General features: G+C 72.3%; 55 protein-coding genes (1 of these 55 running past the window's edge). 12 read left to right on the forward strand and 43 right to left on the reverse strand.

The genetic code is table 11. The annotated features are described in order from the left end of the window. The 4 genes from prcA to dop form a co-directional block, all read right to left on the reverse strand. On the reverse strand, positions 1-847 hold an 847-nt coding region (gene prcA / locus AC1DP1_RS19910), incomplete at its 3' end, for a proteasome subunit alpha (protein ID WP_477508317.1). A gap of 22 nt (positions 848-869) precedes the next feature. Next, positions 870-1700: a proteasome subunit beta gene (gene prcB / locus AC1DP1_RS19915; RefSeq protein ID WP_457190078.1), complete on the reverse strand. Its 831-nt coding sequence runs from the start codon at positions 1698-1700 to the stop codon at positions 870-872. 5 nt (positions 1701-1705) lie between these two features. Beyond that, positions 1706-1903 carry a ubiquitin-like protein Pup gene (locus tag AC1DP1_RS19920; RefSeq protein ID WP_457190076.1) on the reverse strand — a complete coding sequence of 66 codons (198 nt, stop codon included), beginning with the start codon at positions 1901-1903 and terminating at the stop codon, positions 1706-1708. Between the two features lie 89 nt (positions 1904-1992). Then, positions 1993-3513 (reverse strand): depupylase/deamidase Dop, encoded by a 1521-nt coding sequence (dop, locus tag AC1DP1_RS19925; RefSeq protein ID WP_477508318.1) that lies wholly within the window; start codon positions 3511-3513, stop codon positions 1993-1995. A 3-nt stretch (positions 3514-3516) separates the two neighbouring features. On the opposite strand from dop, the gene AC1DP1_RS19930 reads away from it, so the two are divergent. Next, positions 3517-4140 carry a class I SAM-dependent methyltransferase gene (locus AC1DP1_RS19930; RefSeq protein WP_477508319.1) on the forward strand — a complete coding sequence of 208 codons (624 nt, stop codon included), beginning with the start codon at positions 3517-3519 and terminating at the stop codon, positions 4138-4140. Between the two features lie 165 nt (positions 4141-4305). On the opposite strand, the gene AC1DP1_RS19935 is transcribed toward AC1DP1_RS19930, so the two are convergent. The 5 genes from AC1DP1_RS19935 to AC1DP1_RS19955 all read right to left on the reverse strand — a co-directional run bounded on the left by AC1DP1_RS19935 (position 4306) and on the right by AC1DP1_RS19955 (position 9221). Continuing rightward, positions 4306-4653, reverse strand: a complete 348-nt coding sequence (locus AC1DP1_RS19935; protein ID WP_457190070.1) for a hypothetical protein — start codon at positions 4651-4653, stop codon at positions 4306-4308. Positions 4654-4660: 7 nt separating this feature from the next. Continuing rightward, entirely contained in the window at positions 4661-6406 is a 1746-nt protein-coding gene (gene arc, locus AC1DP1_RS19940) for a proteasome ATPase (protein ID WP_457190068.1), read from the reverse strand. 102 nt (positions 6407-6508) lie between these two features. Then, complete coding sequence (locus tag AC1DP1_RS19945; protein ID WP_477508320.1) at positions 6509-7051, reverse strand: GrpB family protein; 543 nt, start codon at positions 7049-7051, stop codon at positions 6509-6511. Further along, complete coding sequence (locus tag AC1DP1_RS19950; RefSeq protein WP_477508321.1) at positions 7048-8016, reverse strand: tRNA (adenine-N1)-methyltransferase; 969 nt, start codon at positions 8014-8016, stop codon at positions 7048-7050. The genes AC1DP1_RS19945 and AC1DP1_RS19950 overlap by 4 nt, the downstream gene beginning before the upstream one ends. Before the next feature lie 35 nt (positions 8017-8051). Next, positions 8052-9221 (reverse strand): site-2 protease family protein, encoded by a 1170-nt coding sequence (locus tag AC1DP1_RS19955; RefSeq protein WP_477508322.1) that lies wholly within the window; start codon positions 9219-9221, stop codon positions 8052-8054. A gap of 103 nt (positions 9222-9324) precedes the next feature. On the opposite strand from AC1DP1_RS19955, the gene AC1DP1_RS19960 reads away from it, so the two are divergent. Continuing rightward, positions 9325-10245, forward strand: coding sequence for a RecB family exonuclease (locus AC1DP1_RS19960; RefSeq protein WP_477508323.1), 921 nt, complete (start codon positions 9325-9327; stop codon positions 10243-10245). A gap of 27 nt (positions 10246-10272) precedes the next feature. Here AC1DP1_RS19960 and AC1DP1_RS19965 read toward each other — a convergent pair whose 3' ends face one another. After that, positions 10273-11001, reverse strand: coding sequence for an HAD family hydrolase (locus AC1DP1_RS19965; RefSeq protein WP_477508324.1), 729 nt, complete (start codon positions 10999-11001; stop codon positions 10273-10275). Between the two features lie 140 nt (positions 11002-11141). Here AC1DP1_RS19965 and AC1DP1_RS19970 point away from each other — a divergent pair, with 140 nt between their 5' ends. Beyond that, a complete protein-coding gene (locus tag AC1DP1_RS19970) occupies positions 11142-12563 on the forward strand; it encodes a GntP family permease (RefSeq protein ID WP_457190056.1) in 1422 nt (473 codons plus the stop codon). A 12-nt stretch (positions 12564-12575) separates the two neighbouring features. Here AC1DP1_RS19970 and AC1DP1_RS19975 read toward each other — a convergent pair whose 3' ends face one another. Both AC1DP1_RS19975 and metH read right to left on the reverse strand, forming a co-directional pair. After that, complete coding sequence (locus tag AC1DP1_RS19975; RefSeq protein WP_477508325.1) at positions 12576-14525, reverse strand: PAS domain S-box protein; 1950 nt, start codon at positions 14523-14525, stop codon at positions 12576-12578. 133 nt (positions 14526-14658) lie between these two features. Then, positions 14659-18372, reverse strand: a complete 3714-nt coding sequence (gene metH, locus AC1DP1_RS19980) for a methionine synthase (protein WP_477508366.1) — start codon at positions 18370-18372, stop codon at positions 14659-14661. A gap of 207 nt (positions 18373-18579) precedes the next feature. Here metH and AC1DP1_RS19985 point away from each other — a divergent pair, with 207 nt between their 5' ends. Further along, positions 18580-19425 carry a PAC2 family protein gene (locus tag AC1DP1_RS19985; RefSeq protein ID WP_457190052.1) on the forward strand — a complete coding sequence of 282 codons (846 nt, stop codon included), beginning with the start codon at positions 18580-18582 and terminating at the stop codon, positions 19423-19425. A gap of 116 nt (positions 19426-19541) precedes the next feature. On the opposite strand, the gene mshC is transcribed toward AC1DP1_RS19985, so the two are convergent. From mshC to AC1DP1_RS20005, 4 genes are all read right to left on the reverse strand, one after another. After that, entirely contained in the window at positions 19542-20780 is a 1239-nt protein-coding gene (gene mshC, locus AC1DP1_RS19990) for a cysteine--1-D-myo-inosityl 2-amino-2-deoxy-alpha-D-glucopyranoside ligase (protein ID WP_477508326.1), read from the reverse strand. 145 nt (positions 20781-20925) lie between these two features. After that, positions 20926-21708 carry an SCO1664 family protein gene (locus tag AC1DP1_RS19995; protein ID WP_477508327.1) on the reverse strand — a complete coding sequence of 261 codons (783 nt, stop codon included), beginning with the start codon at positions 21706-21708 and terminating at the stop codon, positions 20926-20928. Beyond that, complete coding sequence (locus tag AC1DP1_RS20000) at positions 21698-22282, reverse strand: DUF3090 domain-containing protein (protein WP_300053277.1); 585 nt, start codon at positions 22280-22282, stop codon at positions 21698-21700. Before AC1DP1_RS20000 ends, AC1DP1_RS19995 begins: the two co-directional genes overlap by 11 nt. Before the next feature lie 10 nt (positions 22283-22292). Next, a complete protein-coding gene (locus tag AC1DP1_RS20005) occupies positions 22293-23015 on the reverse strand; it encodes a histidine phosphatase family protein (protein WP_477508328.1) in 723 nt (240 codons plus the stop codon). 33 nt (positions 23016-23048) lie between these two features. Between AC1DP1_RS20005 and corA the strand changes: the two genes are divergently transcribed. Further along, the gene (gene corA, locus AC1DP1_RS20010; protein WP_457190044.1) at positions 23049-24053 is read left to right on the forward strand and encodes a magnesium/cobalt transporter CorA; all 1005 of its coding nucleotides are present in this window, start codon (positions 23049-23051) and stop codon (positions 24051-24053) included. Then, the gene (locus AC1DP1_RS20015; RefSeq protein ID WP_477508329.1) at positions 24044-25291 is read left to right on the forward strand and encodes an MFS transporter; all 1248 of its coding nucleotides are present in this window, start codon (positions 24044-24046) and stop codon (positions 25289-25291) included. The genes corA and AC1DP1_RS20015 overlap by 10 nt, the downstream gene beginning before the upstream one ends. On the opposite strand, the gene AC1DP1_RS20020 is transcribed toward AC1DP1_RS20015, so the two are convergent. Continuing rightward, positions 25257-26078 (reverse strand): undecaprenyl-diphosphate phosphatase, encoded by an 822-nt coding sequence (locus AC1DP1_RS20020; RefSeq protein ID WP_477508367.1) that lies wholly within the window; start codon positions 26076-26078, stop codon positions 25257-25259. The two genes, AC1DP1_RS20015 and AC1DP1_RS20020, sit on opposite strands and share 35 nt — an antisense overlap. Before the next feature lie 67 nt (positions 26079-26145). Between AC1DP1_RS20020 and AC1DP1_RS20025 the strand changes: the two genes are divergently transcribed. The 3 genes from AC1DP1_RS20025 to AC1DP1_RS20035 all read left to right on the forward strand — a co-directional run bounded on the left by AC1DP1_RS20025 (position 26146) and on the right by AC1DP1_RS20035 (position 27841). Next, on the forward strand, positions 26146-27093 hold the full coding sequence (locus AC1DP1_RS20025; RefSeq protein WP_457190040.1) for an aldo/keto reductase: 948 nt from the start codon (positions 26146-26148) through the stop codon (positions 27091-27093). Positions 27094-27125: 32 nt separating this feature from the next. After that, positions 27126-27353 carry a DUF5703 family protein gene (locus AC1DP1_RS20030; protein WP_179620627.1) on the forward strand — a complete coding sequence of 76 codons (228 nt, stop codon included), beginning with the start codon at positions 27126-27128 and terminating at the stop codon, positions 27351-27353. Positions 27354-27472: 119 nt separating this feature from the next. Further along, a complete protein-coding gene (locus AC1DP1_RS20035; protein WP_457190038.1) occupies positions 27473-27841 on the forward strand; it encodes a hypothetical protein in 369 nt (122 codons plus the stop codon). Between the two features lie 20 nt (positions 27842-27861). On the opposite strand, the gene AC1DP1_RS20040 is transcribed toward AC1DP1_RS20035, so the two are convergent. The 24 genes from AC1DP1_RS20040 to AC1DP1_RS20155 form a co-directional block, all read right to left on the reverse strand. Then, complete coding sequence (locus AC1DP1_RS20040; protein ID WP_477508330.1) at positions 27862-28326, reverse strand: DUF427 domain-containing protein; 465 nt, start codon at positions 28324-28326, stop codon at positions 27862-27864. A 23-nt stretch (positions 28327-28349) separates the two neighbouring features. Next, positions 28350-28763 carry an MmcQ/YjbR family DNA-binding protein gene (locus tag AC1DP1_RS20045; RefSeq protein WP_477508331.1) on the reverse strand — a complete coding sequence of 138 codons (414 nt, stop codon included), beginning with the start codon at positions 28761-28763 and terminating at the stop codon, positions 28350-28352. Beyond that, positions 28760-29422 (reverse strand): ribulose-phosphate 3-epimerase, encoded by a 663-nt coding sequence (rpe, locus tag AC1DP1_RS20050; RefSeq protein ID WP_477508332.1) that lies wholly within the window; start codon positions 29420-29422, stop codon positions 28760-28762. Before rpe ends, AC1DP1_RS20045 begins: the two co-directional genes overlap by 4 nt. A 9-nt stretch (positions 29423-29431) precedes the next feature. Then, a complete protein-coding gene (locus AC1DP1_RS20055; protein WP_477508333.1) occupies positions 29432-30379 on the reverse strand; it encodes a lipid kinase in 948 nt (315 codons plus the stop codon). 64 nt (positions 30380-30443) lie between these two features. After that, positions 30444-31418, reverse strand: coding sequence for a non-homologous end-joining DNA ligase (ligD, locus tag AC1DP1_RS20060; RefSeq protein WP_477508334.1), 975 nt, complete (start codon positions 31416-31418; stop codon positions 30444-30446). Between the two features lie 126 nt (positions 31419-31544). Continuing rightward, positions 31545-32600, reverse strand: coding sequence for a hypothetical protein (locus AC1DP1_RS20065; RefSeq protein WP_477508335.1), 1056 nt, complete (start codon positions 32598-32600; stop codon positions 31545-31547). 139 nt (positions 32601-32739) lie between these two features. Next, positions 32740-34065 (reverse strand): RsmB/NOP family class I SAM-dependent RNA methyltransferase, encoded by a 1326-nt coding sequence (locus AC1DP1_RS20070; protein ID WP_477508336.1) that lies wholly within the window; start codon positions 34063-34065, stop codon positions 32740-32742. Further along, on the reverse strand, positions 34058-34471 hold the full coding sequence (locus tag AC1DP1_RS20075; RefSeq protein ID WP_477508337.1) for an MmcQ/YjbR family DNA-binding protein: 414 nt from the start codon (positions 34469-34471) through the stop codon (positions 34058-34060). Before AC1DP1_RS20075 ends, AC1DP1_RS20070 begins: the two co-directional genes overlap by 8 nt. Then, the gene (fmt, locus tag AC1DP1_RS20080) at positions 34468-35409 is read right to left on the reverse strand and encodes a methionyl-tRNA formyltransferase (RefSeq protein WP_477508338.1); all 942 of its coding nucleotides are present in this window, start codon (positions 35407-35409) and stop codon (positions 34468-34470) included. Before fmt ends, AC1DP1_RS20075 begins: the two co-directional genes overlap by 4 nt. 13 nt (positions 35410-35422) lie before the next feature. Then, positions 35423-35968, reverse strand: a complete 546-nt coding sequence (def, locus tag AC1DP1_RS20085; protein ID WP_457191279.1) for a peptide deformylase — start codon at positions 35966-35968, stop codon at positions 35423-35425. A gap of 122 nt (positions 35969-36090) precedes the next feature. Continuing rightward, positions 36091-38100: a primosomal protein N' gene (locus AC1DP1_RS20090; protein WP_477508339.1), complete on the reverse strand. Its 2010-nt coding sequence runs from the start codon at positions 38098-38100 to the stop codon at positions 36091-36093. A 173-nt stretch (positions 38101-38273) separates the two neighbouring features. Further along, positions 38274-39476: a methionine adenosyltransferase gene (gene metK, locus AC1DP1_RS20095; protein ID WP_477508340.1), complete on the reverse strand. Its 1203-nt coding sequence runs from the start codon at positions 39474-39476 to the stop codon at positions 38274-38276. Between the two features lie 70 nt (positions 39477-39546). Next, positions 39547-40764 (reverse strand): bifunctional phosphopantothenoylcysteine decarboxylase/phosphopantothenate--cysteine ligase CoaBC, encoded by a 1218-nt coding sequence (coaBC, locus tag AC1DP1_RS20100; protein ID WP_477508341.1) that lies wholly within the window; start codon positions 40762-40764, stop codon positions 39547-39549. A 13-nt stretch (positions 40765-40777) separates the two neighbouring features. Then, positions 40778-41089 carry a DNA-directed RNA polymerase subunit omega gene (gene rpoZ, locus AC1DP1_RS20105; RefSeq protein ID WP_172261153.1) on the reverse strand — a complete coding sequence of 104 codons (312 nt, stop codon included), beginning with the start codon at positions 41087-41089 and terminating at the stop codon, positions 40778-40780. 15 nt (positions 41090-41104) lie between these two features. Continuing rightward, on the reverse strand, positions 41105-41728 hold the full coding sequence (gene gmk, locus AC1DP1_RS20110; protein ID WP_477508342.1) for a guanylate kinase: 624 nt from the start codon (positions 41726-41728) through the stop codon (positions 41105-41107). Beyond that, positions 41725-42048 (reverse strand): integration host factor, actinobacterial type, encoded by a 324-nt coding sequence (gene mihF, locus AC1DP1_RS20115; RefSeq protein WP_191195682.1) that lies wholly within the window; start codon positions 42046-42048, stop codon positions 41725-41727. The genes gmk and mihF overlap by 4 nt, the downstream gene beginning before the upstream one ends. 142 nt (positions 42049-42190) lie before the next feature. After that, positions 42191-42637 carry a hypothetical protein gene (locus tag AC1DP1_RS20120; RefSeq protein ID WP_477508343.1) on the reverse strand — a complete coding sequence of 149 codons (447 nt, stop codon included), beginning with the start codon at positions 42635-42637 and terminating at the stop codon, positions 42191-42193. Beyond that, entirely contained in the window at positions 42634-43458 is an 825-nt protein-coding gene (pyrF, locus tag AC1DP1_RS20125) for an orotidine-5'-phosphate decarboxylase (protein WP_477508344.1), read from the reverse strand. The genes AC1DP1_RS20120 and pyrF overlap by 4 nt, the downstream gene beginning before the upstream one ends. Next, the gene (locus tag AC1DP1_RS20130) at positions 43455-44294 is read right to left on the reverse strand and encodes a nitronate monooxygenase (RefSeq protein WP_477508345.1); all 840 of its coding nucleotides are present in this window, start codon (positions 44292-44294) and stop codon (positions 43455-43457) included. Before AC1DP1_RS20130 ends, pyrF begins: the two co-directional genes overlap by 4 nt. Continuing rightward, positions 44291-45148 (reverse strand): iron-sulfur cluster-binding protein, encoded by an 858-nt coding sequence (locus AC1DP1_RS20135; protein WP_477508346.1) that lies wholly within the window; start codon positions 45146-45148, stop codon positions 44291-44293. Before AC1DP1_RS20135 ends, AC1DP1_RS20130 begins: the two co-directional genes overlap by 4 nt. Further along, a complete protein-coding gene (locus tag AC1DP1_RS20140; RefSeq protein WP_477508347.1) occupies positions 45141-46214 on the reverse strand; it encodes a quinone-dependent dihydroorotate dehydrogenase in 1074 nt (357 codons plus the stop codon). The genes AC1DP1_RS20135 and AC1DP1_RS20140 overlap by 8 nt, the downstream gene beginning before the upstream one ends. Before the next feature lie 2 nt (positions 46215-46216). Then, positions 46217-49558 carry a carbamoyl-phosphate synthase large subunit gene (gene carB / locus AC1DP1_RS20145; protein ID WP_477508348.1) on the reverse strand — a complete coding sequence of 1114 codons (3342 nt, stop codon included), beginning with the start codon at positions 49556-49558 and terminating at the stop codon, positions 46217-46219. Position 49559: 1 nt separating this feature from the next. Continuing rightward, complete coding sequence (carA, locus tag AC1DP1_RS20150; protein WP_477508349.1) at positions 49560-50705, reverse strand: glutamine-hydrolyzing carbamoyl-phosphate synthase small subunit; 1146 nt, start codon at positions 50703-50705, stop codon at positions 49560-49562. 128 nt (positions 50706-50833) lie between these two features. Further along, positions 50834-52498: an ABC-F family ATP-binding cassette domain-containing protein gene (locus tag AC1DP1_RS20155; RefSeq protein ID WP_477508350.1), complete on the reverse strand. Its 1665-nt coding sequence runs from the start codon at positions 52496-52498 to the stop codon at positions 50834-50836. Between the two features lie 444 nt (positions 52499-52942). Between AC1DP1_RS20155 and AC1DP1_RS20160 the strand changes: the two genes are divergently transcribed. Then, positions 52943-54187 carry an acetyl-CoA hydrolase/transferase family protein gene (locus AC1DP1_RS20160; RefSeq protein ID WP_477508351.1) on the forward strand — a complete coding sequence of 415 codons (1245 nt, stop codon included), beginning with the start codon at positions 52943-52945 and terminating at the stop codon, positions 54185-54187. 31 nt (positions 54188-54218) lie between these two features. On the opposite strand, the gene AC1DP1_RS20165 is transcribed toward AC1DP1_RS20160, so the two are convergent. Further along, a complete protein-coding gene (locus AC1DP1_RS20165) occupies positions 54219-54671 on the reverse strand; it encodes a VOC family protein (protein WP_477508352.1) in 453 nt (150 codons plus the stop codon). Positions 54672-54703: 32 nt separating this feature from the next. Here AC1DP1_RS20165 and AC1DP1_RS20170 point away from each other — a divergent pair, with 32 nt between their 5' ends. Both AC1DP1_RS20170 and AC1DP1_RS20175 read left to right on the forward strand, forming a co-directional pair. After that, a complete protein-coding gene (locus AC1DP1_RS20170; RefSeq protein ID WP_477508353.1) occupies positions 54704-55504 on the forward strand; it encodes a VOC family protein in 801 nt (266 codons plus the stop codon). A 46-nt stretch (positions 55505-55550) separates the two neighbouring features. After that, positions 55551-56237, forward strand: coding sequence for a DUF3060 domain-containing protein (locus AC1DP1_RS20175; protein ID WP_477508354.1), 687 nt, complete (start codon positions 55551-55553; stop codon positions 56235-56237). A gap of 196 nt (positions 56238-56433) precedes the next feature. Here the strand turns inward: AC1DP1_RS20175 and AC1DP1_RS20180 are convergent, their stop codons facing one another. Then, positions 56434-56990 carry the end of a dihydroorotase gene (locus tag AC1DP1_RS20180; protein ID WP_477508355.1) on the reverse strand. It continues 712 nt past the right edge of the window, so the window shows 557 of its 1269 coding nt (coding positions 713-1269); its start codon lies off the right edge, out of view; its stop codon occupies positions 56434-56436.

A 56990-nucleotide genomic window follows, 5' to 3' on the forward strand; every position in this document is an offset into this window, starting at 1 on the left:
CGGGCGGCTCGCCGGTGACCGGGTCCTCGAGGGGCGGCGTGGCTCCGGAGACCTGGTCCGTGGGGTCGGCCGGGTCGTCCTGGCCGGACTGCCGCGGACCGGACCCGGCGAGCGCGTCCTCGGGTGCGGCCTCGTCGGCCTGCTCGACGCCGCGCCCGCCGAGGATCTCGACGAGCCGGGACGCGCGCAGCCTGAGGAACTTCCGGGGCTGGGTGCGGGTGCGGTCGAGGACCGCGACCTCGAGGGCACCGGCCGGGATCACCCGGTCCTCGGACTCGCTGTGGCCCAGGGCCGCGACCGCGACGCGGAGGGTCTCCTCCAGCGAGCCGCCGCCGACGTAGTGCTCGGCGAGGTGGCCTGCGACCGTGTCGGCCGCCCCACCCATCACGGCGTAGCCGTGCTCGTCGGCCACCTGGCCGTCGTAGGTGAGCCGGTAGAGCTGGTCGTCCTCGGCCGCGTCGCCGACCTCGGCGACGAAGATCTCGACCTCGTAGGGCTTCTCGCCGCCCGAGGAGAAGATCGTCCCGAGGGTCTGGGCGTAGGCGTTGGCGAGGCCGCGACCGGTGACGTCGCGCCGGTCGTAGGCGTAGCCGCGCATGTCGGCCAGGCGTACGCCGGCGATGCGGAGGTTCTCGAACTCGTTGTAACGACCGACGGCCGCGAAGGCGATCCGGTCGTAGATCTCGCTGACCTTGTGCAGCGCCTGCGAGGGATTCTCCGAGACGAACAGGATCCCGTCGGCGAACTGCACGGCGATGACGGAACGACCGCGGGCGATGCCCTTGCGGGCGAAGTCGGCCCGGTCCTTCATCAGCTGCTCGGGCGAGACGTAGAACGGCATACTCATGTGACTGTGCTCCTACGTCAGATCAGGTGAGGGCGGCGGCCGGGCCGTCGGGGCGCTGCATCCGGGCGGCGATGATCCGGTCGGCGATGGCCGAGACCTCTTCGTCGGGCAGCCGCCGGCCACCGTCGGGCGTGATCACGTGGACCACGGGGAAGATCCGGCGGGTCAGGTCGGGGCCGCCGGTGGCCGAGTCGTCGTCGGCGGCGTCGTAGAGCGCCTGGACCAGGGCCGTGACCGCGCCCTCGGCGTCGAGGTCGTCGCGGTAGAGCTTCTTGAGCGAGCCCCGGGCGAACAGYGAGCCCGACCCGACGGAGTGGAAGGCCGTCTCCTCGTAGCGTCCGCCGGTCACGTCGTAGCTGAAGATTCGGCCCTGGTCGGCGACGAGGTCGTAGCCGGCGAAGAGCGGCACGACAGCGAGGCCCTGCATCGCGAGACCCAGGTTGGCGCGGATGAGGGCGGCAAGCCGGTTGGCCTTGCCGTCCATCGACAGCGTCGTGCCCTCGATCTTCTCGTAGTGCTCGAGCTCGGTCTGGAACAGCCGGACCATCTCGACGGCGAGACCCGCGGCGCCGGCGATGCCGACCACGGAGAACTCGTCGGCCGGGAAGACCTTCTCGATGTCGCGCTGGGCGATGATGTTGCCCATCGTCGCGCGCCGGTCGCCGGCCATGACGACGCCCCCGGCGAAGGTGGCCGCGACGATCGTGGTGCCGTGCGGGGCCAGGTTGCCGGCGTCACCGGTGGGGACCGCGCGCCGCGACGGCAGGAGGTCGGGCGCCTGGGCGCCCAGGAAGTCGGCGAAGCTCGACGTCCCGGGGGTCATGTAGGACGCAGGCAGTCGGGAGTCGCTCATGCGGCTCACTGACCGCCCTTCTGGATGAACGACTTCACGAAGTCCTCGGCGTTGGTCTCGAGGACCTCGTCGATCTCGTCGAGGATCGCGTCGACGTCCTCGTCGATCATCTCCTTGCGCTCGGCGACGTCGGACTCGACGACCTCCTCGGTCGCCGTGTCCTCCTGCGAGGACTTGCGCGGCTGCTTCTGCTCCTGGGCCATGCCTCGACCCTATCCACTCCCGCCGACGCCACAAGGACGTTCACCGTCGGCGGACGGGCGCGTCGTGCTCCGCGGACGCCGTCAGGCCCTCAGCGGGTGATCGCCGCGACGAGGGCCTGGGCGGAGTCGCTCCGGTCGATCAGCTCGCCGACGTGGGCGCGGGTGCCGCGGAGGGGGTCGATGGTGGGGACCCGCTGGAGCGACTCGCGGCCCGGGAGGTCGAAGATCACCGAGTCCCACGACGCGGCGGCCACCGAGTCGGCGTACTTGTCGAGGCAGCGGCCGCGGAAGTAGGCGCGGGTGTCGACCGGCGGGTCGTGCATGGCCGCCTCGATCGTCGCGTCGTCGAGCAACCGCTCGATGCGACCGGCCGCGGCGAGGCGGTGGTAGAGCCCCTTGTCGGGTCGTACGTCGGCGTACTGCAGGTCGATGAGGTGCAGCTTGGCGTCGTCCCAGTCGAGGTCGTCGCGGTCGCGGTACTGGGTGAGCAGCTTGAGCTTGGCGACMCAGTCGAGCTCCCCGGCGCACTCCATCGGGTCGCGCTCGAGCCGGGTCAGCACCGACTCCCAGCGGGCGAGGACGTCGACGGTCTGCTCGTCGGCGTCGGCGCCGTAGCGGTCCTCGACGTACTTGCGGGCGAGGTCGAGGTACTCCAGCTGGAGCTGTACGGCAGTGAGCCGGCGCCCGTCTCGCAGGGTGACGAGGTGCCGCAGCGTCGGGTCGTGCGAGACGTCGCGCAGCGCCTTGACGGCCCCCTCGACGCTCAGGTCGCGGTCGATGAAGCCGTCCTCGATCATCGCGAGCACGAGCGACGTGGTGCCGGTCTTGAGGTAGATCGAGACCTCGGCGAGGTTGGCGTCGCCGAGGATGACGTGGAGACGGCGGTAGACCGCGGGGTCGGCGTGCGGCTCGTCGCGGGTGTTGATGATCGGCCGCTTGAGGGTGGTCTCGAGCCCCACCTCGACCTCGAAGTAGTCCGCGCGCTGGCTGATCTGGAAGCCGCGCTCGGGCGTCGTGTCCCGCCCGTCCTGCCCGATGCCGACGCGGCCCGCACCGGTGACCACCTGGCGGGAGACGAAGAACGGCGTCAGGTGCCGCACGATCTCGGCGAACGACGTCGAGCGCCGCATCAGGTAGTTCTCGTGGGCGCCGTAGGACGCGCCCTTGTTGTCGGTGTTGTTCTTGTAGAGCACGATCGGGGTGCTGCCCGGCACCTGCGCCGCCATCCGTGACGCGTCGAGCATCACCTGCTCCCCCGCCTTCTCCCAGCGGACCACGTCGAGCGGCGTCGTCACCTCCGGTGAGGAGTACTCCGGGTGCGCGTGGTCGACGTAGAGCCGCGCACCGTTGGTGAGGATGACGTTGGCCAGGCCGAGGTCCTCGTCGGTGAGCTGGCTCGGGTCGGCCACCTGCCGGGCCATGTCGAAGCCGCGCGCGTCACGCAGCGGCGACTCCTCCTCGAAGTCCCAGCGCGCCCGCCGCGCCTTCACCGTGGAGCTGGCGTAGGCGTTGACGATCTGGGAGGACGCGACCATCGGGTTGGCCGACGGCTGTCCCTGCACCGAGATGCCGTACTCGACCTCCGTGCCCATCACGCGCCGTACGCTCATGCGATGAGCCTACGGGTGTGGGACGAGCGCGTGCTGCCGCGCCTGACCGATCGGAGCCTCCGTGGCCCCGAGCTGGCCGCGCTGCGCAGGGCGGCCTGCTCCGGGCTCACCGGACGCGTGCTCGAGATCGGCTTCGGGAGCGGCCTGAACGTGCCCTGGTACCCCGGCGGGGTCACGTCGGTGGCTGCGATCGAGCCGTCGGACCTCGCCTGGGAGCTCTCCGAGGGCCGGCGGTCCGCCAGTGACGTCCCGGTGGCGCGAGCCGGGCTCGACGGCCAGCGGCTCGACCTGCCGGACGACTCGCACGACAGTGCGCTGGTGACGTTCAGCCTGTGCACCGTGCCGGACCCCCTGCTGGCGCTGCGGGAGGCGCGGCGCGTGGTGCGCGACGGTGGCCGGCTCCACGCACTCGAGCACGGCACGGCGCCCGAGGAGTCCGTACGCCGCTGGCAGCGCCGGATGGAGCCCGTGCAGCGAACCGTCTTCGCGGGCTGCCACCTGACTCGCGACGTGCCCGCCCTGCTCGCGTCCGCCGGGTGGCGGGTCGAGGACCGGGAGCAGGACTACCTGCCCGGACCGGCCCTCTCCCGGCCGTGGACGTACGTCTACCGGCTCGTGGCCGGCTGAGACGACGTGGGGCGGATGGTCAGCGTCCGCGGCGGAGGAACCCGACGAGGAACAGCACGATGACGACGATGACGACGATGATCAGAATGGTTCGCATCCCGTCAACCTAGTGCGCGCACGCACCGCGACCACACCCTCCCAGGGGTGTCCGGGCGGCCGTGTTGCTCAGTCGCCGCGGGACTGCCACGCATGCGCGGCGTTGACGGCGACGATCCCGGCAAGCGTGACCAGCAGCGCCAGGAACTGGTCGTTCACGCCGAGCACGATGCTGATCGGGATGAACGCCACCAGCGAGATGATGCCGAGGGCCAGCTGGCGGCCACCCGCACCGGCCACGGCGGCCGTACGACGCTGCTGCAGCTCGCCCCGCTCGGCCGCTCGGCGCTCCACCGCACGCTCGATGCGCTCGGCGAAGCCGTCCACGAGCTCGGCGTCGTAGCGGGCACCGAGCTCGCGCCGAGCCTCGAGGGCGGCCTCGATGTCGCCGTGGCCGAGGTCGTCCCCGTGGCTCATCCGCAGCTCAGAGGTACTGGCCGGTGTTGGCGACCGTGTCAATCGAGCGACCGGGCTCGGTGCCCTGCTTGCCGGTGATGAGCGTGCGGATGAAGACGATCCGCTCGCCCTTCTTGCCCGAGATCCGCGCCCAGTCGTCGGGGTTGGTGGTGTTGGGCAGGTCCTCGTTCTCCTTGAACTCGTCCACGCACGCCTGGAGCATGTGCTGGACCCGGAGGCCGCGCTGGGCGGGGTTGAGGTCGCTGTCGAGGAAGTCCTTGATCGCCATCTTCTTGGCCCGGTCGACGATGTTCTGGATCATCGCACCCGAGTTGAAGTCCTTGAAGTAGAGGACCTCCTTGTCGCCGTTGGCGTAGGTGACCTCGAGGAAGCGGTTCTCCTCCGACTCGGTGTACATCCGCTCCACCGTCGCGCGGATCATCGCGTTGACGGTGGCCATGCGGTCCTGGCCGAACTCGGTGAGGTCCTCGGCGTGCAGCGGCAGGCTCGGGGTGAGGTACTTCGAGAAGATGTCGCGCGCCGACTCGGCGTCGGGGCGCTCGATCTTGATCTTCACGTCGAGGCGACCCGGGCGCAGGATGGCGGGGTCGATCATGTCCTCGCGGTTGGAGGCACCGATCACGAGGACGTTCTCGAGAGCCTCCACTCCGTCGATCTCGCTGAGCAGCTGGGGCACGATCGTGTTCTCCACGTCGGAGGACACACCCGAGCCGCGGGTGCGGAAGAGCGAGTCCATCTCGTCGAAGAACACGATGACCGGGGTGCCGAGCGAGGCCTTCTCACGCGCCCGCTGGAAGACCAGGCGGATGTGGCGCTCGGTCTCGCCGACGTACTTGTTGAGCAGCTCGGGACCCTTGATGTTGAGGAAGTAGGACTTCCCTGACGCCCCGGTGCGCTCGGAGACCTTCTTGGCCAGCGAGTTGGCGACCGCCTTGGCGATCAGCGTCTTCCCGCAACCGGGCGGGCCGTAGAGCAGCACGCCCTTCGGCGGCTTGAGCTCGTGTTCCTTGAACAGCTCGGGGTGGAGGTAGGGCAGCTCGACGGCGTCGCGGATCGCGTCGATCTGGGTGGTGAGCCCGCCGATCTGCGTGTAGTCGATGTCGGGCACCTCCTCGAGGACGAGCTCCTCGACCTCCGACTTCGGGACGACCTCGTAGACGTAGCCGGCACGGGTGTCGAGCAGCAGCGAGTCACCGGCCCGGATGGTGACGTCCTCGGCGCACAGCGGCTCGGCAAGCCGCACCACGCGCTCCTCGTCGGCGTTGGCGATCACGAGGGCGCGCTCGCCGTCAGCGAGGATCTCCTTCAGCATCACGACCTCGCCCACCTGCTCGAAGTCGAGGGCGGCGACGACGTTGAGGGCCTCGTTGAGCATGACCTCCTGGCCGCGCACGAGACCGTCGAGCTCGACGGCGGGGCTCACGCTGACGCGCAGCTTGCGCCCGCCGGTGAAGACGTCGACGGAGTCGTCGTCGTTGCGCCCGAGGAACGTGCCGAAGCCCGCCGGCGGCTGCGCCAGCCGGTCGACCTCCTCCTTGAGCGTGGTGATCTGGTCGCGCGCGTCGCGCAGCGTCTGGGCCAGCCGCTCGTTCTGGCTCGAGACGGCCGCCAGGGACCGCTGCGCGTCGGCCAGCCGGGTCTCCAGGCCGCGCGACTGACCGGGCAGGTCCTCCAGACGGCGTCGCAGGTCGGTGACCTCGTCCTCCAGGTAGCGCACCTGAGTGGCAAGTTGCTCGCGGGTCGGCTCAGTCATCTCGCACCTCCTGCTCAGTGACACTACCCATGGATCCACGGGACGGAAGTGAATATCTCGCCGTGTTGATCACCGTTTCGCAACGCAGGCGTGAGGCGTGCGTCAGCCGCCGTTGAGACGCCGGATCGTGTCCAGCTCCGCCTGCGTCATCTCCCCCGACGCCTCGAGCACCTGTTGCAGCACGGCCGACTTCCCGGCGAGGTAGGTGTCGATGTCCATCTCCGGGTCGGCCGCCAGCGCCTGTTTCACGGCGGCGTACGCCTCCCGCAGGTCGTCGTGGGACCGGAGCACGTCGCGGACGGCCAGGTGGTTGCGCACGTTCAGGGTGCCGGCGGTGCAGACGTAGACGTTGCGCCGCGGCTCGTCAGGCGCGTGGAAGGCCTCCCTGCCGGCGACGCCGAGGTCGCCGCGATGCACGTAACCGACCGACTCGAGCGCCGCGATCGCGCCGGGCACGTCCTGGGCCTCGACGACGACGTCGATGTCGAGGATCGGCTTCGCCGCCAGCCCCGGGACCGACGTGGACCCGACGTGCTCGACCGTGGCCGGTGAGATGGCGGCCAGGGCCTCGCGCAGGACCGCGGCGACGTCGGCGTACTGCTCGGCCCACCGCGGCGACCAGTCGACGACCTCGATGCCGCTCACTCGCCGTCGGCGACGTGCCCGGGCTCGACCAGCGGGATGTCCGCGGGCCGGGGGCCGGTGTAGTCCGGACCGTAGGCGCCGGGTGCGGGACGCCGGGTCTTGCGGGGCGGCTGCTCCCCCGGCGCCATCCGGCGCGCGGTGACGAGGAACGCGGTGTGCCCGATCATCTTGTGCCCCGGGCGCACGGCGAGGCCCTCCACGTGCCAGTCGCGCACCAGGGACTCCCACGGCTGCGGCTCGGTGAACCCGCCGTGGACGCGCAGGGTCTCGACGACGCGGGAGAGCTGGGTGGTGGTGGCGACGTAGGCGCAGACGATGCCGCCGGGCACGAGCGCGTCGGCGACCGCGTCGACGCAGTTCCACGGGTCGAGCATGTCGAGGATGACGCGGTCGACCTGGCCGCCGAGCGCCGGCAGGCCTTCCTTGAGGTCGCCGAGCCGGAGGTCCCAGGCCGGGTGGGTCTGGCCCTCGGGGGCGGAGAAGAACTGGTGGACGTTGCGCCGGGCGACGTCCGCGAACTCCTCGCGGAGCTCGAACGACGTGACGCGGCCCCACGGTCCGACGGCGCGGAGCAGCGAGCAGGTGAGGGCACCCGACCCGGCACCGGCCTCCACGACGCGTGCGCCGGGGTAGATGTCGGCGAGCGCCACGATCTGGGCGGCGTCCTTCGGGTACACCACGGCCGCGCCGCGCGGCATGGAGACCACGAACTCGTTGAGCAGCGGGCGGAAGACGAGGTACTGCCCGCCCGCCGAGGAGACGAGCGTGAAGCCCTCCTCGCGGCCGATCATGTCGTCGTGGTCGAGGTGGCCCTTGTTGGAGAAGAACCGCTTGCCCGCGACGAGCTCGAAGTTGTGCTTGCGACCCTTGTTGTCGACCAGGCGGACCCACTCGCCCTCACGCAGGGGGCCGCGGTGGACGCCGGACCAGGCCTCGGCGGGGACGTCGGGAGAAGGCTCGGACATGGCGCGAACCCTAGTGTTCCGAGGGCCGATTTCCCTCAGCGGCGACCGTTGTCGCGAAACGCGCGGTCGACGTCGGCGGTCGACAGCACCCCGTAGATCCGGCCGTCGGCCTCGACGAGGAGGTACTCCTCCGCGGGTCGTCGACTGATGGCGAGGATGAGGTCCTCCCCCGCGACGGTGGCGGGCAGCGTGAGCCCCTCCTCCATCGTGCGGGCGACCGCCGAGACCGCCACCCAGGGACGCCGCTCGGCCGGCATCGCGGTGACCGCCGCCTCGCTGACGATGCCGACGGGGGTGCCGTCGGGCGTGACGGTGACGATGCTGCCCGCCTCGGCCTCCTGCGCCCGGCGCACGGCCTCGGCGAGGGGCAGGTCCTCGGGGACGGTGAGCGTACGACGTGCGAGCGGGCGCGCGACGAGGGCAGGGAGCCGCTGCCGGAGCCGGGCGTGGGACATCGCGGCCGTCGCGCCGGTCCAGAGGAACAGGCCGAGGATGAACACGAGGACGAGGTCGAGGATGCTCGGCGGCTCGCCGATGACCTGCTCCTGCACCAGCGGCCAGGCCAGCAGCGCCAGGGCCGTGATGCGACCGCCCCACCCGGCGACGATGGTGCCGCGGTGCTGGTTGCCGGAGGCACCCCAGACCAGCGCCTTGAGCACGCGCCCGCCGTCGAGCGGCAGGCCGGGCACGAGGTTGAGCACGCCGATCAGCAGGTTGGCGCCGGCGAGCAGGATCATCGCCTCACGGACGAGCCCGTCGGACATGACGTAGGCCACGGCGCCGGACACGGCGCCGACCGCGATCGAGGTGAGCGGACCGACGACGGCGATCCAGAACTCATGGCGAGGGCGTCGCGACTGCCCGTCGACCTCCGTCATGCCGCCGAGGAAGTGCAGCGTGATCGAGTTGACGCCGTAGCCCAGGCGCTTGGCGACGACCGCGTGGGACGCCTCGTGGAGCAGGACGGAGAGGTAGAGCACGACCGCGAACACGAAGCCGGCGACGTACTTCCAGAACCCCAGACCGGGTTGGGCAGCCTCGATGCGCGGCCCGAACGCCAGCGAGATCAGCAGAGCGACGACGAACCACGAGGAGGTGATGAGGACGTCGATGCCGACGATCGACCCGATGCGCAGCGTGCCGCGCGGGCGCGGCGGGCGCCGTTGGTCGCCGTCGGCGGACGCTGGATCGGTGGGTTCGGACACGCCTCGACCCTAACGAACCCTGCCCACAGCGGAGGCCTGCCCGCACGAGTCGTCCGCCGCCGTGCTTCTGCTGTCGGTGGCCGCGCCTAGGCTGAGCCGCGTCATGTCGATCCCCCTCCCGGCTCCTGCCACCACGACAGCGCCTGAGTCCCCCGCCGAGCGGATCTCGACGCCCGTCGACGGGGTCGACGTGCTCGGGGCGATCTCGCCCAGCCGGGCGGGCGACTTCATGGCCTGCCCCCTGATGTACCGCTTCCGCACCATCGATCGGCTGCCCGAGCCGCCGTCCCCCGACGCCGTCCGCGGCACCGTCGTGCACAAGGTCCTCGAGGACCTCTTCGACGCACCGGCGGCGGAGCGCACGCCCGAACGCGCCGGCGACATGCTCGTGCCCACCTGGGAGCTGCTGCTCGAGGCAGATCCCGGACTGGCCGAGATGTTCGGCGGCGAAGGCCCCGACCTCGCCGCATGGCTCGCCTCCTGCCGCACCGTGCTCGACCGCTACTTCGACCTCGAGGACCCGCGCCGCCTCGAGCCGGCCGAGCGCGAGCTCTACGTCGAGGCGCTGCTCGACTCCAAGCTGCTGCTGCGCGGGTTCGTGGACCGGGTCGACGTGGCGCCGGACGGCCGGATCAGGGTGGTCGACTACAAGTCTGGCAAGGCCCCCAGCGAGGGCTACGAAGCCAAGGCGTTGTTCCAGATGAAGTTCTACGCGCTCGTCCTCTGGCGGCTGCGCGGCGTCGTGCCGTCGGTGCTGCAGCTGGTCTACCTCGGCAACGGCGAGATCCTCCGCTACGAGCCGGACGAGGACGACCTCCGCGCCACCGAGCGCAAGGTCGAGGCGGTGTGGCGGGCCATCCGCCTCGCCCAGGAGACGGGCGACTGGCGCCCGAGCCCGTCCCGCCTCTGCGACTGGTGCTCGTTCCACGAGTTCTGCCCGACCAAGGGCGGCACGATCCCGCCGCTGCCCGAGGCCGCTCCGGCCCCGGCGTCGGACGCGTCGACCGACGAGTCCACCGACTGACGACCCCGCCGACYGCCGGGAGCGGCGTCAGGCGGTCGGGTTCGCCGACCCGCTGGCGTACGCATCCACGAGTGCGGCGAGACCGGCGGTGTCGAGGCCGTCGAGGGTGTCGACGAAGACGCGCCCCTCCCCCTCGAGGATCGGCACGTGGTGAGGCACGCACAGCACGGTGCACCCGGCAGCGACGGCCGACTTGGCGCCGGTGTTGGAGTCCTCGATCGCCAGGCACTGGCCCGGGTGGACGCCCAGCTCGGCGGCCGCGGTGAGGTAGGGCTCGGGATGCGGCTTGCCGAACTCGACACGGTYCCCGGTCACGACCGTCGCGAAGGCGTCGTCGGGGAGCCGGGCGAGGATCGGGTCGACGAACCGCTGCCACGACATGGTGACGAGGGCGCAGGGCACGCCCCGCCGGTGCAGGTCGGTGAGGAGCTCGCGCGCACCGGGTCGCCACGGCACCTCCACCTCGACCCGCGCGACGACGCCGTCGAGCAGCTCGTCGACGATCTGCTGCGGCGTGCGGTCGATCCCCATGTGCACGCGGATGTAGTCGCCGGACTCGAGCAGCGCGTTGCCGACGAGGTTCATCGCGTGCTCCTCAGACCAGGAGCCGCCGTACTTCTCCGCCATCGCGTACTCGGTGGCGATCCAGTAGGGCTCGGTGTCGACGAGCGTGCCATCCATGTCCCAGAGCACCGCGGCCGGTAGGGGCGTGGGAGCGCCAGCGACCTCGCCGACCCGGCTGCGGTGTGATGTCACGCGCCCGACCCTATCCAGCGCCGGGGGTGCCACCCGACGGCGCCCAGCACTCGACACCGGGTGGTCAATCCCCGTCCGGCACGGGTAGACAGGAGGCCACTCGGGAGCCTCTCGGGGACGACGACTTCTCTGGAGAGCCCATGGTCGCCCTGCACACCACGATCGCGATCGTGCTGGTCATCGCACTCATCATCAAGGTCCGCATCGACCCGGTGATCTCGCTGATCCTCGGATCCCTGTACCTCGGACTGGCCAGCGGCGTCGGCTTCGCCGGCACCATCGAGGCGATCACCACGGGCTTCGGCGGGATCATGGCGGAGGTCGGCCTGCTGATCGGCTTCGGTGTGCTGATCGGCTCGCTGCTGCACTCCACGGGCGCGTTCCGTCGCCTGGTCGCGCTCCTGGTGCAGCGGGTCGGCTCGGCGCGGCTGCCGTACGCCCTGACGTCGATGCTGGCGGTGGTGATGCCGTCGATCTACGTGGACGTGCAGGTCGTCCTCGCCGCACCCGTCGCCCGGTCGGCGTCCCCGTTCATCGGCAAGGTCGGGCTCCCCGTGCTCGCCTCCGCGCTGGGCTGCGGCATCTTCGCCGGTTACGTCTTCGTCATCCCCGGCCTCGCCGCGATCTCGATCGCCGGCCTGCTCGACATCCGACTCGGTGACTGGCTCATCTACGGCGTCGTGATCGGTCTGATCACGGCCCTCGTCTCCACGTTGCTGATGCGCCTGCTGTTCTCGGCCGGCGGCTTCTGGAACCCGGAGACGGACGAGGAGGTCGACGAGGCGATGGCCGAGCAGGAGGCGGCCGACCGTGCCTACCTGACGGGCGAGGCGGACTCCTCGCAGGAGGCGGTGGCCAGCAGCGAGGCGGAGGCGACCGCCGCGCGGGAGCAGGAGGGCGTACGCCAGCTCCCGCTCGTGGTCCTGATGCTGCCGATCCTGGTGCCGCTGCTGCTCATCGCCTTCGGTGCGTTCGCCGAGCTCGGCGGCTGGTCCAACGCCTTCATCGCCTTCCTCGGCGACGCCAACATCGCGCTCTTCATCGGTCTCCTCGGGGCCTACTTCCTCTCGCGCGCCTCGTCGGGCCGCGAGCACACCAACGAGGCGATGGAGGACGGGTTCCACACGACCGGCGAGATCCTGCTCATCACCGGTGTGGGCGGCTCGCTCGGCGCGGTCATCGAGGCGACCGGGCTCGACAGCGTGCTGGGCGACCTGTTCCAGGCCGACGAGGGCGCTCCCGTCGTGCTGAGCATCCTGCTGGCGTGGTTCATCGCCGCGGTCCTGCACCTGGCGATCGGCTCCGTGTCGGTGGCGGCGATCACCGCGGCCGGCATCATCGCCCCGATCCTCGACTCGCTGGCCATCTCCCCCATCGCCGTCGGCCTCGCCATCGCGTCGGGCGCGATGTTCGCCCTGCAGGTCAACAGCAACTTCTTCTGGATGTTCAAGTCGCTGCTGGGCCTGTCGACCAAGGGCACGCTCAAGACCCTGACGCTCGTGACCTCGGTCGCCTCGGTGGTCTCGCTGCCGCTCGTGATGCTGGCGGCCGTCGTCCTGTGACCCGGACGCCCGTCAGGCGTTCGCGGCCACGGGCACCCGGATGAGGAACGTCGTCGGGCTGTCGTCGACCGGCGGCTGGTAGACGACCTCGCCGCCGTGGCCCCTCGCGATCTCTCGCACGAGGTACAGGCCGAGGCCGGTCCCGCTGGTGGCTCCGGCCGCGGCGAAGCGGTCGAACAGGCGGGAGACCAGCTCGTCAGGTACGCCAAGGCCCGCGTCCGTGACCCGGAGCTCGACGTGGTCGCCACGCACCTGCGCGCCCATCACGTAGGGCGGGGCGCCGTGGCGGATGGCGTTGTCCAGCAGGTTGTCGATCGCCTGGGCGAGGCGCACCTCGTCCGCCTGGAGGACGGCGCCGTCAGGCACGTCGACACCGACGTGGGCGGTGGGACTGGCGGCCTCCCGGCGGGCTGCGGCGCCCCGGACCAGCTCCGGGAGCGACACGCTCTGCCTCCGGAACTCCATCCCAGAGCCCTGCAGCTGGGAGGCAGCGGTGAGGTCGGCGGCGAGCCGGCGCAGTCGCTCCGCACTGCTCCGGATGCCGCGGAAGAGCTGGTCGCGCTCGCCGGGCGACATCTGGCCCTCCGACACCTGGAGGGCATGGGCGCTGCCGTCGATGACGGCCGTGGGGTTCCGCAGCTCGTGGGCCGTGACGGCGAGCAGGCGCGCCTGCTCGGCCATGGCCTGCACCCGGTCGTTGGCGTTCTGTCGTTGCTCGGTCTGGTCGCGGGTGACCTTCGCGAACCCGATGTGCAGGCCCCGGTCGTCGTGGACCGGGCTGATGACGACGCTGGCCCAGAACCGGGTGCCGTCCTGGCGCACGCGCCAGCCCTCCTCGGCGAACGACCCGTCGCGCAGCGCTGCCTCGAGGTTGTGCTGCGGGTGCCCCGTCAGCTGCTGCTCCTCGGGGTAGAAGACCCGGAAGTCGCTCCCGATGATCTCGTGGGCGCGGTAGCCCTTGATCCGGCGCGCGCCTGCGTTCCAGCTCATCACCCGTCCTCGGGTGTCGAGCATGAACACGGCGTACTCCTCGACCGCGGCGACCAGGAACCGGAACTTCTCCTCGGTGCGGTGCAGCTCGTCCTCGACGGTGCGCTGGGCGCTGATGTCCTGAACCTGCGCGAACACGTAGAGCATCTGGCCGACAGAGTCCCGGATCGGGACGAGCGTCACGAGGGCGGTGCGGACGTCCGTCGCTCCCGGCGGTCCGGGGATGCGGTGCTCGAACGTGGCGACGTTCTCCTGCGAGGTCCGCAGTGTCTCGAGGCGGTGGTCCAGGACGTCGCCCAGCCCACCGGTCAGGCGGCCGTAGTYGACCCCGACCAGCTCCCTCGGCTCGCACGACATGAGGTCGGCGAGCGCGTCGTTGGCCCGCACGATCGTGGCGTGCACGGTCATGGTCGCCATGCCGATCGCGGCCCGGTCGAAGAGCGCGCGGAAGCCCTCGAGGTGCTCGTCCAGGATCTCCTGCTCGAGCCGGGTGGCGTCCGCATCCACCCCGAGCAGCTCGGCAGGAACCTCGGTGGGCGACGGCGACGGCGACGGCGGCGACGGCGGTGGACGCGTGACGGGCTCCGGGCTCGTGACCTGCAGGCTCTGCAGGAGGCGCTCGGGGAGCTGTTCCAGCGGGATGGACTTCTCGATGAAGTCGATCGCGCCCAGCTCCCGGACCTCCGCGGCGAGGTGGGTGCCACCGAAGCCGCTGAACATCACCACGGCGGTCTCGGGCCGCACCGCGAGGATCGACGGCAGGGTCTCGAGACCGTCCATCCTGGGCATGGAGACGTCGAGGAGCACGAGCGTCGGCTCGTCCCGGATCACGAGCGCGATGGCCTGCTCGCCGTCCGCGGCCTCGCCCTTGACGTCGAACAGCCCCGAGGACTCGAGCCGCATGCGTACCAGGGTCCGCACGTCGACGGAGTCGTCGACGAGCACCACGGAGACCTTGCGGGCCTCACTCACTCGGTGTTCCTCCATCTGCTGCCCCGTCCATGGTCGAGCGACCCGCCGCCGTGCGTCGCAGGTCGCCCCTGGGTCCCGTTCCCGAGATCGCCCTCCCGCATGCATGGCCGAGGGCGGGATGACGCCGGCCCGGTCAGTCCTCGGGGTCGTAGCCGAGGTTGGGCGAGAGCCACCGCTCGGCCTCGGCAAGCGTCCAGCCCTTGCGCTCGGCGTAGTCGGCGACCTGGTCGCGCGCCAGCCGCCCCACCACGAAGTACTGGGCCTGCGGGTGGGAGTAGTAGAAGCCGCTGACCGACGCACCCGGCCACATCGCCATCGACTCGGTGAGCTTGATGCCGGTGTGCTCCTCGACGTCGAGGAGCTCCCAGAGCGTCTGCTTCTCGGTGTGCTCGGGGCACGCGGGGTAGCCCGGCGCCGGGCGGATGCCGTCGTACTGCTCCTTGATGAGCCCGACGTTGTCGAGGTGCTCGTCGGGCGCGTAGCCCCACAGCTCCTTGCGCACCCGCTCGTGGAGCCGCTCGGCGAAGGCCTCGGCGAGCCGGTCACCGAGCGACTCGAGCAGGATGGCGTTGTAGTCGTCGAGGTCGGCGCGGAAGGCCGCCACGCGGTCGGAGAGCCCGTCACCGGCGGTCACCGCGAAGGCTCCGACGTGGTCGCGCAGTCCGGTCTCCTTGGGTGCGACGTAGTCGGCGATCGACCGGTTGGGCACCCCGTCGCGGTGCTGGCCCTGCTGGCGGAGGTGGCGCAGGGTGGCGTGCACCTCGCTGCGCTCGTCGTCGAGGTAGAGCTCCACGTCGTCGCCCACCGAGCTGGCCGGGAAGAAGCCGACCACGCCGTGCGCGCGGATCCACTTCTCCTCGATCATCTGGTCGAGCATGGCCTGCGCGTCGTCGTAGAGCTTGCGGGCCGCAGGTCCGGAGCTGGGGTTGTTGAGGATGTCGGGGAACGCGCCCTTCATCTCCCAGGCGTTGAAGAACGGCTGCCAGTCGATGTAGCGCCGCAGGGTCGTCAGGTCCTGGTCACGGAGCACCCGTACGTGCTGGCTCGCGCGCACGCCGGTGAGCGGCGAGACCGCCCGGTCCTGCTGGAGCAACATGTGGGGCTTGGGCGGGCGGTAGTCCGACCAGTCGACCTGGGTCGCGTTGGCACGGGCGTGCTCCAGCGTCACCATCGGCCGGTCGTTCTTGGCCGAGTGGCGCGTGCGCAGGGAGTCGAAGTCGGCCTTGACGTCGCTCATGAGCTTCTCGCGACCGGTCGGGCTTAGCAGCGCCGCTGCGGTGGGCACCGATCGGGACGCGTCCTTGACCCACACCACGGGGCCGTCGTACTTCTGGTCGATCTTGACCGCGGTGTGGGCGCGCGAGGTGGTCGCACCGCCGATGAGGAGGGGGATCTCCAGGCCGAGCCGCTGCATCTCCGAGGCGAAGTTGACCATCTCGTCCAGCGACGGCGTGATCAGGCCGGACAGGCCGATGATGTCGGCGCCGTTCTCCTGCGCCGCGTCGAGGATCTTCTGGGCCGGGACCATGACACCGAGGTCGATCACCTCGTAGTTGTTGCACTGCAGGACGACGCCGACGATGTTCTTGCCGATGTCGTGGACGTCGCCCTTGACCGTCGCCATGACGATCGTGCCATTGGTGTCCTTCTGGGCCGCGAGCGCGGGGTCCTTGGCCTTCTCCTCCTCGATGAAGGGGATCAGGTAGGCCACGGCCTTCTTCATGACGCGGGCGCTCTTGACGACCTGCGGGAGGAACATCCTGCCAGCGCCGAAGAGGTCGCCGACGACGTTCATCCCGTCCATCAGCGGACCTTCGATGACCTCGATCGGACGACCGCCGGCCGCTGCGATCTCCGCGCGGAGCGCCTCGGTGTCGTCCTCGACGTGGGCGTCGATGCCCTTGACCAGGGCGTGGGCGATCCGCTCGCGCAGCGGCAGGCTGCGCCACTCGTCCTGCACCTCCTCCGCGGCGCCGGCGGCGATGTTGAAGCGCTCGGCGATCTCGAGGAGACGCTCGGCGGCGTCGGCACGGCGGTTGAGGACGACGTCCTCGATGCGCTCGCGCAGCTCGGCGTCGACCTCGTCGTAGACGACGAGCGCGCCTGCGTTGACGATGCCCATGTCGAGGCCCGCGCGGATGGCGTGGAAGAGGAAGACGGCGTGGATCGCCTCACGGACCGGGTTGTTGCCCCGGAAGGAGAACGAGACGTTGGAGATGCCGCCGCTGACCTTCGCGCCGGGGAGGTTCTGCTTGATCCAGCGGGTGGCCTCGATGAAGTCCTCGCCGTAGGTGGCGTGCTCCTCGATGCCGGTGGCGACGGCGAAGACGTTGGGGTCGAAGATGACGTCCTCGGGCGGGAAGCCGACCTCGTCGACGAGGATCCGGTAGGCCCGCTCGCAGATGGCCTTGCGCCGGTCGAGGTTGTCGGCCTGGCCGTCCTCGTCGAACGCCATCACGACGACAGCGGCGCCGTACTTGCGGCACAGCCGGGCGTGCGCGCGGAACGGCTCCTCGCCCTCCTTCATGGAGATCGAGTTGACGATCGCCTTGCCCTGCACGCACTTGAGGCCGGCCTCGATGACCTCCCACTTGGACGAGTCGACCATCACCGGCACGCGGCTGATGTCGGGCTCCGCCGCAATGAGCTTGAGGAAGCGGTCCATGGCCGCGACCCCGTCGATCATCCCCTCGTCCATGTTGACGTCGATGACCTGTGCGCCCGACTCGACCTGCTGCGCAGCCACGGCGAGGGCAGCGTCGTAGTCGCCGTCCTTGATCAGCTTGCGGAAGCGGGCGGAGCCGGTGATGTTGGTGCGCTCGCCGACGTTGACGAAGAGGCTGTCCTGGGTGATGGTCAGCGGCTCGAGACCGGACAGTCGCATCACCGGCTCGATGGTCACGGGCTCGCGACGGTCCTTGCCCTCGACCGCGCCGGCGATGGCGGCGATGTGGTCGGGCGTGGTGCCGCAGCACCCGCCGACGAGGTTGAGGAAGCCGGCGTCGGCGAACTCCGCCAGGACCGCGGCCGTCTGGTCGGGCGTCTCGTCGTACTCGCCGAAGGCGTTGGGCAGGCCGGCGTTGGGGTAGACGCTGACGAACGAGTCGGCGAGCCGCGACAGCTCGGCGACGTAGGGGCGCATGTCGCGGGCGCCGAGGGCGCAGTTGAGGCCGACGGCCAGCGGGCGGGCGTGGCGGATCGAGTCCCAGAACGCTTCGGTGACCTGGCCCGAGAGCGTACGACCGGACGCGTCGGTGATCGTGCCGGAGACGATGACCGGCCAGCGGCGCCCCTGCTCCTCGAACAGCGTCTCCACGGCGAAGATCGCCGCCTTGGCGTTGAGGGTGTCGAAGATCGTCTCGATCACCAGCAGGTCGGCGCCGCCGTCGACGAGACCGCGTGCGGCGACGAGGTAGGCGTCGGCGAGCTGGTCGAACGACACGTTGCGCGCGCCCGGGTCGTTCACGTCGGGCGAGATGGAGGCCGTCCGGGTCGTCGGGCCGAGGGCGCCGGCCACCCAGCGCGGGCGGTCGTCCGTCGCGGCCGCGTCGGCGGCCCGGCGGGCCAGCCTGGCCGCCTGGTGGTTGAGCTCGTAGTCGAGCTCCTCGAGGCCGTAGTCGGACAGCGAGATCGCGTTGGCATTGAACGTGTTGGTCTCGATGATGTCCGCACCGGCGGCGAGGTAGTCCTCGTGGATCGCCCGGATCAGGTCGGGCTGCGTCAGCGTGAGCAGGTCGTTGTTGCCGATGAGGTCGCTCGGGTGGTCGGCGAAGCGCTCCCCGCGGTAGCCCGCCTCGTCGGGACGGTCGCGCTGGATCGCCGTACCCATCGCACCGTCCAGCACCATGATCCGCTCGCTCAGGATCGCCGTCAGGGCGGCGGTGGCATCAGGGCGGTGCTGCGGCTCCACTGGTGGTGGCTCCTCTCGGGCGGCGGTACGGCCAGCCTAGGAACGTCGTCCGACACTCGGACACGCTTCCCACATGGTGGCACCCGGCGCGTCGGCCGGTGAAATCACCACGGGCTGCTGGGCGCGGCGCCCTAGGCTGGGCAGGTGATCGAGTTCGACGACGTGCAGGATCTGGTCTCCCCGGTGGTGATCGCCGCCTTCGAGGGCTGGAACGACGCCGCCGACGCGGCGTCTGGTCTGGTGGACCACCTCATCGAGCAGTGGAAGGCCGAGGTCATCGGCGCGATCGACCCCGAGGAGTTCTACGACTTCCAGGTCAACCGGCCGATCATCGGCACCGACGTCAACGGCTACCGACGGCTCACCTGGCCCACCACGCGCATCGCCGTCGCGCGCCCGGCCGAGCTGGACCGCGACGTCATCCTGGTGCGCGGCATCGAGCCCAACATGAAGTGGCGCCAGTTCTGCGCCGAGCTCCTCGCCGCCTGCGACGACCTCGGCGCCGAGCTCGTGATCACGATGGGTGCCCTCCTCGCCGACACGCCGCACACCCGCCCCATCCCGGTCACCGGCACCGCGACCGAGCCCGAGCTCGTCGACCGCCTCGTCCTCGAGCAGTCGACCTACGAGGGGCCCACCGGCATCCTCGGCGTCTTCAACGACGCGTGCGCCCAGCTCGACATCCCGGCCGTCTCCTACTGGGCGGCGGTCCCCCACTACGTCGCCCAGCCGCCGTGCCCCAAGGCGACGCTCGCCCTCCTCGGCCAGCTCGAGGAGCTGCTCCAGGCCCCCATGCCGATCGGCGACCTCGCCGACGACGCCAGGGCCTGGGAACGCGGCGTGGACGAGCTCGCCGCCGAGGACGAGGACGTCGCCGACTACGTCCGCGCCCTCGAGGAGACCCGCGACACCGCCGAGCTCCCCGAGGCCTCCGGCGAGGCCATCGCCCGCGAGTTCGAGCGCTACCTCAAGCGCCGCGACACCGACTGAGGGTCCCGCGCGTCTGCGCGTCGTACGCCGACACGCCGGGCGGCGGTGAGTGAGACACCTTCTGCCGCCTCAGAACCTGCCTCACGCACCGCTCGGGCGGCGGGGAGGGGCGTACGTCAGAGCGAGAGGCCGAGGGCGGCGTCGAGGAGCCGGTGGATGGTCGCCGCGGCCTCCGGGTCGGAGGTGTCGGCGAGGCCGGTCGTGCCGAGGGTCCCTTCGACCCACTCCTGGATCGCGGCGACGGCTGTCGGGGCGTCGAGGTCGTCGGCCAGCGCGGCGAGCACCCGCTCGACGTACGGGAGGGCGGGCGCACCGTTGCCGAGCGCGAGGGCGCGGCGCCAGGTGGCGAGGGTGTCGACGGCGTCCCAGAGCTGGTCGTCGGTCCACTCCCAGTCGCTGCGGTAGTGGTGGCGCAGCAGCACCAGCCGGATCGCCATCGGGTCGACCTCGCTCATCCGCAGCGCGGAGACGAAGACGAGGTTGCCCTTGGACTTCGACATCTTCTCGCCGTCGTAGGCGACCATCCCGGCGTGGGCGTAGGTGCGCGCGAACCGCTCGCCCGGGTGGGCGACCTGCGCGTGACCGGCCGACATCTCGTGGTGCGGGAAGACCAGGTCGCTGCCGCCGCCCTGCACGTCGAACGTGGACCCGAGGTGGTCCAGCGCGATCGCGGAACACTCGACGTGCCAGCCGGGTCGGCCGGGGCCCCACGGGCTGTCCCACGCCGGCTCGCCCGGTCGCTCGGCACGCCACAGCAGGCAGTCGAGCGGGTCCTTCTTGCCCTCACGGTCGGGGTCGCCGCCGCGCTCGGGGAAGATCTCGAGCATCGTGTCGCGGTCCAGCCCGGACACCGCGCCGAAGGTGTCGTCAGCGGTCACCGAGAAGTAGAGGTCGTCGTCGACGCGATAGACCGAACCGGCCTCGTCGAGTCGCTGGATCAGCTCGATCACCTGCGGGATGGACTCCACCGCCCCGGTGTAGTGCGCGGGCGGCAGGACCCTCAGCGCCTCCATGTCCTCGCGGAAGAGCTGGGTCTCGCGCTGGGCGAGCTCGGCCCAGTCGACGTTGACCTTAGTGGCGCGCTCCAGCAGCGGGTCGTCGACGTCGGTCACGTTCTGGACGTAGGTCACCTCGTGGCCGGCGTTTCGCCAGGCGCGGTTGAGCAGGTCGAAGGCGACGTAGGTCGCGGCGTGCCCCATGTGGGTGGCGTCGTAGGGGGTGATCCCGCAGACGTACATCCGAGCCGGACCCTCGGGCCGGGTCTCGACGAGGGCGTCGCTCGCGGTGTCGTGCACCTGCACGACGGGGCCCGTCACGGGCAGTGAGGGAACGTYGGGCGACGACCAGGCACGCATGACGCGCAGCCTATCCGCCGCCCGGGAGGCGCCAGCCGGGAGATCTCGATACGCCCCTGGTCGCGCCTTCGTTCCTCAGGCGCGGGGCCACTCGATCTGACCGCGCCCACGCGCCGACCTCGTTCCTCGGTCGTCGCTGCGCGTCTCAGAAGGGTGGCCAGGGGATGACGGGGTACGACGACGAGCGCGGGCCGGGGAACGTCCCCCGCGCCAGCAGCCGGGCGACCCGTCGCTTGGTGGTCTCGACCTCGTCGTCGGTCAGCATCCCGGAGAGCGTCGCGCCCAGCTCACCGTCGAGCGCCGCCGCGAGCACCCGCAGCCCGTCGGCCTCCTCCGCGCTGATCGCGTCGCCCACGAAGCCCCACAGCACCGTGCGGAGCTTGTGCTCGACGTGGAAGGTCAGCCCGTGGTCGACGCCGTGCCGGTGGCCGTCGGGCATGGGCAGGACGTGCCCGCCCTTGCGGTCGGCGTTGTTGACCACGACGTCGAAGAGCGCCATCCGCCTCAGCGGCTCGCTGTCCTCGTGGACAAGAGACACCGCCTGGTCGTGGGCGTCGAGGCCGTCGAAGACGTGGCGGAAGCCGGCCGGGACCTCGCCCTCGCCGACGATGTCGACGGGTGCCGCGTCCTCGACCTCGTCACGCCACAGCTGGACCATGCCCGGGCCGTGCGGTCCGTCGCCGAGGACCGTCGGCGGCACGATGTCCCAGCCGAGCGCCTCCGAGACGGCGTACGCACCCACCTCGCGGGCGGCCAGCGTGCCGTGCGGGAAGTCCCACAGCGGCCGCTCCCCCGCGATCGGCTTGTAGACGACCCGGACGCCGCCGAGCTCGCCGACGAAGGTGGCGTTGGACGCCGGCAGCACGCGTCCGTGCAGGGTCAGCTCCCCGGTGGGGAAACCGGCCGGGAGGGTGCTGTCAGGGATCACGGCGCCGGAAGCCGTTGGCACGGACGCAGAGGTGCCCGTCCGGGTCGATCGGCTCGCCGCAGAAGGGGCAGTCGGGGCGCCCCGCGCCGATCACGGACAGTGACCGCTCCACGAACGAGCGCGCCGCGGCGGCGGTGAGCCGGACCAGGAAGATCTCGTCGGGCTCGGGCTCGAGGAGGTCCTCGAGGTCCTCCTGCAGCTGCTCGGGCGAGACGACCGCGGCCTCGGTGAAGGGGAAGACCTCGATCACCACCCGCTCGTCGGCGCCGTCCCACGACAGGGTCATCGTCCCGGCGCGGAACTCCTCCTCGATCGGCTGCTCGAGGGGCTGGGTGTCGGTGAGGTCTCGCGGCGCGATCGCCGGGATCAGCACGTCGCCGCCGGCGGCCTGCATCAGCTCGTCGAGGAGCTCGTCGATGCGCTCGGCGAGGGCCTGGACCTGCTGCTTCTCGAGCGAGACGCTGACCAGCCTGGCGCCCTCGCGGGCCTGGAGGAAGAACGTGCGCTGGCCGGGCTCGCCAACGGTGCCGGCGACGAAGCGCTCGGGTGGGTCGAAGCGGTGCACGACGGGCATGTCACTCACCCTAGGGCGTGCCTGTCTGGGGTCCGGCGCCTCCACCCACCTCGGCGTCCGCGCGCCGGCTGCGGGTGGTGCGTCGGGGCTTCCTGGGCGGGGTCAGCCAGGCGAGGTCGCCGGCGTGGGTGTTGGTGCCGATCACGAACGGCCGTGACTCGGTGTAGCGCACGATCGACACCGACGCGGGGTCGACGTGGATGCGCTGGAAGAGGTCGAGGTGGGTGCCGAGCGCGTCGGCGAGGATCGACTTGATCACGTCGCCGTGGCTGACGGCGAGCCACACGGCGTCGTCGCCGTGCTCGGCCGCCACCCGCGCGTCGTGGCGTCGTACGGCTGCCACCGCGCGGTCCTGCATCGCCCGCATCGACTCCCCTCCGGGGAAGGTGGCCGCCGACGGCTGCGCCTGGACGGTCTTCCAGAGCTTCTCCTTGGCGAGCTCCTTGAGCGGCCGTCCCTGCCACTCGCCGTAGTCGCACTCCGACAGCTGCTTGTCGCTCCCGGCCCGCAGCGGTTCGGCCTGCCGGGTGGTGATCTCGCGGCACGTCTCGCGGCAGCGCTCGAGGGGGCTGGTGACCGCGGCAGCGAGCCGTACGCCTGCGAGCCGATCCCCCACCGCGACCGCCTGCTTCACCCCGGCGTCGTCGAGGTGGACGCCGGGCAGCCGGCCGGCGAGGACTCCGGTGGCGTTGGCCGAGGAGCGGCCGTGTCGAACAAGGATGACGGTGGGCATTCTCCAGAGGTTAGTGGGGCTAGCCTCGGCCTTGTGATCGTGGACAACGCCCTCTACCACCGGGGCAAGCGGGTGCCACTGGGCAACGGGGATGACCAGAGCCTCGGGCACGCGCGGGTGCCGTGCGACCCGGGTGACTTCCAGTGGATCGGCATCCACGACCCCAGCCCCGACGAGCTCGAGCTGATCGCCCGCACCTTCGACCTGCACCCGCTGGCCGTCGAGGACGCCGGCGACTCCCACCAGCGGCCCAAGCTCGAGCACTACGGCGACACGCTGTTCCTCGTGCTCAAGACGCTCTGGTACGTCGACGAGGAGGACGCGGTGGAGACCGGCGAGATCAACATGTTCGTCGGTCGCGACTTCATCGTGACGGTCCGCCACGGGGAGGGCATCAACCTCTCGGATTCGCGCCACGACCTCGAGGAACGTGCGCAGGTGCTGGAGCACGGCCCGATGGGGGTCATGTACGCCATCTGCGACCGCGTCGTCGACGAGTACGAGAAGGTCGGGGCGGCGCTGGAGGAGGACGTGGACGAGGTGGAGGAGTCGGTGTTCTCCCCCGGCCGCACCGACGACTCCGTCCGGATCTACGTCCTCAAGCGCGAGATCGCCGAGGTCCGCCGCGCGGTCCTGCCGCTGCGCGAGCCGATGCGGAAGTTCTCCCTGCACTCCGACACCGTCCCGACGATCCGCACCCCCATCCCCATCACGGCGGAGACCGCGACCTACTTCCGCGACGTGGCCGACCACCTCCAGCGCGTCTCGGAGGTGATCGACAGCCTCGACGTCCTGCTGTCGACCGCGTTCGACGGCCATCTGGCGCGCATCTCGGTCCAGCAGAACGAGGACATGCGCAAGATCTCCGCCGGTGCCGCCCTCGTGGTGGTGCCGACCCTGATCGCCGGGATCTACGGCATGAACTTCGACCACATGCCCGAGCTGCACTGGACCTACGGCTACCCCTTCGCGATCGTCCTCATGATCGGGGTGGCCGCTGGGTTGTTCGCGCTGTTCAAGAAGTCCGGGTGGCTGTGACCCGAACCACGACCGCTCCCACTGCGTGGCGGGTGGTCTGGTGGTTCGGCTTCGTCAGCCTGGCCGCCGACATGGTCTACGAGGGCGCCCGCTCGGTCTACGGCCCCGTCCTCGCAGCCCTCGGTGCGTCCGCGCTGGTCGTCGGGCTCGTGACCGGAGCCGGTGAGGCGATCGCGCTCGTCCTGCGCCTGGCGTTCGGCCCGATCGCCGACCGGACGGGCCGCTACTGGTCCCTGACGATCGTCGGCTACGGACTCACCGCGGTCTGCGTCCCGCTGATCGCGCTGGCGCCGCGGCTCGGCGCGGCCGGGCTGGCCTTCGCCTCCACGATGATCCTGCTCGAGCGCCTCGGCAAGGCGGTCCGGTCGCCGTCGAAGTCGGCGCTGCTCGCCCACGTCGCGACCGCCGTCGGCCGTGGGCGCGGATTCGGGGTGCACAAGGCCCTCGACCAGGTGGGCGCGTTCGCCGGACCGCTCGTGGTGGCCGGGGTCGTCGCGGTCGCGTCCCTCTGGTGGGGCATGGCCGTGCTCGCCGTCCCCGGCGCCGTCGCGATGGTCCTGCTGCTCACCCTGCGCCGCCGCGTCCCCGACCCCAGCGTGTACGACGACACGCCCCCTCCCGCCGCCCAGGAGCACCCGCCACCGAGCCGCGGCTGGTGGGCGGACGTCGTCGGGTCGGGCCTGCCGGCCGACTTCTTCCGCTACGCCGTCGCCGCGTCGCTGACGACGGGTGCGCTGGTCACCTTCGGGATCATCGGCTACCACCTCACCGTCGACGACCTGATGCCCGTCGCGGCCGTCCCCGTGGTGTATGCCGCGGCGATGGGCGTCGAGGCGGTCGCGGCACTCGCCGTCGGCTCGGTCTACGACCGCACCGGCCCGCGGGTGCTGCTCCTCGTGCCGGTGCTGGTGGCGCTGGTGCCGGCCCTCGCCCTCGGCTCGGCCATGGTCGCGGTCCTGGGCGGCGTCGTCGCGTGGGGCGCGGCCCAGGGCGTCCAGGACTCGACGGTCAAGGCGGTGGTCGCCGATCTGGTCGACGCGCCGCGCCGCGCGACGGCCTACGGCGTCTTCGCAGGGATCCAGGGACTCTTCGCGATCGTCGGCGGCGTCACCGCCGGATGGCTCTACGACCGCTCGCTGCCGGCCCTCGTGGCCGTCGTCGCCGTCACCCAGGTCGTGGCGCTGGTGCTGCTGGCCGACACGTTCAGGCGGTCAGCACGCCGGCTCCGAGCAGGATGAGCGTGCCCGCGCCGAGCAGGATCCGGTAGATCACGAAGGGCGTGTACGAGTTCGTGCTGACGTAGCGCAGCAGCCAGGCGATGGCGGCGTAGCCGACGACGAACGAGACCACCGTGGCGGTGATGGTGGGACCCCACCCGAAGTCGTTGTGGCCGTGGGGGATCTCCTTGAGCTCGAAGAGCCCGGCGCCGACGACCGCGGGGATCGCGAGGAGGAAGGCGAAGCGGGTCGCGGCCTCACGGTCGAAGCCGAGGAAGCGGCCCATGGAGATCGTGGCGCCCGAGCGCGAGACGCCGGGGACCAGGGCGAGCGCCTGCGCGAGGCCCATGAGCACCGCGTCCCTCAGGTTGAGCTTGCCCAGCGTCCGGTCGGTGCGCCCGACGCGGTCGGCGATGCCGAGGACGATGCCCATCACGATCAGCGTCGTGCCGGTGATCCACAGGTTGCGGAAGTCGCGCTCGATGACGTCCTTGAGCAGCACGCCGAGCACCACGATCGGCAGCGAGCCGATGATGATGTACCAGCCCATCCGCGCGTCGATCGTGCCGCGGTACTCCGCCTTGAACAGCGAGCGCACCCACGCGCTGCCGATGCGCCAGATGTCCTTGCGGAAGTAGATCAGCACGGCGAGCTCGGTGCCGATCTGGATGACGGCCGTGAACGCCGCCCCCGGGTCTCCCCAGCCGAACAGCTCGGGGAAGATCCGCAGGTGCGCGCTGCTCGAGATCGGCAGGAACTCGGTCAGCCCCTGGATGACGCCGAGGACCACTGCCTTGAGGAGATCGATCACAGGGCGTGAGCCTACGGGCGCGTCCCGTGCGGTCCGCGCACCACCCGTGGCTACCCTCACCACCATGCAGCAGCGTTCCCTCGGCGCGACCGGGCTCAAGGTCTCCCGGCTCGGTCTCGGCACGATGACCTGGGGCCGTGACACCGACGAGCACGAGGCGCGCGACCAGCTGATCGCCTTCGCCGAGGCCGGGGGCACGCTCGTCGACACCGCGGCCGGCTACGGCGACGGCGCGAGCGAGGAGCTGATCGGCACGCTCATCGGCGACGTCGTCGCCCGCGACGAGGTGGTCCTCGCGACCAAGGCCGGCATCCACCGGCGTACGGGCGCACGCGTCACCGACACCTCCCGCGGCAGCCTGCTGACCACCCTCGACGCCTCGCTGAAGCGGCTCGGGGTCGACCACGTCGACCTCTGGCAGGTCCACGTGTGGACCGATGAGACCCCGGTCGAGGAGACGCTCAGCGCCCTCGACCTCGCCGTGACCTCGGGCCGCGCGTCCTACGTCGGCGTCTCCAACTACACCGGATGGCAGACCGCGCAGGCCGCGACCTGGCAGCGGGCCGTCCCCGGGCGGGTGCCGCTGGCGTCGACCCAGGTCGAGTACTCGCTCCTCAACCGCCACGTCGAGCACGAGATCGTCCCGGCCGCTCAGGCCCTCGGGCTCGGGGTCCTCCCCTGGTCGCCCCTCGGCCGCGGCGTGCTCACCGGGAAGTACCGCACCGGCACCCCGTCGGACTCGCGCGCCGCCACCGAGCACTTCGCCGGGTTCGTCGGGGCCTACCTCGACGAGCGCGGCCGCGGGATCGTGGAGGCAGTCGCGCGCGCCGGCGACGGTCTCGGCTGGTCGCCGCTGGAGGTCTCGCTCGTGTGGGTACGCGACCGGCCCGGGGTCGCCGCCCCGATCGTCGGTGCCCGCACGGCCGCGCAGCTCAAGGGAGCGCTCGGCATCGAGGAGCTGACCCTGCCGCCGGAGATCGTCGACGCCCTCGACGACGTGTCGGCAGACTGAACCGCACCCCTTCGAGGAGAGAGGGAGAGACGATGGCCAGGATCCAGCGCCGCCCACCGGGCCGCGGGGTTGAGTGGGAGTTCGAGACGCTCGTGCTGCCCAAGGACTTCTCCCGCAACGTCGTCACCCGCGTGCTCGTCGAGCGCGCCGAGCACGGCGGCTGGGAGCTCGACCGGCTCCGCATCGGCAACGACGGCAAGCGACGGGTGGTGCTGCGCCGCAAGATCATCCGGCAGCGGCTGACCCTCTTCGCCGGCTGACCCCGTTCGACCGACATTCCGACCGGCATGGGGTGCGGACCCCATGGACGCCGCCGTCCCCACGGTGCTCGACTCGAAGGAGCGGGGCCACCCCGGTCCCGGTTGAGGGGACGGCGCATATGACACGCAGGCACAGGCCGGCACTCGGGATCGTGGAGCTCGCGGTGGACCCGGCCGACGTGGACCAGGAGACCTATCCCGTCCGGATCAGGCTGACCCGGCCGCTGACGGCGTACGAGGCGGAGGGGCTGGCGTCGGTCGAGCCGGGCATCCGGAGCGAGGGGGACGCGATCGTGCTCCCGGCGGCGCGCCTGGACGACGTGGCACGCGACGTCGACACCTGGAGCGCGCGCCTCGAGCGGGTGCAGACGCGCGCCGACCAGCTCGAGGGCGAGACGCTGGTGGCCGACCAGCGACGGGTGGACGACCACGCGCGGCACGGGTCCCACCTCCGCAGCCAGCAGGTCAACGACCGCGGGCTGCACTGAACAGGGCCCGGGCCGGGCGGCTACCAGCCGCTGGAGCCCGGTCCACCCTTGAACGGTCCGGTGACCCGCGACGTGATCCAGCCGCCGTAGAAGCTGCCCGGCTGGGGTTGGACCACCTCGTCGTCGACGGTGCAGCGGTCGACCCGGCCCGGGTAGAGCGCGACGTGGCCGACCAGCGACTCGAAGCCCTTCGAGGGCGTCGGGTAGGTCCACGCCACGGCCGGGAGCACGTCGTCGCCGACCACGAGGTCGTAGTAGGCCGCCTGCCCCTTCCACTCGCACCACGAGGCGCCCTGCCCCGGGCGGAGCACCCCGTCGGCGAAGTCGGCTGCCGGCAGGTAGTACGTCGGCGGGTGGCTGGTCTCCAGCACCCGCACGCTCGCGGTGGTGTCGGCGACGACGAGGCCACCGTGGGTGACCACGACGTGCTCGTTGCTCGGGTCCACCCGCGGCGGGCGGGGGTAGTCCCACACGGACTCGGTCATGCACCCAACCTACGGAACGGTCCCTACGGCTCGAGGTCGCGCGACGCGAGCCAGGCGCGTCCGCGACGGTCCGAGGCCTGCGCGAGCCAGGCCTCCTCGATGACCTCGACGAGCTCCTGCCGCTCGATCTCCCCCACCCGGGAGGTACGCAGCAGCACCGACGCGTGACCGTCGAAGTGCGGCGTCGTGAAGAACGGCAGCCGCTCGTCCTGCAGCAGCGCCTGCTTGTCCCCCTCGGAGCCGACCCAGATGACCACGACGTCGTCGTAGCGCTCCCCCGTCTCGGGGTCCACGGCGTCGGGTCGTGGCGTCCGGAAGAACACGAACGACTTGCTGCCCACCTGGTAGACGGGATTCTTCTCCGGGCGTACGACGGTCACGTGCGGCATCGCACGCGCGGTCGCGTGGATGTCGTCGACCGTCGCCGGGCGACTCACGACGAGGCCGCCGCCGCCTTCGCCCGCAGCTCGGCCACCATCGCGTCGGGGTCGTCGGCTGAGTAGACGGCCGAGCCCGCGACGAAGACGTCGGCCCCGGCCTCGGCGCACCGCTCGATGGTCTCCAGCGACACGCCACCGTCGACCTGCAGCCAGGTCTCGACGCCGTGCTTGCGCATGAGCTCGCGGGCGGTGCGGATCTTGGGCAGGCACAGGTCGAGGAACTTCTGGCCGCCGAAGCCGGGCTCGACGGTCATGATGAGCACCATGTCGAGCTCGGGCAGCAGCGCCTCGTAGGGCTCGATCGGCGTCGCCGGCTTGAGTGCCATCGACGCGCGGGCGCCCTGCGACCGGATCTCGCGGGCGAGCCGCACCGGCGCCTTGGCCGCCTCGGCGTGGAACGTGACCGACCCGCACCCCGCCTCGGCGTAGGCCGGTGCCCACCTGTCGGCGTCCTCGATCATCAGGTGCGCGTCGATGGGTTGGGAGGCGTGCTTGCTGAGTGCCTCGACGACGGGCAGGCCGAGGGTCAGGTTGGGCACGAAGTGGTTGTCCATGACGTCCACGTGCACCCAGTCGGCACTGGGGATACGCGCCACCTCGTCGGCGAGGCGCGACAGGTCGGCGTTGAGGATGCTCGGCGTGATCTGGATGCCCACAGGGCGAGCCTAGTGACTCCCGGGACCATCCAGACGCGCGGCACTGCTCCCGGCGGGTACGACGACGTGGAGCGCGTTGCGGTCGACCTCGAACGTCGCCGTGGTCGTTGCCGCGATCTCGCCGTCGAGGTTGACCGGGAGCGGCTCGTCGGTGACCAGGCGCAGGCGCCGGGTGGTGAGGTGGTGCACCCGGTCGTGCTCGACGAGGTGGCCGGTCCGGAGCAGCCGCGCGACCGAGAGGTGGTCGTGCAGCCGGCCCTGCTCGACGGCGTACACGTCGAGGAGGTGGTCGTCGATCGAGGCGTGCGGCGCGACGGTGAGCCCGCCTCCGTAGTGCCGCCCGTTGCCGACGGCGACCTGCATGAGGTCGGCGAGCTCGAGGGTGGTGCCGTCGTCGAGCTCCAGGCGGGCGGCGAACGGCCGGTGGGACCGGTACGCCGCCAGGGTGGCCGCCGGGTAGGCGAAGCGGCCGAGCCGCTGCTTCAGCGCCGGGGTCAGCCTCTGGGTGACGGCGACGGAGAGACCGACCGAGGCCACGTTGAGGTAGGCGCGCCCGTCGACCCGCCCGAGGTCGACGTCGACGACGTGGCCGTGCACCAGCGTGTCGACCGCCGCCGCCAGGTCGTCGGGGACCCCGAGCGTGCGGGCGAAGTCGTTGGCGGTCCCGAGCGGCAGGACGCCGAGCGCGGTGCTGGAGTGGGCGACCATGGCGGCGGCGCAGCCGATCGTGCCGTCGCCCCCACCGACCACGAGCAGGTCGGGCTCGGACTCGACGGCGACCGCCAGCGCCTCAAGGAGCTCGAGCCCGCCGTGCACGGGGTGCACCGTCACGTCGTCCGACACACCGCGAGCTGCTGCCTCCACGAGCGGGAGCGCTCGCGCCCCGCGGCGGGCTGCGGTGTTGACGACGACTGCGACCCGACCGGTGCGCGGCTGGGTCGGCCTGTTCTGCTGCATGGCCCGAGGCTAGGGCGCGTGCGTGAGAGGACGATGAGGACGACCTGTGCGCGGGCTGTGGCGCCTAGGACTCCTCGGGCTCCGGCGGGGCCTCGGCGCCCTCGTCCTCGTCGCGGGCCGCCCACTCGAGCAGCGGGGCGATGTCGAACGGCTTGTCGTCGATGCCGGCGTGCAGGTCGCCGATCTCCGCGAACCGCTGGGGCATCGTGAAGATGGTGAAGTCGTCGGGCACGCAGTCGTCGACCTCGTCCCAGCGGATCGGCGCCGACACCCGGGCCTCGGGCACGCCCCGGACCGAGTAGGCGGCGGCGATCGTGTGGTCGCGCGCATTCTGGTTGTAGTCGACGAACAGCTGGGAGGGGTCGCGGTCCTTGCGCCACCACGCCGTCGTGACCTCTCCCCCAGCTCGCCGCTCGACCTCGCGTGCGAACGCCAGCGCGCCGCGGCGTACGTCCTGGAAGCCGTGGTCGGGCGGGATCCGCACGTAGACGTGCATCCCCGAACCGCCGCTGGTCTTGGGGAAGCCGACGGCACCGAGCTCGTCGAGCACCTCGTGGGCGATGTGGGCGACGCGCTGCACGGTGGCCCAGTCGCACTCCGGACCCGGGTCGAGGTCGATGCGCCACTCGTCGGGCTTCTCGGTGTCGGAACGCCGGCTGTTCCAGGGGTGGAACTCGACCGTCGACATCTGCACCGCCCAGATGACGCTCGCCAGCTCGGTCACGCACAGCTCGTCAGCGGTGCGCTTCCACCGGGGGAAGAACAGCTGGACGGTCTCGACCCACTCGGGTGCTCCGGCCGGCAGGCGCTTCTGGTGCACCTTGTCGCCCGCCAGGCCCTTGGGGAAGCGGTGCAGCATGCACGGACGCTCGAAGAGCGCGTTCACGATCCCGTCGCCGACGGCGAGGTAGTACTCGACGAGGTCGAGCTTGGTCGCGCCGCTCGGCGCGGCGTCGGTGGGCGGGAAGTAGACCCGGTCGGGGTTGGTGACCTTGACGACGCGGTCGTCGACCTCGATCTCGGTGAACGGCGACGCCATGTCAAGGAGCCTAGTCGGAAGCGACGCAGTCGCGTCCGGCGTGGCGAACGAGGTCGAGTGGCCGCGCGCCCGAGGCACGAGGGCGCGACCGGGCGTACCGAGACCAGCAGCCCGAGGCGGGGGTCACTACGGCGCGGAGGTCTCCGACGGCTGCTGCTGCCCGTCCTGCTGCCCGTCCTGCTGCTGGGGCTGCTGGTCGCCGGGCTGCGTCTCCTGCGGCTTGTCCACGGTCACGGTGACGACGTCGGACCAGCCCTCGTCGGCGTACTGGCTCTCGGGACGGTGCCAGCGGAACTCGGTCGTCTCCGCAACGGGTACGACGACCCGCGCGACGCCGTCGCGCGAGGCGAGGACGGGCTTGCCGACCGGGGCCCACTGGCCACCGGGCGAGCGGGACTCCAGGACGAGCGGGTCGCCCGTGAGGCGTCCGGACCCGTCGGTGACGCGTCCGGTGAGCTCGACCTCCTCGTCGGGCTTCACCTGCTGCCTGCCGGCCGCCACGCTCGTCGACAGCGAGACGCCCTCGAAGTCGAAGGTCGAGCCGGAGGCCCGGACGGCGTCGAGGTTGAAGGCCTTTCCGTCGCAACCGAAGCCGGTGACCGCGAAGCCGGGGCCGTCGCCGTGCTCGGCGGCGAACTGCGCCGGCGTGGCGGAGCCGGCCCGGTCGACGGTGGCGCCGGAGGAGAGGTCGACGAGCGCCCAGTCGTAGGTGAGTGCGGAGGAGGACACGGTGGTCCAGGACCCGGCAGGAGCCGACACGGCCGCCCGCCCGCGCCAGGCGGTGCCGGCCGGACTCTGCCGGCTCACGGCCATGACCCACGAGACGCCCGAGCTGCCGCCAGTGGCCGCGACGGCGACCGACGAGTCCAGCCCGGCGAGCGAGTCGAACGAGGCGTAGGGTCCGGCCGCGCTGCCGGCGGCGGTCGGGACGAGGCCCAGCGACCGGCGGCCGAGCGGGGCGGCGTAGGGACCGAGGTTGATGCGTGAGGCGGGCGCGGTCGCGTTGGCGAGCAGGTCGGCGCACCCGACGTAGGTGAGGTAGACGTCGGAGTCGCCGGTGGCGGGCCCGGACAGCGTGCGTGAGCCGCCCGCGGCGTGGGCGGGACTGCTGACCAGGGTCGTGCCCACGGTCAGGGTCAAGGTCGTGGCGGCCAGGGCCGTCATGATGCTGCGCACGTGCATGGATTCCTGCTCCCCGTGACACGGCGCACCCCTCCGGTGCGCCGAGCTGACTCCATCATGCTGGTCAAAGCAAAGGATGGGAACCGCCCAGGCGCGAAAGTCACCCCAATTGGTGGCCGATGCGCTCCCACTGAGCCCCTCAGGCCCGTCGGCGCAGGGTAGCCGCGAACATAGCGTCGGTGCCGTCGCGGTGCGGCCACAGCTGGAAGCGGCCCACCTCGTCGGTGTCGCCGCGGCGGGCCAGCACGGCCCGCACGACGTCGCTGGTCTCCGCGACCACGGGCGAGCAGGTCGCGTAGACCACCACGCCGCCCGGTCGCACCGACTCCAGCGCCGAGTCGAGCAGCACCTGCTGGATCCCGACGAGCTCCTCGACGTCCTCGGGCGTACGACGCCAGCGCGACTCGGGACGTCGTCGGAGCGCGCCGAGCCCCGAGCACGGCGCGTCGACCAGCACCCGGTCGAAGGTGCCGGGGAGCCAGGCGGGGCGCATGCCGTCGCCGGCGAGCACCTGCGCCGCGCCCTCCGGCGTGGCACGCAGCGCGGACGCGACCAGCGCTGCCCGGTGCGGCTGCCGCTCGTTGGCGACGAGCACGGCCCCGCGCTGGGCGGCGAGCGCCGCCAGCAGGGCGGCCTTGCCCCCAGGCCCGGCGCACAGGTCGAGCCACCGCTCGTCGCGCCCGTCCAGCGGGGCATCGGCGAGCGCGAGCGCGACGACCTGCGAACCCTCGTCCTGGACCCCGGCGCGTCGCTCGGCGACCGCCGGGACGGCGGACGGGTCGCCACCGGCCAGGGTCACGGCGTACGGCGACCGGCCGGTGCGGGTGCCGCCGGCGGCCTCGAGCTCCTCGACGGTCGACATGCCGGGGCGGGCGACCAGCGTGACCCGCGGCGGGGCGTTGTCGGCCTCCAGCAGCGCGTCGAGCTCCTCGTCGCTGCCGACGGACGCGGCCAGCGCCTCCCCCAACGCCGCGACGACCCAGCGGGGGTGGGACCGGGCGACGGCGAGGTGGGCGTACGGGTCGGCCTGCTGGTCGGGTGCGACCTCGTCGACCCATCCGGCGAGGTCGCGCCGGCTGATCGTGCGCAGGACGGCGTTGACCAGGCCGGCCGGTCCCCGGCCGACGGTGGCGCGGACGAGGTCGACGCTGGTCGAGATCGCGGCGTGGTCGGGCACCCGCATGGAGAGGAGCTGGTGGGTCCCCAGGCGGAGCACGTCGCGCACCTCCGGCTGGAGGCGCGGCTTGGTGAGGCAGGCGTCGATCACGGCGTCGTACAGCCCGTGCATCCGGATCGCCCCGGACGAGAGCTCGGTGGCCAGCGCGGCGTCGCGACCGGTGAGCCCGTGCTTGCGCATGACCTGCGGCAGCACGAGGTTGGCGTAGGCGTCGTCGGTGCGCACAGCGGTGAGCACGTCGAGCGCCGCGCGACGGGCCTTGTCGACCGGGGGGCGGCGGTCACTCACCGAGGTGCTCCCGCACGAGCTTCTTCGGCGCCTTCGCCGCCCAGGCGTCGGTGATGATCTCCTCCAGCTCGTCGCGGCCGATCTCGCCGAGCCGCGACTGCTGCACGAGCACGGCGGCGTAGCCCTTGAAGTGGTCGATGGTGAAGAACGGCGTCGACTCGTCCGCGACCAGCGCGTGCTTCTCCACCTCGGTCGGCGTGGAGATCACGACCAGGTCGTCGTACATCTCCCCCGTGTCCGGGTCGACGGCCGACGTGTGCGGCGCGCGGTAGAGGACGAAACCCTTGCCCTTGTCGCCGCGGGGCACCTTCCAGGTCGGCCGGTCGCCCCAGGAGATCCCGAGCTCGGTCTCCGGCAGGCTGCCGCAGATCTCGTCGACGTCCTCCGGACGAGCGGGCCGGCTCACGAGGCGGCGTCCTGCTCGCCGAGGCGGACGCCCGACTCCAGGCGCACCCCGCGGGCCCAGTCGGCCGCACCCATCTGCTTCTTGCCGAAGGCCTTGACCTGGCCGAGCTCGACGGGCGCGGTGGCGGTGCCGACGTAGACGGCGTTCTTGGTGACCTCGAGCACCCCCGGGGCCAGGGGCTCGCGGTCGACCGGGCGCAGCGGCCCGATCTTGATCCGCTCGCCCTCGAAGGTGCTCCACGCGCCGGGGGCCGGATCGCAGGCGCGCACCTGCCGGTCGATGGCGACCGCCGGGAGGCTCCAGTCGATGCGGGCGTCATCGACCAGGATCTTGCGCGCGAACGAGACGCCCTCCGCCTGCTGCTCGCGCGCCTCGAGGGTGCCGTCCTCGATCCCGTCGAGGGTCTGCACCAGCAGGCCCGCTCCGCCTTCCGACAGGCGCGCGAGGAGGTCGCCGGCGGTGTCGGTGGGCCGCACCCGCTCGGTCATCACCCCGAAGACCGGTCCGGCGTCGAGGGCCTTGACGATCCGGAACGTCGTCGCGCCGGTGACCTCGTCGCCGGCCCAGATCGAGTGCTGCACGGGGGCGGCGCCGCGCCAGGACGGGAGCACCGAGAAGTGCAGGTTGATCCAGCCGTGCGGCACCAGGTCGAGCGCCGACTGCGGGAGCAGGGCGCCGTAGGCCACGACCGGGCAGGCGTCGGGTCGCAGGGCGGCGAGCTCCTGCTGGAAGTCCGGGTCGCGCGGGTGCTCGGGCTTGAGGACGGGTACGCCGAGCTCCTCCGCGCGCTGGGCGACCGGGCTGGCGACCAGCTTGCGGCCCCGGCCGCTCGGGGCGTCGGGTCGGGTGACGACGCCGACGAGCTCGTGGCGGCTCTCGGCGATCGCGTCGAGCGCGGGCACGGCGACCTCGGGGGTGCCGGCGAAGACGACGCGCATCAGCTGGGAACCTTCATCGGGCGAATCCGTTCGTCGGGTGGGGGCTGAACCGGACCGTCGGCTGCTCGAGACCGAACCACTCGGACTCACGGATCTCCTTCATCGCCGCCTTGCGCGCGGCGGTGTCGAGCTTGTCGATGAAGAGGACGCCGTCGAGGTGGTCGGTCTCGTGCTGCATGGCACGGGCCAGCAGCTCCGACGCCTCGATCCGCTGCGGCTCGCCGTACATGTCGAAGCCGGTCGCGACGACCGACAGCGCCCGGAGGCAGTCGTAGGTCAGCTCCGGGAGCGAGAGGCAGCCCTCCGCCCCGTCCTGGGTCTCGTCGGAGAGCTCGAGGGAGGGGTTGACCAGGTGGCCGACCTCGCCATGGACGTTCCAGGTGAAGACCCGCAGGCCCACGCCGATCTGCGGCGCCGCGAGGCCGGCGCCGGGTGCGGCGAGCATCGTGTCGGTCAGGTCGGTGACGAGCTGACGGACCTCGCGGTCGAAGTCGTCGACCTCCACTGCTCGCTGGCGGAGCACGGGGTCACCGAAGAGACGGATGGGCTGGACGGCCACGGAGCTCCTTCGCTCGGCTGGACGCGGTCTGGGTCAGGTCTGGGCGGGTCGATCGGGCAGTGGCCAAGTCTAGGGAGGCGCCCGCGGTGACGTCATGGCGGCCGGTCGCCGGGGCGGCCCGCTCAGATGGTCAGGGGGTCGACCTGGATCCGGACGGGGTCGAGCTTGCGCGCCGAGCGGACCCGTTGGAGGTCGCCGAGCGAGCGGGAGAGCGCCTCCCCGCTGGACCGCGGCACGCGCAGCAGGACCCGGTGCTCGTCGTCGACCGGGACCGGACCGAGCACCTCGGCACCGGCAGGGAGGTCGACCAGGTGGAGGACGTCGTCGAGCGCCCCGAGGTCACCCGTGACCGTCGCGAGCCGGGCGGCCGGCGGGAGGTGGGCCTGCGAGCGCTCCTGGGCCTCCCGACGGGCGAAGCCGGTCGGGTCCCACCGCACGAGGGCCTGCAGCGCGGGGTGGGCCGGGTCGCCGACGGCCAYGACGTGGCCGCCGGGCCGCACGAGGGCTGCTGCGTTGAGCCACCGGCGCAGGGCCTCCTCGGCCGCCCGCAGGTCGTCGCGCGCCAGGCTCAACCAGGTGTCGAGGACGACGACGGCGGCGTAGCCCGCGTCGGCGACGGGCTCGGCCCCGACGGTCGCGACCACGAGGTCGGCCGACTCGCCGACCCGGTCGACGACCCGCTCGCCGCTGGAGCTGCGGACGGTGGTGCCGGGGAACATCCGGCCCAGCTCCTCCGCGGTGCGGGCCTCGCCCCGCACCGGCGCGCGCAGGCCGTGGCCACCGCACGTGGGGCACGCCCAGGCCGCCTCGACGTGGCCGCACCACCGGCAGTGCGGCGGCACCGCCGGACCGTCCACCACGAGCGGTCCGGTGCAGACGGTGCAGCGGGCAGGGGCCCGGCAGGTGTCGCAGGCCAGCGACGCGGCGTAGCCGGCACGCGGCGTCTGCACCAGCACCGGCCCGGTCGTGAGACCGCGCCGGATGGCGTCGTAGGCGGCGCGCGGGATGCGGGTGCCGACGGATCGGTCCTCGGCCGGCACCGCCTCGACGCGGGCCCGGCGCCGCAGCACGTCGCGGGGCACCGCCAGCTCGTGTGCCCACCCGGTGGCGACCAGCTGCTCCGCCTCCGGGGTGCGGGCCACGCCACCGAGGAGCGCCGCCGTCCCCTGCTGCTCGGCGCGGACGAGGAGCACCTCGCGGGTGTGCGGGTAGGGCGCGCGCGGCTCGGCGTGGAGGTCGTCGCCGTCGTCCCACAGCACCACGAGCCCGAGGTCGTGGACGGGCGCGAAGGCGGCGGAGCGGGTGCCGACGACGATCCGCCGCGCTCCCCGGGACACGGCCAGGAAGTCGCGGTAGCGCGCAGCCGGGCCGCCCTCAGCGGTCAGGCAGACGTGGTGTCCCTCCCCCAGGCGGTCAGCCAGGGCGGCGTCGACCCGGGCGACGTCACGCCGGTCCGGGACGCAGACGAGCGCGCCCCGCCCGGCGGCGTACGTCGTCGCCACGGCCTCGGCGACCATCGCGGGCCAGTCGTCGCCGGGGGCGGCCGCCCACACCGCGCGGGGCGATCCGCCGGAGGCGAGGTGGCGGAGGTAGGCGTCGGCGTGCGGGACCTCGGACCAGGTCGAGGGCGCCTCGACCGCCGGCGCCTCGGGTGCGCGCTCGGACGCGACCTTCTCCGTGGCCGCGTGGCGGGGCGGGACGGCGAGGCGGAGCACGTCGGACCGCGCACCGGCGTACCTCCGGGCCAGGGTCTCGCTCAGCTCGACGATCTCCGGCGCGAGCACCGGCTCGGGGCTCACCACGCGCCGCAGCGGCTGGAGGTTGCCGGTGTGGTCGGTGTGGCTCGTGCGCTCGACGACGTAGCCGTCGACGTCCTGGCCGGCGAAGCGCACCTTGACCCGCGCACCCGGGACCGCGGTCTCCGCCATCGCCGTCGGGACGGCATAGTCGAACGGCCGGTCGAGGTGGGCCAGCGCGATGTCGACGAGGACCCGCGCGACGGGGTCGGTCTCGGCGGCCTGCCACTGCGCCGCTGTGCGCCGTCGGGTGGCGGCCGCCTTGGCCCTGGCGTCGTCGACGGCAGCACGAAGCCCCGGAAGCATCTCGGCTTCCGGGGCTTCGTGGGACGTCATGCGGGCGATTGTGTCAGCGGCGTCCGACGCTCCGGACCTCGCGGGCGTGTCTGTGGAGTGGGCCCCGCCTCGTCAGCGATCCCCGGCTGACCGGGGATCGCTGAACTTGTCAGGCCGTGCACGGGCCGACAAGTTCAGCGAGAGCCTGACAACCCTCGACCGAGGGACGGCGATCAGATGCCGGCGGCGGCCTTCAGCTTGTCGGCGCGGTCGGTGTTCTCCCAGGTGAACTCGGGGAGCTCACGACCGAAGTGGCCGTAGGCCGAGGTCTGGGCGTAGATCGGGCGGAGCAGGTCGAGGTCGCGGATGATCGCGGCGGGGCGGAGGTCGAAGACCTCGAGGACGGCGGCCTGGATCTTCTCGTCCGGGACGACGCCGGTGCCGAAGGTCTCGATGAACACGCCGACGGGCGCGGCCTTGCCGATGGCGTAGGCGACCTGCGCCTCGCAGCGGCTGGCCAGTCCGGCGGCCACGACGTTCTTGGCGACCCAGCGCATCGCGTAGGCGGCCGAGCGGTCCACCTTCGACGGGTCCTTGCCGGAGAACGCGCCGCCGCCGTGGCGCGCCATGCCGCCGTAGGTGTCGACGATGATCTTGCGGCCGGTCAGGCCGGCGTCGCCCATCGGGCCGCCGATGACGAACGTGCCCGTCGGGTTGACCAGCATCCGGTAGCCCTCGGAGGGCAGGTCGAAGCCGGCGAGCACGTGGTCGATGACGTGCTGCTTGATGTCGGCCTCGAGCGTGGCGTGCTCGACGTCGGGGTCGTGCTGGGTGGAGAGCACGACGGTGTCGATGCGCAGCGGGCGGTCGTTCTCGTCGTACTCGATGGTGACCTGGGTCTTGCCGTCGGGACGCAGGTAGCCGAGCGTGCCGTCCTTGCGGACCTCGGTGAGGCGCTGCGCGAGCCGCTGGGCGATGGTGATGGGGAGCGGCATCAGCTCCGGGGTGTCGTCGCAGGCGTAGCCGAACATCAGGCCCTGGTCGCCGGCGCCGCGCTTGTCGAGCTCGTCCTCGGAGGAGCCGACCCGCGACTCGTGGCCGGCGTCGACACCCGCGGCGATGTCGGTGGACTGGGCGCCGATGGCGACCTGGACACCGCAGGTGTGACCGTCGAAGCCCTTGTCGGAGGAGTCGTAGCCGATCTCGAGGATCGCCTTGCGGACGATGTCGGCGACGGGGGCGTAGGCCGTCGTGCGCACCTCACCGGCGACCACGACGAGGCCAGTGGTCAGCAGCGTCTCGACGGCCACCCGCAGGTTGGCCTTGTCGGCGTCCTCGGCCATCAGGTGGTCGAGGACCGAGTCGCTGATCCGGTCGGCGATCTTGTCGGGGTGCCCCTCGGTCACGGACTCGGAGGTGAACAGTCGTCCAGCCACGATGCTCTCGATTCTTCTTTGGAACGGTCGGATGAAACGTACCTGTCGACCAGCATCCGGGACGCGTGTCTCAGCCGGCGAATCGCCGGGCGACCTCGTCCCAGATGACGTGGGCGAGCGCGGTCTTGGACCCGTGCGGGACCTCGACGGCGCCTCCGTCGGCGGCCAGGACGACCGCCTCGTTGTCGGCGCTGCCGAAGACCGCTCCCCCGCTGACGTCGTTGACGACGAGGAGGTCGCAGCCCTTGCGGGCCAGCTTGGCGCGCCCGAGGTCGAGCACCGAGCCGGTGGCGTCGCCGGTCTCGGCGGCGAAGCCCACGATGACGGCGTCCTCGCGGGCCCGGTCGTGGGATATCTCGGCGAGGATGTCGGGGTTCTGCGCCAGCTCGATGGCCGGCGCGGACCCGTCGTCCGCCTTCTTGATCTTGGCCTCGCTGACCGCCGTGGGCCGGAAGTCGGCGGGCGCCGCGGCCATCACGACCGCGTCGGCGGTGGCGGTCGCGCCGACGACCGCCTCGCGCAGCTGCTCGGTCGTCTCGACGCGTACGACGTTGACGCCGGCCGGGTCGGGCAGGGTCACGTTGGCGCTGACGAGGGTGACGTGGGCGCCCCGCGAGGCCGCGGCCCGGGCGAGGGCGTAGCCCTGGAGCCCGGAGGACCGGTTGCCGAGGAACCGGACGGGGTCGAGGTACTCCCGGGTGCCGCCCGCGGAGACGACCACCTTGCGACCGGCGAGGTCCTGGGTCATGTCGGGGCCGCGGTCGAGCAGCCCGCGCACCAGCTCGTAGATCTCGGCGGGCTCCGGCAGGCGGCCCTTGCCGGTGTCGGCGCCGGTGAGGCGGCCGACGGCGGGCTCGATGACGATCGCCCCGCGGTCGCGGAGGGTGGCGACGTTGGCCTGCGTGGCCGGGTGCTCCCACATCTCGGTGTGCATCGCCGGGGCGAAGACCACCGGGCAGCGCGCCGTGAGGAGCGTGTTGGTGAGGAGGTCGTCGGCCAGGCCGTGCGCCGCGCGGGCGAGCAGGTCGGCGGTCGCCGGTGCGACCACGACCACGTCGGCCTGCTGGCCGATGTGGACGTGGGGCACGGCGTGGACGTCGGTCCACACGTCGGTGGCGACGGGCTTGCCTGACAGGGCGGACCACGTCGGGGTGCCGATGAACTTCAGCGCCGACGCCGTGGGCACGACGGTGACGTCGTGCCCCGACTCGGTGAACCGGCGGAGGAGCTCACAGGCCTTGTAGGCCGCGATGCCGCCGGAGACCCCCAGGACGACCCTCACGGTCATCGGGAGGCTCGCGTCACTCCGTGGCGTCGCCGGCAGCAGCCTCAGCGGCGGCGGCCTCGGCGGCGGGGTCGATGTCCTCGCAGGTCAGGAGGTCGTCGTTGATCTCGCGGAGCGCGATCGAGAGCGGCTTCTCCTGGACGTGGGTGTCGACGAGCGGGCCGACGTACTCCAGCAGGCCCTCGCCGAGCTGGGAGTAGTAGGCGTTGATCTGGCGGGCACGCTGGGCGCTGTAGAGCACCAGCTTGTACTTGCTGTCGGTCTTGGTGAGCAGGTCGTCGATCGAGGGGTTGGTCACGCCCTCGGCGGCGATGGTGGGAGAAGCCACGGTGTGGGTGCCTCGCTAGTCAGATGTGGATGGAGCAGGTCCAACCATCAAGGTTACCAACTCGTCGGCAGCGGCGTGAACTTCGTGGTTGACGATGGTGACGTCGAACTCGCTCTCGGCGGCCAGCTCGGCCCGCGCGGTCTCGAGGCGGCGCTCCCGCTCGGCCTCGGTCTCGGTGCCGCGGCCGACGAGACGGCGTACGAGCTCCTCCCACGACGGAGGCTTCAGAAAGACGAACAACGCCTCGGGCATCGTCTCGCGCACCTGCCGGGCGCCCTGCAGGTCGATCTCCAGCATCGCCGGCTGGCCGGACGCGAGGGCGAGGTCGACGGGGCCGCGGGGGGTGCCGTATCGCGCGGCCTTGTGGACCACGGCCCACTCGAGCAGGTCGCCCTTCTCGACCATGGCGTCGAACTCCTCGTCGGAGACGAACCAGTAGTGGACGCCGTTCTCCTCACCGGGTCGCGGCCTGCGCGTGGTGGCGGAGACCGAGAGCCACACCTCCGGGTGCGTCTCGCGGACGGCGGCGGCGACGGTGCCCTTGCCCACGGCCGTGGGGCCGGCCAGGACGATCAGCCGGGAGCGGGTGGGGGTGCCGCCGGTCGAGCCGGCCGCAGGAGTCTCAGCGGTGTGGGTCACGAGGCGTCGGGGCCGAACTCACGCTCGAGCGCAGCGACCTGCTTGACGCCCAGCCCGCGCACGCGGCGGCTCTCGGCGATGTTGAGCCGCTCCATCACCTGGCGGGCTCGCACCCGGCCCAGGCCGGGCACCGACTGGAGGAGCTCGACGACGCGCATCTTGCCGATGACCTCGTTGGTCTGGCCCTCGTGCAGCACGTCGACGATCGAGCCGCCGGAGTTCTTGAGGCGGTTCTTCACCTCGGCCCGCTCGCGTCGGGAGGCCGCAGCCTTGTCGAGGGCTGCCTGGCGCTGCTCGGGCGTCAGAGGGGGCAAGGCCACGAAAGCGATCCTTCTGGGGTCGGACGAGGGTCGGACGGGGCGTCGGACGGGGATCCCGACGGTGCGGATCAATCTAGTCAGGTCGCGTCGGGTGGGGCAATCGGGCCCGCGGCGGAGGCCGCCGACGTGACCTTCACCATGGTCAGCGCGAGAGCGGGGTCCCGCACACGTCGAGCGCGTGCTGCTCGACCGCGGACATCGCGTCGACCGTGCGCTGGGCCCCGACCGCGCGAGCGGCCGCCTCGATCTCCTCGCGCGCGTCGGCGTCGAGCCCGGCAGGGGGCTTGTCGGCCCGGTACGTCGATGGGTCGACGTCGTGCGCGTCGAGCGCCTCCTCGAGCGTGCGCAGCGGTCCGACCACGGCCGACCAGTCGTCGGCGATGTCGCGCGGTGCCTGTTCGGCGAGCTCCTCGTAGTCGTCGAGGGCGTCGAAGACCGCGCCGGCGTCGTCGGAGGCGGCCACGTCGCTGAGGTCGGCCTGGTGCTCCTCGACCGCCTTGCAGTAGTCGGCCTGCGGGTCGCTGGAGCACCCCGTCACCGCCAGGCACATCAGCCCGAGCAGGAGGGCCGCCGGGGCGAGGAGCTTCACGCCCCCAAGCCTCGCACGGCGTCGTTGCCGCGCCGGGCGGCGTCGCGGAGCGCGCCCACGTCGGGCCCGGCCCGCAGCACGTCGCGCGAGGAGCTGGGGAGCGCCCACCGGGAGGCGCGTCCGAAGATGCGCGCGATGTCGTCGACCGTGCCGCCCTGGGCTCCGAAGCCCGGCACGAGCAGCGGGCCGTTGACGTCGAGGTCCTCCTCGGTGTCGCCGATCGTGGCGCCGACGACCGCGCCGAAGGACCCGACCGGCTCGGCCCCCACGTTGGCGGCGCGCAGGTGCGCCAGCACCGTCCCGGCGACCGTGCCGTCGCCGGTGCGGGCGTGCTGGACCTCGGGGCCCTCCTTGTTGGAGGTCAGGGCGAGGACGAACAGGCCGCCACCGTGGCGCCGGCAGGCCTCGAGCATCGGGTCGAGCGAGCCGAAGCCGAGGTAGGGGCTGGCGGTGACCGCGTCGCAGCCGAGCGGCGACGTGGGGTCGAGGTAGGCGTCGGCGTAGGCCTGGCTGGTCGAGCCGATGTCGCCCCGCTTGGCGTCCATCAGCACCAGCGCCCCGGCGGCGCGGGACTCGGCCACGACCCGCTCGAGAACGGCGATCCCGCGGCTGCCGAAGCGCTCGTAGAACGCGCTCTGCGGCTTCACGACGCCGACGACCGGCGCGACCGCCTCCACCACGGTGAGAGCGAACCGCTCCAGCGACGCCACGTCGTCGCCGAGACCCCACTCGTGCAGCAGCGCCGCGTGCGGGTCGATGCCGACGCAGAAGCGCCCGCGCTCCTCGATGGCCTGGGCGAGTCGGGTGCCGAAGGGGGTCATGCGTCCTCCTGGTGGGCTCGGGGCGAGAGAGCGACCCGCAGGCGGGCCACGGTGGTCGGGTCGTGGAGCAGCGCGGTGCCGACCTGCACGGCGCTCGCGCCGGCGTCGAGGTAGGCGTTGGCCGAGCGCAGGTCGTGCACGCCGCCGCACCCGATGACCGGGACGTCGGGCAGGGCCCGGTGCACCTCGGCGACGCAGCGCAGCGAGACGGGGGCGACGGCGGGGCCGCTGAGGCCACCGGCCCGTCCGTCGGGGAACGCCGCGGGGACGGCGTTGCCGATGACGATCGCGGAGGCGCCGGCCTCGTGGCAGGAGCGGGCGCCCTCGACGATCCGGGAGACGTCGGGGCGCAGCTTGGCGAGGACGGGCCGGTCGGTGGGGAACTCGCGGCGCACGGCCGCGATCACGCTGGCCGAGTGGTAGGGCTCGCGCACCTCGAACAGGCCGGCGCCCACCTCGTCGGGTGCACCCACGTTGACCTCGAGCCCGGCGACGCCGGGCGCGCGGCTGAGGCGGCGGGCGAGGTCGGCGTACTCCCCCATCGTCGAGCCGGCGATCGACACGTGGACGCGCGCGCCGGCTCGCACGAGCCACGGCAGCTCGGTGGCGAGGAAGTGCTCCAGACCTGGGTTGGGCAGGCCGACGGCGTTGACCAGCCCGCCGGGCACCTCGACGACCCGTGGCCCGGGTCCGCCGCTGCGGGCGTCGAGGGTGATCGAGCGGGTGACGAGGTCGAGCCCGGCCAGCCCGTCGGGTCCGGCGTACGGCTCAGGCTCGCGCCCGGTGCCGCCGCAGCCGGCGGCGACCATCACGGGGCCCGGCAGCTGCGCGCTCACCGTGCGTGCCCCAGGGCGTCCGGCAGGGCGTCCCACCGGATCCGGTCGCCCCGCACGACGGGGCCCTCGGCGCAGGCCCGGACGACGCGCTCGACGCCGTCCTCGCCGATGACCGGCAGGGGGCACCCGTGGCAGAGGCCGGTGCCGCACGGGGTCGGCGTCTCGACCGCGACCTGGCTCCACGCGCCGGCGCGCTCGGCGGCGGCCGCGGCGCTGCGGAGCACGGGGTGGGGTCCGGCCGCGTAGACGACGTCGGCGTCGCTGCGGCGGACGAGGTCGTCGACGTGGTCGGCGACGGTGCCGCGCTGGCCGACGGAGCCGTCGGCGGTGAGGACGGTGACCGACCGGGCCGAGCGCCTCGCCTCCAGGGCGGACAGCAGGTGCGCCTCGTCGGGCGCGGAGACGACGAGCGAGACGGCGCACCCGCGCTCACGGAGCCGCTCGGCGAGCGGGAAGAGCGGGGCCGCGGCGTAGCCCTCCCCGACGAGCAGGCACGACACGGCGTCCTTGGGCAGGGCGAAGGGGCGGCCGAGCGGACCGGTGATCGCGATCCGCGCGCCGACCGGCTGGGCCGCGAGCCACTCGGTGCCGCTCCCCCGGGCCTCGACGACGACGTCGAGCGTGGGACCGAACGCGCTGGACGCCCGGACCCGGTGCACCCACAGGGCCCGCCGGGCCACGTGCCCGGCGACGGTGACCGCGACGAAGTTGCCCGCCCGGAACCGCTCCGGGACGCCCGGCGCGGTCAGGGTCAGGTGGCGGTAGCCGCCGACGCGCTTGGTGGCGACCACCTCGCCGTCGACGTGCACGCTCGGGTGGACGCTGGAGTGGACCGGTCGCCGCTCGTCAGCCATCCGTGGCGAGACCCCGCACGATGCGCCGGGGCCACAGCGGGCCCTCGTAGACGAAGGCGGTGTAGCCCTGCAGGAGGTCGGCACCAGCCGCGAGCCGCCGCCGCGCGTCGTCGACGGTGGTGATGCCGCCGACGCCGACGAGGGTGAGGTCGGGTCCGACCCGGTCGCGCAGCAGGCGTACGACGTCCTCCGACCGCTGGGTGAGCGGGCGCCCGCTCAGGCCGCCGGCGCCGACCTGCTCCACCCGGGACCTCGGTGTGGCGAGCCCGTCGCGGCTGATGGTCGTGTTGGTGGCGATCACGCCGTCGAGCCCGGTGGCGAGCGCGAGGTCGGCCACGGCGAGCACGTCGTCATCGCTGAGGTCGGGGGCGATCTTGACCAGCAGCGGCACCCGGTGGTCGGGACGCGCCTCGTCGGCGCGACGGCGTACGGCCGCGAGGATCGGCTCGAGCTTCTCGACCGCCTGCAGGTCGCGGAGGCCGGGGGTGTTGGGCGAGGAGACGTTGACGACGAGGTAGTCGGCGAAGGGGGCGAGGAGCCCCGCCGACTTCTCGTAGTCGCGGGCCGCCTCGTCCTCCGGCACGACCTTGGTCTTGCCGATGTTGACGCCCAGGATGGGGCCACCGAGGAACGAGGTGGCGCCCTCCTGTTCTCTGACCTGGTGCTGCCGACCCCGCGCTCGCGCAGCCAGCCGCCGGGCGACCACCTCGGCGCCGTCGTTGTTGAAGCCCATCCGGTTGACGATGGCGCGGTCGTCGGTGAGCCGGAACAACCGCGGCTGCGGGTTGCCCGGCTGGGCCTCGCCGGTGACGGTCCCGATCTCGACGTGCCCGAAGCCGAGGGCGGCGAGCCCGTCGATCCCGACGGCGTTCTTGTCGAAGCCGGCGGCGAGGCCGAGCGGGTGCGGGAACGTCAGGCCGAGGGCGTGCACCGGCGCGGACGGCACGCGCACGGCCCGGGTCGTGACGGGCGCCGCCGCCCGGATCGCCCGGAACGCGGCGTGGTGGATGCGCTCGGGGTCGACCCGGGTGAGGGCCTGCTCGAAGAGGACGTCGTAGGGCCGCACCGTCAGGCGTCCCCGCCGTTGCGCGCGAGTGCCGCCCAGTCCTGCAGCGAGCGGACGCCGATGTCGCCGCGGCGCATCGCCTCGAGCCCCTGCACGGCGGCGCCGAGTCCCTGGATGGTGGTGATGCACGGGATGTCCGTCGACACGGCCGCAGTGCGGATGTCGTAGCCGTCCGCGCGGGGCGAGCCGCCGCTGGTGGCGCCGTGAGGCGTGTTGATCACGAGGTCGACCTCGCGAGCCCAGATCAGGCCGACGATCGTCGGCTCGCCGTTGGGTCCCTCGCCCTCGGAGTGCTTGCGCACGACCGTGGACTGGACGCCGTTGCGGCGCAGCACCTCCGCCGTGCCCGCGGTCGCAAGGATCTCGAAGCCCATGTCGGCGATCTGCTTGACCGGGAAGATCATGTGCCGCTTGTCGCGGTTGGCGACCGACACGAAGACCTTGCCCGACAGCGGTAGCGACCCGTAGGCCGCGGCCTGCGCCTTGGCGAACGCGGTGCCGAAGAAGGCGTCGAAGCCCATCACCTCGCCGGTCGAGCGCATCTCGGGACCGAGCAGCGCGTCGACTGTGCGGCCGTCGGCGGTCTTGAAGCGGTCGAAGGGCATGACCGCCTCCTTGACCGCGATCGGCGAGCCGTCGGGCAGGTGCCCGCCGTCGCCCTCCGCGGGCAGCACGCCGGCGACGCGCAGGTCGGCGATCGACTCCCCCAGCATCACCCGGGCCGCGGCCTTGGCCAGCGGCGTCGCGGTGGCCTTGGACACGAACGGCACGGTCCGCGACGCGCGCGGGTTGGCCTCGAGGACGTAGAGCACGTCGGAGGCGAGGGCGAACTGGATGTTGAGCAGCCCGAGCACCCCGAGCCCGCGGGCGATCGCCTCGGTGGAGCGACGGATCCGGTCGATCTCCTCGCGGCCGAGGGTGATCGGCGGCAACGCGCACGAGGAGTCGCCGGAGTGGATGCCGGCCTCCTCGATGTGCTCCATCACGCCGCCCAGKAAGAGCTCCTCGCCGTCGAAGAGGGCGTCGACGTCGATCTCCACCGCGTCGTCGAGGAACCGGTCGACCAGCACCGGCTGGCGCTCGTTGATGAGCCCGTTGGCGACGTACTTCTCGAGGTACGCCTCCAGCGCGGCGTCGTCGTAGACGATCTCCATGCCGCGCCCGCCGAGGACGTAGGACGGCCGCACCAGGACCGGGTAGCCGATCTCGTGGGCGATCCGCTGCGCCTGGGGGTACGACGTCGCGGTGCCGTGCTTGGGGGCCGGCAGGCCGGCGTCGGCGAGGACGCGACCGAACGCGCCCCGCTCCTCCGCGAGGTGGATCGCCTCGGGGGTGGTGCCGACGATCGGCACGCCTGCATCGGCGAGGCCCTGCGCGAGACCGAGCGGCGTCTGACCGCCGAGCTGGCACACGACGCCGGCCACGGGGCCGGCCTGCTGCTCGGCGTGGACGATCTCGAGGACGTCCTCCAGCGTGAGCGGCTCGAAGTAGAGCCGGTCGGAGGTGTCGTAGTCGGTGCTCACCGTCTCCGGGTTGCAGTTGACCATGATCGTCTCGTAGCCGGCCTCGGCCAGCGCGAGCGACGCGTGGACGCAGCTGTAGTCGAACTCGATGCCCTGGCCGATGCGGTTGGGCCCGGAGCCGAGGATGATCACGGCCTCCTTGCCCTCGGCGCGGGGTCGCACCTCGGTCTCCTCGTCGTAGGACGAGTAGTGGTAGGGCGTCTGGGCGGCGAACTCGGCGGCGCAGGTGTCGACGGTCTTGTAGACCGGCCGGATGCCCAGCGCGTGCCGGACGCCGCGGACGACGTCGGCGGGCAGGCCGCGGATCTTGCCGACCTGCTCGTCGGAGAAGCCGTGGCGCTTGGCGAGGCGGAGCAGGTCGGGGGTCAGCTCGGTCGCCTCGATGAGCTGGACGGCGACCTCGTTGATCAGCGCGAGCTGGTCGACGAACCACGGGTCGATGGCCGTGGCGTCGAAGATCTCCTCCGGCGTCGCCCCGGCCCGGATGGCGTCCATGACCTTCTTGAGGCGGCCGTCGTGCGGGACCTTGATCTCCTCGAGGAGCGACGCCTTCGAGTCGGCGGAGGCGAGCTCGTCGTCGAAGTGCTTGTGCCAGTCGAACGGCGCGTGCTTGCTCTCCAGCGAGCGCAGCGCCTTCTGGAGGGCCTCGGTGAAGTTGCGGCCGATGGCCATCGCTTCGCCGACCGACTTCATGTGCGTGGTCAGCGTCGGGTCGGCCTCGGGGAACTTCTCGAAGGCGAAGCGCGGCACCTTGACCACGACGTAGTCGAGGGACGGCTCGAACGACGCCGGCGTCTCCTGGGTGATGTCGTTCTCGATCTCGTCGAGGGTGTAGCCGATGGCGACCTTCGCGGCGATCTTGGCGATCGGGAAGCCGGTGGCCTTCGAGGCGAGCGCCGACGACCGCGAGACGCGCGGGTTCATCTCGATGACGATCAGCCGGCCGTCCGCCGGGTTGACGGCGTACTGGATGTTGCAGCCACCCGTGTCGACACCGACGGCGCGGATGATGTCGATCGCGAGGTCGCGCATCTTCTGGTACTCGCGGTCGGTGAGCGTCATCGCGGGCGCAACGGTGATCGAGTCACCCGTGTGCACGCCCATCGGGTCGAGGTTCTCGATCGAGCACACGATCACGCTGTTGTCGGCGCTGTCGCGCATCACCTCGAGCTCGTACTCCTTCCAGCCGAGGATCGACTCCTCGAGGAGCACCTCGGTGGTGGGGCTGGCGTCGAGGCCTGACCCGCCGATGCGGCGCAGGTCCGCCTCGTCGTAGGCCATGCCGGACCCGGTGCCGCCCATCGTGAACGACGGGCGGACCACCATCGGGTAGCCGAGGTCGTCGGCCGCCGCGAGCAGGTCGTCCACCGAGTGGCAGATGACGCTGCGAGCGGACTCGCCGCCGAGCTGCTCGACGATCTTCTTGAACTGCTGGCGGTTCTCGCCGCGCTCGATCGCCTCGATGGACGCGCCGATCAGCTCGACGCCGTACTTCTCGAGGACGCCGGCCTTGTCGAGGGCCATCGCGCAGTTGAGCGCGGTCTGGCCGCCGAGGGTGGCGAGCAGCGCGTCGGGGCGCTCCTTGGCGATGACCTTCTCGACGTAGTCGGGCGTGATCGGCTCGACGTAGGTCGCGTCGGCGAACTCCGGGTCGGTCATGATCGTGGCCGGGTTGGAGTTGACCAGGACGACCCGCAGGCCCTCCTGGCGCAGCACCCGGCACGCCTGGGTGCCGGAGTAGTCGAACTCGCAGGCCTGGCCGATGATGATCGGCCCGGAGCCGATGACCAGGACGCTCTGGATGTCGGTGCGCTTGGGCATGTCAGGCGTCCTTCCTGTCGGACATGAGATCGCTGAACCGGTCGAAGAGGTACGCCGCATCGTGCGGGCCGGCTGCCGCCTCGGGGTGGTACTGGACCGAGAAGCTCGTCAGCCGGCCGTCGGCGTCGCGGAGCTCGAGTCCCTCGACGACGTCGTCGTTGAGGCACACGTGGCTGACAGACGCCTCGCCGAACTCGGTCGTCCTCGAGCCCCCGAGCGGGGCGTCGACCGCGAAGCCGTGGTTGTGGGCGGTGATCTCGACCTTGCCGGTGGTGCGGTCCATCACCGGCTGGTTGATGCCGCGGTGGCCGTACTTCAGCTTGTAGGTCCCGAAGCCGAGGGCGCGGCCGAAGAGCTGGTTGCCGAAGCAGATGCCGAAGTAGGGGATGCCCGCGCGAAGCGCGTCCTGCAGCAGCTGCACCTGTCCCGTGGTGGCCGCGGGGTCACCCGGACCGTTGGAGAAGAACAGCCCGTCGGGGCTGACCGCTCGGACGTCCTCGATGGTCGAGGTCGCCGGGAGGACGTGCACCTCGATGCCGCGCTCGCTCATCATCCGCGGGGTGTTGGACTTGATGCCGAGGTCCACGGCGGCGACGGTGAAGCGCCTGTCGCCGACGGCGGGGACGACGTAGGCCTCCTGCGTGCTGACGGCCTCGCTGAGGTTGGCGCCGGCCATCTCGCCCGACTGCAGCACCCGCGCCAGCAGGCGCTGGGGGTCGGTCTCCGTCGTGGAGATGCCGACGCGCATCGCACCGCGCTCGCGCAGGTGGCGGGTCAGCGCACGGGTGTCGACGCCGCTGATGCCGACGACGCCCTGGTCGCGCAGGTCGTCGTCCAGGCTGCGCACGCTGCGCCAGCTGGACGGGACGCGGGCCGGGTCGCGCACGACGTAGCCGGCGACCCAGATGCGGGAGGACTCGGTGTCCTCGTCGTTCATGCCGGTGTTGCCGACGTGCGGGGCCGTCATCACGACGACCTGGCGGTGGTAGCTGGGGTCGGTCAGCGTCTCCTGGTAGCCGGACATGCCGGTGGAGAAGACCGCCTCGCCGAAGGTCTCGCCCTCGGCTCCGAACGACTCACCGCGAAAGGTGCGACCGTCCTCGAGGACCATGATCGCTGCGGTCTGATTCCTGGCAGGCAGAGCCATGCCGTACCTCCTTCTCCGCCTCACGGGACGGATCGTTAAAGGATGTTCGAGCCGTCGCCGACCCTACCAGCGACGCCGCTCCGCTCCGGCATCGTGTCGGCCTGTCGAGACGGCGTGACCGGGCGGCCTCACCACGGCGTGAGCGCCAGCTCCGGGCCGTCCCACCGGCGGCGCAGCCAGCGGTCGTGCGAGGCGAGGACGACACCGCCCGGCGCGGTGGCGAGCGCCTCCTCCAGCTCCCCGGCCAGGGCGAGCGAGACGTGGTTGGTCGGCTCGTCGAGCAGCAGGAGGTCGGGGGCGGCGGCGATCGCGACCGCCAGGCCGAGCCGCCGCCGCTGGCCGACCGACAGGCTGCCGACGGGCGTGCGGTGGTCGCGCGGATGCAGCAGGCCCAGCTCCCGCAACGCCGGGGCGTCGGGCAGGTGCCGCACCGCGTCGTCGTACGTCGCCAGCGCGGAGCGGTTGTGGTCGGTCGCCTCCGGGTCCTGGGTGAGCTCGCGGACGGTGCGGGCCGAGACGTCGAGGGTGCCGCCCGTGGGCACCAGCCGGCCGGACAGCACACCCAGCAGCGTCGACTTGCCCGACCCGTTGGGCCCGGTCAGCAGCAGGTGCTCCCCTGCCGCGAGGTCGAGGCGCTCCACCCGCACCCGCCCGGYGACCTCGAGCCCGCGGGCCTGCACCAGCCTCCCGGTCGCCGCGGCCGTCAGGTGGCCGCGGAAGGCGAGCGGCGCGGGCGGCTTGCGCACCTGCTCGCGCTCGGCGACCTCGAGCCGCCGCTGGGCGTCCTTCTTGCGCCGGGCGAGGGTCTGCTCCACGCGCCCACCCTTGAAGGAGTAGATGAACTTGTCGCCGTCGGTCGGGCCGCGGTCGTGGGCGATCGACGACGTGCCGATGCGGGTGGCGTCGCGCAGCCGCGCGATCTCCTCCTGCTGCGCGGCCCAGGTCTCCTCCCAGCGGCGGCGGGCGTCGGCGCGCGCGGCCTCGTAGGCCGACCACCCGCCGCCGAAGCGGCGCCCGCCGTTCCCGTCGGTGCCCAACTCGCCCGCGTCGAGGTCGACCAGGTCGGTGCACACGTCGTCGAGCAGCACCCGGTCGTGGCTGGCCAGCACCACGACGCCGGGCAGCTCGCGCAGGAAGCCGGTGAGGACCTCGATCGCGGCGTCGTCGAGGTGGTTGGTGGGCTCGTCGAGCAGCAGGCAGGACGGGCGCGTGGTCATGATCGTGGCCAGCGCGAGCCGGGTGCGCTGGCCGCCCGAGAGGGTCCCCACGACCCGGTCGACCCCGATGTCGGCGAGCCCGAGGCGCGCCGCTGCCACCTCGGCGCGGCGGTCGGCGTCCCAGGCGTCGTGCGCGATCGCCGCCTCGAGCGCGCGCCCGTACGCCGCGTCGCCGTCGGGGGTGCCCACCAGGGCGGCGAGCCGCTCCACGTCGGCGACGGCCGTCCGCAGCGGCGCCAGGGTCATCGCGAGCACCTCGGCGACCGTGGCGGTGTCGCGGAACGGGGGCTCCTGGCCGAGCAGCACGAGGTCGTCGGGGGCGGTGACCGATCCCGACACCCGGGCCCGGACGGGCAGCCGCCCGGCGACCGCGCGCAGGAGCGTCGACTTGCCGACGCCGTTCTCGCCGACGAGCCCGATGCGGCGGCCCGGCTGGGCGAGCAGGTCGACCCCGGACAGGACCGTGCGGTCGGGGTAGGTGACCGATAGTCCGGAGACCACGAGCGGCGCGAGGCCGGAGGGGGCGGCAGCGTCCGGCTGGCGAGCGGCGGCTGACGAGGAGTGAGAGGCAGGCATGCGGACGTCCTTCGGAGGATCAGGGAGGACTCGCCGGGCCTCGGGCGCACTGGTGCGCCGCCGCGGACGCGAGTCGGGTCAGTCCTGGATCCACATGATGCGGACCAGCCTAGGCGGCCCCACCCCGGACGGCCAACCGAATTGACCGTCGGCCGGTCCCCCAACATCACGGTCGCGCTGCCCGCCGCCACCTCACTCACCGTCAGCGGCGCCAACCTGGAGATCACCGCCACCGGCCCTGTCGGCACGGTCACCTACGCCGGCGGCAACAACTCGGTCGGTCCGGGCCGACTCGATCGACCGCCTGCTGATCACGGGCGGCAACCGCGTCGTGAAGGCCACTGAGGTCGGCCCCGTCACGATCAAGGGCAGCAACGCGACGTTCTCTCAAGAAGCGCGCCTGATCCGCACCCCCTGCACGGGGCGGGCTGCCACTCTGGGGACATGCGCGTCGTCGACCTCGATCAGGCCGTCCGTTCCGTTGCCGAGCACTGCACCGGCCTCGAGGCGGGCCACGTGCCGCGCGTCGTCACCAGCGGCAACTTCGCCTCGCCGGTCACCGTGCTCGGGGCCGTGCTGGCCGAGCTCCCGGCGGCCCGCCTCCACGCCCTCAATGCCCAGTCCGACCTACCGATCCACGACGGCGTCGTCCCGGAGACGACGTTCGTGGGTCCCGGCTTCAGGCGGCACCCGCGGCTGGCCTACGTCCCCTGCCGGCTGTCGATGGTTCCGCGGCTCTTCCACGGGCCGTTGGCCCCCGACGTCGTCGTCGTGCACACCACGACCCCGCGCGACGGCCAGGTGTCGCTCGGGCTCGAGGTCAACGTCCTGCCGGCCGCCATCGAGGCGGCCCGGGAGCGGGGCGCGCTCGTGGTCGCCCAGCTCAACCCGCGGATGCCGTGGACCTTCGGCGACGCGGTGCTGCCGCTCGACGCCGTCGACCTCGGGGTGGAGGTCGACGTCCCGCTGACCACCCACCTCGCCGGACCGCCGAGCGACGACGCCCGGCTGATCGGCGCCCGTGTCGCCGCCGAGATCGGCGACGGGGCCACCCTCCAGGCGGGCATCGGCGAGGTGCCGGACGCCACGATCGTCGGTGTGCTCGAGCGGCGCGGGCTGAAGGTGTGGACCGAGATGTTCAGCGACGGGGTCCTCGTCCTCGAGCAGTCGGGTGCGCTCGACCGCGGCACCCCGGTGCGTACGTCGTTCGTGTTCGGCAGCCAGGAGCTCTACGACTGGGTCGACGACAACCCGCGGGTGTGGATGCTGCGCACCGAGACCACCAACTCCCCTGCCGCGATCGCCCAGCAGCCGGCGATGACCTCGATCAACACCGCGCTGCAGGTCGACCTGTTCGACCAGGCCAACGCGTCACGGATCGGTACGCGGATCTACAGCGGCTTCGGCGGCCAGACCGACTTCACCGTGGGGGCGAGCCACTCGCCGGGCGGGCGGGCGTTCATGGCGCTGCGCAGCTGGCACCCACGCGCCGACGTCTCGACGATCGTGCCGCTGGTCGACGAGCCGGTGACGTCGTTCCAGCACGGCGCCGTCGTCACCGAGCAGGGCATCGCCTGGATGTGGGGCCGCAGCGAGCGCGAGCAGGCGCGCAACCTGATCGAGCACGCCGCGCACCCGCGGGTCCGCGACGACCTCTGGGAGGAGGCACGCGAGCTCGGGCTGGCCTGACCTCGCGTCCCGGTGGCCGGCTCGCCCGGCCTCAGGCGACGAACACGCAGAAGATGTGCCCCTCCGGGCTGGCGTAGGCCCGCAGCGGCTCCTCCGGGTCGTCGGTCCGGTCCAGGCGCAGCTCGCCGCCCAGCTCCAGCACCAGGTCGTGCACGGCGTCCAGCGCGGACCGCGACGGGACCGTGGTGTCGAGGTGCGACACCGACGGGTGCCCGGGCTCGGGCCAGCGGCTCGCCGTCAGCTGCTCGACCTCCTGCACCGCCAGGGCCCGCCGGCCGTCCGGGTGGGTGAGCACCAGCCAGTCCGCGTCGTCGTCGCCGTCCTCGGGCGCCTCGTCGCCCGCTCGGTAGACCAGCCCCAGGAGCATCCGCCAGAACTCGGCCTCTTGGCGCGCGTCGCGGGCGTCGAGCACGACGTGCAGCAGCTGCGGGACGGCCGGCGGGAAGTCGGCGGGATGGGCGTGGCTGGCTGGAGGGGTGGCCATCATCCGACCCTACGACGTGTGAGGATCCCGGGATGAGCAGCACCCCACGACCTTCTTCTCCTCCGCTCCGCTCCCCCGGACAAGGCCGCGGGGACCCCGGGACGAGCGCCAGACCCGAGTGGATCCAGGTCTTCCTCGACGCGCCCGCGGACGCCTACGAGGAGGCCGTCGCATTCTGGTCGGCCGTGACCAGCTGGCCGCCGTCCGCGCGGCGCGGCGAGGAGGGCCAGTTCCTGACGCTGCTGCCACCGGCGGGATCGGCGTACGTCAAGCTGCAGGCCGTGGACGGCCCGGCCGGTGTGCACCTCGACCTCGACTCGACCGATCGCCCGGCGACCGTCGCGCGGGCCGGCGACCTCGGTGCCACGGCAGCCTGGCGCTACCACGACGTCGAGGTGGTGCGCTCCCCCGGCGGCCTGGTCTTCTGCCACACGCTGCTCGACGGGGAGCCGACCCTGGTCCGCGACGGGACGACGGTCCTCGACCAGGTGTGCCTCGACGTCCCGGCCGTCCACTGGGAGTCCGAGGTGGCGTTCTGGTCCGAGCTGACGGGCCGCGAGCCGCAGGTCGGGAGCCTCCCCCACTTCGTCCGGCTGGTCGAGGACGGGCGGGTGCGGCTCCTCCTCCAGCGCCTCGACGAGCCCGACGGCCCGGTCCGCGCGCACCCCGACCTCGCCACGGCGCACCGCGAGACCGACGCCCAGGAGCACGTGCGCCTGGGCGCGGAGGTCGTCTCGGTGAACGCGTTCTGGACCGTGCTCACCGCGCCGGGCGGCCAGGTCTACTGCCTGACCGACCGCGACCCGGCCACCGGGCGCGTCGCCGGCATGTGACAGAACCCACGGCCCACGCTGGCTCCGCCGTGCGTACTGTCGGTATGTGAATTCCCACCACCGCGTCCTGCCCGTCCTCGCGCTCACCGCCGGCCTCGTCTCCGCGCTCACCTTCGGGCTCACCTTCGGGCTCACCGCCGCCGCGACGGGCGCAGCCCCCGCGCGGGCCGTCGGGCCCGTCCTGCCGGTCCAGTGCGAGGTCGGCGCCGAGACGGTGCTGGCCTGGGACGACGTGGCCTACGACCTGCGCGGCACCTGCGGCGTCGTCCGGGTGAGCGCCGACCACGCGACCGTCACGATGCCGGCAGCCACCCGGCTCGTCCTCGAGGGCACGGGCAACGCGGTGACCGCGAAGCCGCTCCTCGACGTCGAGGTGACCGGTGCGGGCAACAGCCTCGCCACCCCGTCCGTGCGGTCGCTGGTCGTCAGCGGCGCCGGCACGACGGTGACCGTCGCGGGCCTCGTGGAGCTGGCGGAGCTGTCCAGCACCTCGTCGACCCTGACCGCCGACGTCGTCAACCTGGCCCGCCTGCGCGGCGCCGACGCCGTGACCGCCCGCAAGGCCTACCGCACGCGGATCACGGGCTCGGACAACGTCGTCGGGCTGCGACGTGCCGACAAGCTCGTGCTCACCGGCGACCGCAACGCCGTCACGGTCACGCGCGGTCGTACGACGCTCCGTGACCGCGGCGACGCCAACGTCCTCGACCTCCGCCCTCGGCGCCGCCGCTGAGCCTGGGCTCCGAGGGTGGCGGCACATCGCAGGTGCGCGACCCCCGACCACGTCATCCGCCGCCACCCACACCCGCAATGGCCCCTGAGTCTGTGGGCGACTCACCGGCCAGGGGACGCGACCCCGACCCCCGACACGCCCGGGATGCACGTTGAGTCCCTGAGCGACTCACCGGCCAGGGCGGACGTACGCCGGGTCAGGCCAGCGCGCCGTCGCGAACGGTCACCCGCCCGCCGTACACGGTGTGCACGACCCGAGAGGTGAGGCTGCGCCCGTGCCAGGGGTTGTTGCGCGAGAGCGACGCGGAGGCGTCGCGGTCGACGGTGACGGCGGTGTCGGGATCGACGAGCACGACGTGGGCCGGCGAGCCGGGCTCGAGCAGCCGCCCCTGGTCGGTCAGTCCCGCGATCCGCGCCGGAGCCGTCGACATCACCCGGGCGACGTCGGTCCAGGACAGGTCGGGCAGCGCCGTGCGGACCACGCCGAGCGCGGTCTCGATCCCGAGCATCCCGAAGGCCGCGTCGACGAACGCGTGCTCCTTGTCGTGGCGAGCGTGCGGCGCGTGGTCGGTCGCGACGGCGTCGATCGTGCCGTCGGTGAGCGCCTCGCGGAGCGCGTCGACGTCCTCCTGCGGGCGCAGCGGCGGGTTGACCTTGTAGGTCGGGTCGTAGCCGGTGAGCAGGTCGGTCGTGAGCAGCAGGTGGTGCGGGGTGACCTCGGCGGTGACCGCGATGCCCTGCGCCTTCGCCCACC

Source organism: Nocardioides sp. P4_G10 (assembly GCF_056401175.1).

Excerpts from the sequence above, each read along its gene's own strand:
- AC1DP1_RS20165 (WP_477508352.1), bottom strand. The coding sequence starts at position 54,671 with ATGGCCACCCCTCCAGCCAGCCACGCCCATCCCGCCGACTTCCCGCCG.
- ligD (WP_477508334.1), bottom strand. The coding sequence starts at position 31,418 with ATGGCGTCGCCGTTCACCGAGATCGAGGTCGACGACCGCGTCGTCAAG.
- coaBC (WP_477508341.1), bottom strand. The coding sequence starts at position 40,764 with ATGACCGTGAGGGTCGTCCTGGGGGTCTCCGGCGGCATCGCGGCCTAC.
- carA (WP_477508349.1), bottom strand. The coding sequence starts at position 50,705 with ATGGCTCTGCCTGCCAGGAATCAGACCGCAGCGATCATGGTCCTCGAG.
- AC1DP1_RS20005 (WP_477508328.1), bottom strand. The coding sequence starts at position 23,015 with ATGCCCACCGTCATCCTTGTTCGACACGGCCGCTCCTCGGCCAACGCC.
- fmt (WP_477508338.1), bottom strand. The coding sequence starts at position 35,409 with ATGCGCGTCGTCTTCGCCGGCACCCCCGAGGTCGCCGTGCCCGCGCTC.
- metH (WP_477508366.1), bottom strand. The coding sequence starts at position 18,372 with ATGGTGCTGGACGGTGCGATGGGTACGGCGATCCAGCGCGACCGTCCC.
- AC1DP1_RS20035 (WP_457190038.1), top strand. The coding sequence starts at position 27,473 with ATGACACGCAGGCACAGGCCGGCACTCGGGATCGTGGAGCTCGCGGTG.
- AC1DP1_RS19960 (WP_477508323.1), top strand. The coding sequence starts at position 9,325 with ATGTCGATCCCCCTCCCGGCTCCTGCCACCACGACAGCGCCTGAGTCC.
- AC1DP1_RS20030 (WP_179620627.1), top strand. The coding sequence starts at position 27,126 with ATGGCCAGGATCCAGCGCCGCCCACCGGGCCGCGGGGTTGAGTGGGAG.
- AC1DP1_RS20160 (WP_477508351.1), top strand. The coding sequence starts at position 52,943 with ATGCGCGTCGTCGACCTCGATCAGGCCGTCCGTTCCGTTGCCGAGCAC.
- AC1DP1_RS19970 (WP_457190056.1), top strand. The coding sequence starts at position 11,142 with ATGGTCGCCCTGCACACCACGATCGCGATCGTGCTGGTCATCGCACTC.
- AC1DP1_RS20055 (WP_477508333.1), bottom strand. The coding sequence starts at position 30,379 with ATGCAGCAGAACAGGCCGACCCAGCCGCGCACCGGTCGGGTCGCAGTC.
- AC1DP1_RS20025 (WP_457190040.1), top strand. The coding sequence starts at position 26,146 with ATGCAGCAGCGTTCCCTCGGCGCGACCGGGCTCAAGGTCTCCCGGCTC.
- AC1DP1_RS20065 (WP_477508335.1), bottom strand. The coding sequence starts at position 32,600 with ATGCACGTGCGCAGCATCATGACGGCCCTGGCCGCCACGACCTTGACC.
- AC1DP1_RS20170 (WP_477508353.1), top strand. The coding sequence starts at position 54,704 with ATGAGCAGCACCCCACGACCTTCTTCTCCTCCGCTCCGCTCCCCCGGA.
- AC1DP1_RS20135 (WP_477508346.1), bottom strand. The coding sequence starts at position 45,148 with ATGGCTGACGAGCGGCGACCGGTCCACTCCAGCGTCCACCCGAGCGTG.
- AC1DP1_RS20000 (WP_300053277.1), bottom strand. The coding sequence starts at position 22,282 with ATGCCCGTCGTGCACCGCTTCGACCCACCCGAGCGCTTCGTCGCCGGC.
- AC1DP1_RS19950 (WP_477508321.1), bottom strand. The coding sequence starts at position 8,016 with ATGTCCGAGCCTTCTCCCGACGTCCCCGCCGAGGCCTGGTCCGGCGTC.
- AC1DP1_RS19920 (WP_457190076.1), bottom strand. The coding sequence starts at position 1,903 with ATGGCCCAGGAGCAGAAGCAGCCGCGCAAGTCCTCGCAGGAGGACACG.
- AC1DP1_RS20040 (WP_477508330.1), bottom strand. The coding sequence starts at position 28,326 with ATGACCGAGTCCGTGTGGGACTACCCCCGCCCGCCGCGGGTGGACCCG.
- AC1DP1_RS19930 (WP_477508319.1), top strand. The coding sequence starts at position 3,517 with ATGAGCCTACGGGTGTGGGACGAGCGCGTGCTGCCGCGCCTGACCGAT.
- pyrF (WP_477508344.1), bottom strand. The coding sequence starts at position 43,458 with ATGACCCCCTTCGGCACCCGACTCGCCCAGGCCATCGAGGAGCGCGGG.
- AC1DP1_RS19935 (WP_457190070.1), bottom strand. The coding sequence starts at position 4,653 with ATGAGCCACGGGGACGACCTCGGCCACGGCGACATCGAGGCCGCCCTC.
- arc (WP_457190068.1), bottom strand. The coding sequence starts at position 6,406 with ATGACTGAGCCGACCCGCGAGCAACTTGCCACTCAGGTGCGCTACCTG.